Source organism: Streptomyces sp. CNT360 (assembly GCF_000424785.1).
The window spans coordinates 264,233-320,811 of sequence record NZ_KE384245.1; the positions used below are offsets into that span (position 1 = coordinate 264,233).

Below are 56,579 nucleotides of genomic sequence, written 5' to 3' on the forward strand. Positions count from 1 at the left end.
CGGGGTTGGGTGGCCCCGGGCCCGTTCCGCATCGGCTGGATGTCCGCAGTCGTTTGGTCGGTGTTCTGCGGTTTGTCGTCTGTCGGGCGGCTTCCCGGCCGCCCAGGCCGCATGTCGGCGGCATATCGCCCGGCATCCTCGGCCACCCGGCCGCCGTCCCGCAGGCTCCGGGACGGAAGCCGGGCGGGCCCCCGGTGGTCCCGGCAGGGATCGGCCGCGACGCTCGCCCAGCCAGCAGCCAGCAGCCAGCAGCCAGCAGCCAGCAGCCAGCAGCCAGCGACCAGCGACCAGCAGCCAGCAGCCAGCCAGCCGACGGGCTGTCGGGCCCGTGTCGGTCCGGCTGGCGAAGAGCGGGCCCGGTCGGGCCGGTCACCGTGGTCGCGCCCGTCGCCCCGCCGTCCGGTGGCTGTCGCGCCTGTGCAGCGACGGCGGGCCGGTCACCGTGTTCGTGCAGCGACGGCGGGCCGGTCACCGCGCCCGTGCAGCGGCCGGGTTCCGGTCCCAGCGGCCCGCCGGGACCGGTCAGCAGGTGGCCAGGGCCTTTTTCAGGGCGGCCTTTTCGGGGGCGTCGGCGGTCATGCCGTAGGTGTCCTTGACCCAGATCCACATGCGGGCGTACTCGCAGTGGTAGCCGTCGGCGGGCGGCATCCATTCGGCCGGGTCCTGGTCGCTCTTCTCCTGGTTCACATTGTCGGTGACGGCGAGGAGTTGAGAGATCTTCAGGTTGTTGGCCAGTTCCTGGCGCTTGTCCTGCGACCAGTCGGCAGCACCGGAGCGCCATGCCTCGGCGAGCGGGACGACGTGGTCGATGTCCAGGTCGGCCGGTTTCGTCCAGGTCTCGCCGTCGTAGGGGCTGGTCCACGAACCCTTGGTCGGGTAGCAGTCGCTGCCCGTCTCGACGCCCTCGCCGTCCCGTTTGAGCACGGCCTCACGGGTGTTGCAGCTGTCGCCCTGGTCGATCCAGTGCGGGAATTTCTCGCGCGAGTAGCCGTCCATGGAACCCTCGTCCGCCTCGGTGAGGTTGTCCAGCATGGTGGTGGCCTCGGCCGCGCTGGGCGGGGTGGGGGGCTCCGCGGCGGCCGGTGAGGCGCCGAGGGTGAAGGCGACCAGGAGCGCCGAGACGGCCGCCGCGAATGCGGCGAGGAGGGCCGACCAGCGTCGACGCGCGTAGCTGCGGCGGGTCGTGCGGTACGTGTGCGGCATCCGAACTCCTCTTGCTGTGGGGGGAAGTTGTGCTGCCGTGCCGGTGTGGTGCGGTGCACAGCGTGACGGTCGTGTGCACGTCACATCAAGAGCCTGCCCGGGAAAGACCCGGCAGCCACACGCGATACACCCACGCGACGTACGGAATGGGGGAGTTGGCCACCCACGAGCCCCCTGCGACCCCCCGATCGGCCCCACGGGTCCCCCTCTCTCACCTCACCGGCCCCGGGGGACCCCGCCCGTCCCGCCGCGGTGGCATCGTGACGTGGCGTACGGCACGCCGGGCGCCGCTCGTGCGCGTACGAGGGCATCGCGTACCCTCGTACGCGTCTGAAGGGGAGTAGCTCTTCGCCGGACCGTCGACATACTGGCCCGCCGCGCGCGGGCCCGGCGCCCGGAGCGGGGTGTCCGCCGTTGCACGGCGGCCGCCGCGCCAGCGAGACCTTCGGCCGCAGTGTCCGTCCCGTGCACCCGTGCGCGGGCATCCCATGACGCTGCCGTGCCGAAGTGTGTGCTCGCGCTGGTGCGGCAGCCCGACCACGGAGGACCCCCGTGCTCAGCCTCACCGTCGCCGCCGTCGTCTTCGGCGTCGTCTTCCTCGCCGAGCTGCCGGACAAGACGGCCCTGGCCGGGCTGATGCTCGGCACCCGCTACCGCGCGTCGTACGTCTTCGCGGGGGTGGCCGCCGCCTTCCTCGTCCACGTCGTACTCGCTGTCGCCGCCGGCAGCGTGCTCACCCTGCTGCCGCACCGGCTCGTGCAGGGGCTGGTGGGCGTGCTGTTCCTGATCGGCGCGGCCGTGCTGCTGCTCAAGAAGGACGACGACGAGGAGGAGCAGGCCCGCAAGCCTGCCGACCAGTCGTTCTGGAAGGTCGCCGGCAGCGGCTTCATGCTGATCCTCGTCGCCGAGTTCGGCGACCTGACGCAGATCATGACGGCGAACCTCGCCGCCCGCTACGACGACCCCCTCTCGGTCGGCCTCGGCGCCGTACTCGCCCTGTGGGCGGTCGCCGCGCTGGGCATCCTGGGCGGCCGCACCCTGATGAGGTACATCCCGCTGCGGACCGTCACCCGGGTCGCGGCCCTGCTGATGCTGGCGCTGGCGGCCTTCAGCCTGTACGAGGCGATCGCGCCCTGACGCTCCGCGGGTACGCGGCCCCGCCGTCGGGCCCGCGACCGGCCCCTCGCCCGGTCCCTCCAACGGCGGCGGACCACGGGCCCCGCCCCGGGCGGCGGGGCACCGTGGACGTATGAGCGGGGAACACGCGGCGGCGCCGGAGGCAGCTCCCCGCACGGGCGGGGTGCTGCTGCCGATCGGCGCGCTCCTGCTCGGCCTGCTCCTGGCGGCCCTCGACCAGACGATCGTCGCCACCGCGCTGCCCACCATCGTCAGCGACCTCGGCGGGATGGAACACCTGTCGTGGGTGGTGACCGCCTACCTGCTGGCGGTCACCGCGGCCACCCCGCTGTGGGGCAAGCTCGGCGACCAGTACGGCCGCAAGCGGCTGTTCCAGACGGCTGTCGTGATCTTCCTGGTGGGCTCCGCGCTGTGCGGTGCCGCGCAGGACATGCCGCAGCTGATCGGCTACCGCGCCGTGCAGGGCCTCGGCGGAGGCGGACTGATCACCCTGTCGATGGCGATCGTCGGCGACCTGGTGCCACCTCGCGAGCGCGGCCGCTACCAGGGCCTGTTCGGTGCCGTGTTCGGGACGACCAGCGTGCTGGGACCGCTGCTGGGCGGGTTCTTCACCGAGCAGTTGGACTGGCGCTGGGTCTTCTACATCAACCTGCCCATCGGCGCGGTCGCCCTGGTGGTGATCGCGCTGGCGCTGCACCTGCCCGTCAGCCGGCACCCGCACACCATCGACTACCTCGGCACCTTCCTGATCGCGGCCGTCGCCACCTGCGTGGTCCTGGTCACCTCGCTGGGCGGCACCTCGTGGCCGTGGGGCTCCGCCCAGGTCCTGGGCCTGTCCGTGCTGGCCGCCGTGCTGCTGGGCTGCTTCGTCGCCGTCGAGCGGCGGGCGGCCGAACCGGTGCTGCCGCCCAGCATCTTCGCCGTGCGGAACTTCTCCCTCTGCGCGGCGATCAGCTTCGTCGTCGGCTTCGCGATGTTCGGCTGCATGACCTACCTGCCCACCTTCCTCCAGGTGGTGCACGGGATCTCGCCGACCATGTCGGGCGTCCACATGCTGCCGATGGTGCTGGGTGTGCTGGTCTCCTCCACGCTGTCGGGCCAACTGATCACCCACACCGGGCACTGGAAGATCTTCCCGGTGCTGGGCACGGCCGTCACCACCGTCGGCATGCTGCTGCTGCACCGGATGACACCGGACAGCTCGCAGTGGGAGATGGGCGCCTGCTTCGCCGTCTTCGGACTCGGCCTCGGACTGGTGCTCCAGGTCCTGGTGCTGGTCGCGCAGAACGCCGTCCAGTACGCGGACCTGGGCGTGGCCACCTCCGGGGTCACGTTCTTCCGGTCCGTCGGCGCCTCGGTCGGCGTCGCCGTCTTCGGCGCGCTCTTCGCCTCCCGGCTCGGTGGGAAACTCGCCGACGTCCTGCGCGGCCGTCCGCTGCCCGCCGGGGTCTCGGCGGACTCGCTCAAGCACGACCCGCAGTCCATCGGCAGGCTTCCGGCCGACGCCCGGCGCGGGGTGCTCGGCGCCTACTCCTCCTCCATCACGGACGTCTTCCTCTACGCCTCCCCGCTGGCCGCCCTCGCCTTCCTGCTGACCTGGCTGCTGCGCGAGCAGAAGCTCCGCCGCAGCGTGCAGGTCCCCGACGAGAGCGAGACGCTGGGCGCCTGCCCCGTCGAACGCAGCTCCGCCGACGAGGTCACCCGCGCCCTCTCCCGGCTCGGCACCATCGAGGGCCGGCGCGACCTGTACGCGCGGATCGCCCGGACGGCCGGGCTCGAACTGTCGCCGGCCGCCGCCTGGCTGCTGCTGCGGGTCCAGCACAACGGGCCGGTGGAACCCGCGCTGCTGGAGGACGCCGGCGCGGCACCCCGCCGGGTGGTCGTGGACGGGGCCAGGGAGCTGGAGGAGCGGGGGCTGGCGACCCGGTCGGGCCTGGAACTGGTCGCCACACCGCGGGGCGAGCAGGCGGCACGGGAGCTGGCCGACGCCCGGCAGCAGCACCTCGCCGAGCTGCTCGGCGACTGGTGGACCGCGGACCGCCCCGCGGACCTGACCGAGCTGGTACGGCAACTGAACGCCGAGTCGGGCGGCACCTCGCAGCCGCCCCGGGCCGCGTAGCGCCGTGCCGTCCCGGCAGGACCTGCCGTACGCCGCACACCTGCACCGACCACCTCCGGGCGGTCGTCTGCGGAGCGGCGGGCAGCGCGGCACCTTCCCGGGCGCGGTATCAGGCGTTCCGTACGCCGCGCGGGTGTGATCTTTCTCCTTCTGTCACCGTCTGTCGGATTTCCTGGGTGCTTGACCCGGACCGACCCGGACCGCGTAGGGTCCGGCACTGGACAGCCACCGGCGATGCGGGCGCGCCCGCGGTGCCGTGCAGGGCCTGGCGGGGCCAGGGGAGGGCTCGTGACGAGAGGTCCGAACGAGGGGGGACGGATGGAGAGGGACGGCGCCCACGGTGCCGGGTCCGATGCGGCCGACGGGGCTGATGGGGCTTACGGGGTCGACGGGACCTACGGGGTCGACGGGTCGGCGGGGGAACCCGAGGACCCGCTGCACATACGGCCCTACGTACGCCTCCAGGAGACCGGCGCCCCCGCGCCTTCACCGGAGACGTCCTCGCTGTCAGGCGACCCGGGAGCGGGTGCCTCGGCGGACGGGGCCGCGGGAGGGGAACCTCTCTACGAGCCACCACGGGTCACCCGGCCCGACGCGGAGGCGGACGGTTCCGCGCCGCTGCCCGACCTGTCGCCGTTCGCCGCCCAGGGGGCGGAGGAGACAGCCGAACTACCCGCTGTCACCGGCACGGACAAACGGTCCGGCAGCCGCGGCCGGCGGCGGGCCGGTGCCTCCGCCGGTGCGGTGCACCGCCGAGCCGGCGGCGGTCGGCGCCGCCGACCCGGCACGGCGGTCCTCGCGGGCGTCGGCGTGGCAGCCGTCTTGGGGGCGGGCCTGCTGACGACCCAGCTTCTGACCGACGAGGGCCGCAGCACCGAGGGCGGCCGCACGCTGCGTCACCTGCCCACCGACGCACCCACGCACGCGCTGCCGACGGCCTCGCCCTCCGGCAGCCGGGCACCCCGGCAGCCGAGCGAGCCGTCGGACCCCGCCCCGCCCCGTACCAGCATGTCGGCCCCGCCCCGCGCCGACCGGGGCGGTGGGGAGCACACCGCCCCGCCCTCGTCGTCCCGGCCGGACACGGAGGAGACCTCGCCCGGAGATCCGGGCGAGGCCGACGACGGGCAGCGCCACAGCGGCGACCGCCGGCACCCGGTGCGGCCCGACAGGTCTGCGCAGCCCACGCTGCGCCCCGGCGACTCGGGCCCCGAGGTCGCCGAGCTGCAACGCCGGTTGCAGCAGGCGGGGTACTACGACGGGGACGCGGAGGAGGACGGCGTCTACTCCAGCAGCGTCCAGGAGGGCGTCTTCCGCTACCAGACGCACTACCACCTCCAGGGCGACGCACCGGGTGACTACGGCCCCGTCACCCGCCGCCACCTGGAGGCCCGCACCTCGGGCTGACGCGCCGCCCCGCACGGCCCTCCGCCCCGCGCGGGGCGGAGGGCCGTCGACACCGTCGAAGCGGTGCGGACGGTGAAGCGGTGCGGACGGTGGGGTGGCCGGTGCGGGCCCGCGGTTTGTATGATGGAGGAACAAATGGTCCCGCCCGTGCCCCTCCTCACCTGACAGGGGCGTCCCTGACCCGGCGGGCGGGCCATCTGTCCTCTTCGCCGGTACGGCCGTACGCGGTGACCGCTCGCGCCCGAGCCCAGGGAGCCCCGCATGCAGACAACCCCGATCACCGTTCGCGGGCTGCTGCTCGACATGGACGGCACGCTCGTCGACTCCGACGCCGTGGTCGCCCGCGTCTGGCGGGGCTGGGCCGTCGAGAAGGGCCTCGACCCCGAGGAGGTCCTGCGCGTGGCCCACGGCCGCCAGGGCCACCTGACGATGGCCACGCTCCTCCCGGACCGGCCCATGGAGCGCAACCTGGCCGAGAACAGCGCCCTGCTCGCCCAGGAGACCGCCGACACCGAGGGCATCGTGCCCGTCGCCGGGGCGCCCGCCTTCCTGGCGGCGATCCAGGACCTCCCGCACGCCCTGGTCACCTCCGCGTCCCCCGCTCTGGCGGCGGCACGGATGGCGGCCGCCGGGCTGGTGATGCCCGAACTGCGCATCACCGCCGCCGATGTCAGCGCCAGCAAGCCGGACCCGGAAGGCTTCCTCAAGGGCGCCGCGGAGCTGGGCTTCCCCGCTGCCGAGTGCGTCGTCCTGGAGGACTCCGCCGCTGGAATCGCCGCAGGCCGCGCGGCCGGTATGCCCGTGGTCGGCGTCGGGGCGCGAGCGGCCGCCCACGGCCCCGCCCTCCACGTCCCTGACCTGGACCACCTGCGCGTCGAGCCCCTCCCCGACGGTTGGCTCCGCGTCACCACGATCTGACACCTGCGCGGGCCGCAATCACTGCGACTCCGCGCCGCTGCGGCCGGGCACGACTGCGGTTTCGTGCTGCTGCGGCCTGACACCACTGCGACTTCCGCACAATGCGGGCGGGAGGCACGGGGGCTTCTGCGCCGCTGTCGGCCGAAGGCACTGGGGGTGCGCTGCCGTGGGCGCGAGGCACCGGTGGTTTCGCGCTGCTGCGGGCCCGAGGCACGGGGGCTTTCGCGCCGCTGCGCTCGGCACTGTGGTTGACCGGGTCCTTGCTGCCGCTGCCTGACAGCGCGGCCGTCGGCGTCACGGTGCTCGGCGCTGCGGCACCGCCGCACCGGTGCGGCCCGGCTGGGGCGGACCGGCGCCATCGCTGCCTGAAGCTGCCGCCTCACGTCACCGTGCGCGGCACTGCGGCGCCGCCGCACCGGTGCGGGCCGCAATCACTGCGGCTTCGGGCCGTCGCGGCGCGGCACTGCGGCGCACCCGCACCGCCGCGATCCGCCGCAGCAGCCGTCGGCCCCGTCTCCGCCGGGTACCGGCCGCGGCCCGGCCGCGACCATGTCGGTGGCGCAACCCGGGGGTGGCGTGCGAGGCCCGGACGGCGCGGGCCGGATGGCGCGGCCCGGGCGTCACCGGGGGCTGGGCACCGTACCGACCTGGTGCCGTCGCCGGCGCGCGCTGCGCCGAGGGGCGTGCGCCGGCGGACGGGCCGGGGTCACTTCTTCGGCGGGGCCTGCTGGACGACCTCGAAGGACCAGGTCTCCGAGTCGGTGGCGGCGGGCTTGGGGCGGTCGGCGGCGGCCGTACCGGAGTGGCCGCCTTCCGCACCGCCCGCCGGGTCCTCGCTGTCGTCGCCCTTCGTGCGCTGGTGCGCCTCCTTCATGGGCCCGTTCATCCAGGCCTGGAAGGACTCCTCGTCGCGCCAGCGGGTGTAGACCAGGTAGCGGTCGGTGCCCTCCACCGGGCGCAGCAGTTCGAACCACTCGAAGCCGTCGGCGCTCTCCACGAAGCCCTTACGGGCACCGAAGCGCTGCTCCAGCACCTCGCGCTGTTCGGCCGGCACGGTCAGGGCGTTGATCTTGACGATGCTCATGGGCCCATCCTCCCTCACGCCCTCCACGGGACATCACGCGCCGCAGGGCCGGGCCCCCTCCCACCGGCCGGGCGAACGGCTTGTCCTGCTCTGGACAACCAACCGGACACGGCTGTCAGGTAGCGAGTAGGTTTCTGACGTCTGACCCAGGGGGCCGGCCGACCAGGCGGCCGGAGCACAGAACGGAGACGGCGGGGCGTGGCGGCGGAATCGGTGGCGGAGGGCCCCAAGGGGCGGGACCGCGGCGGGAAATGGACCGTGGACGGGGGCGGGTCCGGGCGGCGGCCAGGCGGGCGAGGGGCCGGATGGGGCTCCCGCTCGGGCGTGGCCCTGGCAGGGCTGTGGGTGCTCGCCCTGGCCCTGGCAGCGCGTCAGGTCGCCGCGGTGCTGCGGCTTCCGCAGGAGAAGCGGTTCGTCGACCTGTTCGCCTGGCTCGGCGACAACGGTGTGCTGCGGGCGCGCGGTTCGCTCTACGACGGGGACGACCCGTTCACCGGGACGCCCTTCGCGGGCCTGGTTCTCAAGCCGCTCAGCCGCGCCGCCGAGCAGAGTCTCGGTCTCGTGTGGACGTTCGGGACGCTGCTGCTGGTCGCCGCTGTCGGGGTGCTGGCTGCCCGGGCGCTGCCCGGCCCCCTCCCGCGGCGTACCGCGCTGTGCGCCGTACCGGCCGCGCTCAGCCTGCTGGCGCTCTCGATTCCCATACGCAACACCTTCCATCTCGGCCAGACCAGCGTGCTGCCGGTGCTGCTCGTGCTGGTCGGCTGGCTGCTGGGCGGTGCGCGGGGGGAGCCGGAGCACCCCCGAGCGACCGAGGGGGCCGAAGGGGCCGGTGCAGGGCGGGCGGCGGGTCTGCTGGGGGCGCGGACGGGTGGCGCCCTGATCGGCGTGGCGTGCGCGCTGCAACCCGCCACCGTGCTGTTCCTGCCGCTGCTGTGGCTCACCGGGCGACGGCAGGCCGCGGTCACCGGCACGGGGACGTTCCTGCTGTGCACGCTCGCCACCTGGGTGGCGCTGCCGCACGACTCGTGGGCGTACTGGATCCACCACGTCGCCGGCGTGGGCCTGGGCGATCCGGCCGACGCGACCGCCAACCAGTCGCTGCACGGTGCCCTGCTGCGAGCCGGGCTGCGCGGCCCGGCCGAAGTGGTGCTGCTGGTGCTGCTGGTGGCCGCTGTGGCCTGGCTGGCGCTGCGGCGCGCGGTCCGCTACGCGCAGGACGGCCAGCCGCTGCTGGCCGCCGCCGTCGTGGGCTGTGCGGCGGTGGTGGCCTCGCCCGTCGCCTGGCAGCACCAGCAGCTGTGGGTGCTGCTGGCCGTGGCAGGCCGGGTGGGCAGGCGCACCGGGGACCGGCTGGTGTGGCCGGTGTTCGTGGCGATGGTCATGACGCTGGACGGCAGCGCCCTGGTGCCGAAGATCGCGGTGTTCGGGATGTTCGGCGAGAACGCGGTGCTGTGCGCCGCGCTGCTGGCGGCCTGCGCCATCCCCTTCCTGCGCCGCGACTCGCCCGTATGGGACGCCCCCGAGCCCATGGGGGCCCGCAGCCGGCCCAACCTGATGCTGGAACTGCTGCTGATCCGTGTCTGGTACTGGGCGTACTCGTGGGTCCGCGGCCACGCCCCGGACTCCCGCTCCCTGGCCGAGGGTCACGGGCACCAGATCCTGGACGCCGAGACCTTCCTGCACCTGGACATCGAGCACAGCCTCAACAGGCTGGCCGCGCGCACCCCGTGGCTGCGCGACGTGGGCGACTTCTACTACTCCACGTTCCACTTCCTGGTGCCCATCGCCCTGCTGGCCTGGCTGTACGTGCGCCGGGTGCCCCGCTACCGGGGGGCGCGCACGGCGCTGGGCTGCACCACCGTGCTGGGGCTGGTCGGCTTCTGGCTCTACCCGCTCGCGCCGCCCCGGCTGATGCCGGGACTCGGCTACATCGACACCGCGCACGGCCCGCAGAACCTGTCCGACCCCGACTTCGGCGCACTGACCTCGCTGTCCAACCAGTACGCGGCGATGCCGTCGTTGCACGTGGGCTGGTCGCTGTGGTGCGCGGTGATCGTCTTCATGATGACGCGGAACGTCTGGCTGCGGGCGCTGGGGGCGCTCTACCCGCTGATGACGGCGTTCGTGGTGATGGCCACCGCCAACCACTACCTGCTGGACGCGGTCGGCGGTGTCCTGGCCGTGGTGGTGGGTTTCGCCGCCCAGCGGTGGGCGGCCCGCCTGCGGGAGGGCCGCGGCGCCGCCGCGGAGCCGCTCCCACAGGCCGGGGCGGAGGAGCCCGTGGCGGTGCCCGGGCCCCGGCCTGCGAGCCGGGCCGCGGTCACCGGTGCAGTTTCAGACCCTTCACCGTCCGGTCCACCGCGTTCCGCGGACCGTACAGAGCCAGCCCGGCGAGAGTGAGCTTGTCCGCCTCGACGGCACGGACGGCGGCGCGGTTGTCGGCGTCGTTGCCCGTGGCGAACATCTCGTCGGTGTAGACGGCGATGGACAGTCCGCGGGCAAGGGCGCGCCGGTGCGTGGTGGCGAGCCCCTCCGTGTCCGCGGCGAAGCACAGCACGGGCTCCCGCAGCAGGGAGAGGTAGCGGTTGTCCGAACCGTCCAGATAGGGCTCGCCCATCACCTCGTCGGAGGCGTGTGCGATGCCGCTGGCCAGGAAAGCGGTGACGTTGAGCTTCTGCCAGTCCGCCAGGTCCTCCCGGACGATCACGGCGATCTTCGTGTCGAAACGCATGCCGCCAGCCTGCTCCGGCGCCCCTCGGCACGTCTTGAACGCTGGTGCGCGGGGGGCGGCCCGCTGCGGGGTCCGGGCGCTGGCAGACTGGGCCCCATGGCCGGGTGCGCGCATCACGAAACAGTCGCCGGTGCGGCGGGTGCAGCGGGTGACTGGGTGCGCTACTGGCGGGACCCCGGCCAGCCGCTGGAGGCCATGCGCGCCCACTTCACCGGTCACGTCTTCCACCGGCACAGCCATGACGCCTACTCCTTCGCCGTCACCGAGACAGGTGCGCAGCGCTTCCACTGCCGCGGTGACCGTCACACCAGCGGCGCGGGCATGGTGATGGCCTTCAATCCGGACGATCCGCACGACGGCGAGTCGGCGGCCGAGGCGGGCTTCACGTACCGCATCGTCCACCTGGGTCCCGATCTCGTGCGCTCCGTGCTCACCGACGCGGCCGGTCGTGACGCCCCCATGCCGCTGTTCCCTCAGCCGGTGCGCGAGGACCCGGTGCTGCGGCGTGCGCTGGTGCGGCTGCACGCCGCGGTGGCGGGCGGCGCGGCCGCGAGCGCCCTGGTGCGGGACGAGCGGTTGACGGAGACCGTGCTGGCCATGGTGCGCCGGGGCGCCCGCAGCCCGGCGCGGACCGTGCCCCGGCCCGCCGGTTCCGATGCCGTACGCCGGGCTCGTCACCTGCTGGAGGAGCGCTGGGCGGAGGAGATCCCGGCGGCCCAGGTGGCGCGCACGGCCGGATGCAGCCGCTTCGCCCTCTACCGTGCCTTCCGTACTGAACTGGGCATGCCGCCCAGCGACTTCCAGCGGCAGGTGCGGCTGAGGGCCGCACGGCGGATGCTGGCGGACGGTGCCACGGCGGCCGAGGCGGCGGCGGCCTGCGGCTTCGCCGACCAGGCTCATCTGCACCGCTGGTTCGTCCGCTGCTACGGCCTCACCCCGGGCGCGTACGCGCGGGGCGGGCCGGGGACGTCGGCACCTTCGCCGCTGCTCATCCGTAGCTGACCCGCAGCTCCTTGATGCCGTTGATCCAGGCGGACCGCAGCCGGCGCGGCGGGGGCCCGTCGAGGGCGATGTCGGGGACGAGGTCGGCGATGGCCTGGAAGATCAGGTTGATCTCCAGGACGGCGAGGCTCTTGCCCAGACAGAAGTGGGGGCCTCCGCCGCCGAACCCGAGGTGCGGGTTGGGGTCGCGGGTGATGTCGAAGCGGTGGGGGTTGTCGAAGACGGCCGGGTCGTTGTTGGCGGAGGAGTAGAAGAGCCCGACCCGCTGCCCCGCGGCGATCTTCCGGCCGCCCAACTCGGTGTCCTGGGTGGCGGTCCGCTGGAAGGAGACCACGGGCGTGGCCCAGCGCACGATCTCCTCGGCGGCGGTGGCGGGCCGCTCCCGCTTGAAGAGTTCCCACTGGTCGGGGTGGGTGAGGAAGGCGTGCATGCCGTGGCTGATGGCGTTGCGGGTCGTCTCGTTGCCCGCCACGGCCAGCAGGATGACGAAGAACCCGAACTCGTCCGAGCTCAGGTTGCCCTCCCCTTCGGCCGCCACGAGCCGGCTGACGATGTCGGCGCTGCCCGCGGCGTAGTGCGCGGGGCACCCCTTGCGGTCCTCGGCCATCGTCATCGCGTACGAGATGAGCTCGGCCGCCGACTGGGTGCCCACCTCCTGCGTGATGGCGTACTCGGGATCGTCGTAGGCGACCATCTTGTTGGACCAGTCGAAGATGCGGGAGCGGTCCTGCTGGGGGACGCCGATGAGTTCGGCGATGGCCTGGAGGGGGAGTTCGACGGCGATGTCGGTGACGAAGTCGCCGCTGCCCTCCTCCTTGGCGCCGCGCACGATGCGGGTGGCCCGCTGACGCAGGGCGTCCTCCAGGGCGCGGATGGCGCGCGGGGTGAAGCCGCGCTGCACGATCTGCCGCACCCTGGTGTGTTCGGGCGGGTCCATGTTGAGCATGATGAGCTTCTGGATGTCGATCTGGTCGCGCGTCATGTGGTCGGCGAAGCGGATGACGGCGGTGTTGAGATGGGAGGAGTACAGCTCCGGGTGGGTGGAGACCTCCTTGACGTCCGCGTGCCGGGTCACCGCCCAGTAGCCGTCGTCGGCGAATCCCGCGACGCCGTGCGGCTGGGCGTTCCACCACACCGGTGCGGCCTGCCGGAGCAGGGCGAACTCGGGCAGCGGCACGCGCTCCTGGTAGACGTCCGGATCGGTGAAGTCGAACCCGTCGGGCAGCGCGGGGCAGGCGGACATCGGCGGCTCCACTCCCTCTCTGAGGTCGTACCGACTCTTCGACACCGGCCGGCGACGCTGTGTGACGCACGGCCGGTGCCTGACGGCCCATCAGAATCGCCCTGAAGGTAGTAACGGGTTCTACAAGTGGCAAGGGTCACGGGGCCGGAACTTGCGGTAACAGTGCTCTCCGGTCTCGTGCACACCCCTTGCGCGGCGGTGAGCGGGCTCCTCACACTGTCCGAAGAACTAGAACGCGTACTAGTTGTTGCACGGCATGTGCTTGAGGTGCTGGTGGGGAGCCAGCCGGGCTGGAGAGGACGACTCATGGCCGCCGAACCCGTCATCGTCGAAGCAGTACGCACCCCCGTCGGCAAGCGCTCCGGCGCCCTCGCCGCTCTGCACCCCGCCTACCTGCTGGGCGAGACCTACCGCGAACTCCTCGGCCGCACCGGCATCCACGCCGACTGCGTCGAACAGATCGTCGGCGGCACCGTCACCCACGCCGGTGAGCAGTCCATGAACCCCGCGCGCAACGCCTGGCTCGCCGTCGGCCTGCCCTATGAGACCGCCGCCACCACCGTCGACTGCCAGTGCGGCTCCTCCCAGCAGGCCAACCACATGGTCGCCACCATGGTCGCCGCCGGTGTCATCGACGTCGGCATCGGCTGCGGCGTCGAGGCCATGTCCCGCGTGCCGCTGGGCTCCGGCTCCAAGCACGGCCCCGGCAAGCCCTGGCCCGACGAATGGCACGTCGACCTGCCCAACCAGTTCGAGGCCGCCGAACGCATCGCACGGCACCGTGGCCTCACCCGGGAACACGTCGACTCCCTCGGCCTCCTCTCCCAGGAACGCGCCGCCGCTGCCTGGGCCGAGGAGCGCTTCAAACGCGAGACGTTCGCCGTGCAGGTGCCCACCACTGAGGACGAGCAGGCCGCCGGGCAGGGCATGTGGCGCTCCGTCGAGCGCGACGAGGGGCTCCGCGACACCTCCATGGAAGCGCTCGCCGGGCTCAAGCCCGTACTGCCGGACGCCGTGCACACCGCCGGCAACTCCTCGCAGATCTCCGACGGGGCCGCCGCCGTGATGTGGGCGTCCAAGCGCATGGCCCGCGCCCTGAAACTCCGTCCCCGCGCCCGCATCGTCGCCCAGGCCCTGGTCGGCGCCGACCCGCACTTCCACCTCGACGGGCCCGTCGACGCCACCCGCGCCGTCCTCGGCAAGGCCGGGATGTCGCTCAAGGACATCGACCTCGTGGAGATCAACGAGGCCTTCGCCTCCGTCGTCCTGTCCTGGGCCCAGGTCTTCGAGCAGGACCTGACGAAGGTCAACGTCAACGGCGGCGCCATCGCCCTCGGCCACCCCGTCGGCGCCACGGGGGCCCGGCTGATCACCACCGCACTGCACGAACTGGAGCGCACCGACAAGGAGTTCGCCCTGATCACCATGTGTGCGGGTGGCGCACTGTCCACGGCGACGATCCTCCAGCGGCTGTAGGCAGGGCGCCCCGCCGCATGGCGGTGCGCCGTTGCCGGCCCGCCTGTGCGGTCTTCAGTCGCCCGCCGCCGCGCCCGCCGGCTTCGCCCGCTCCTGCGGAACAGGCGTGGACGGTGCGGACGGCTGCGTCGTCTCCGCCGGTCCCGGCGGCGCCTCCGAAGGCGCGGCGGCCTCGCGCAGCAGTGTCTTCGCCGCGGCGCGCGCGTGCCGGGCGGGCGTGGGGGAGTCGCAGATGGAGGCGTTGCTCATCGCCCCGTCGAGCAGCACGGACAGTTGCGAGGCCAGCCAGTCCGGGTCGTCCGTGCCGGTCTCGTGCGCCAGGCCGCGCAGGTAGCCGCGGACCGCCGCCTTGTGGTCGCGCACCGCCTCGACGACGCCCTGCGAGCCGGAGCCCAGTTCGCCGAATGCGTTGATGAAGGCGCAGCCGTGGAAGTCGGGCCCGTCCACCCAGTCGTAGAGCCAGTCGAAGACCGCCAGCACTCTCGACTCCGGGTCGGTATGGCGGGCGACCCGCTCCTCCAGCGCGGTGCGCGCCCACCGGTCGCGGCGGCGCAGATACGCCTCGACCAGCACGGCCTTGGAGGGGAAGCACTGATAGATCTTCTTCAGCGAGACGCCCGCCGCGTCGCGGATCCGGTCCATGCCCACCGCGTGCACGCCGTACTCGTAGAAGAGCGCGTCCGCAGCGCTGAGGATGCGGGCCTCGATGGTCTCGTCGCCGTACATGCTCCCGCTCTCCCCAAGTATTGAGAACTGCTGTTCTCTACGATACTGTCCTACCGGAAGCGAGAACGAGCGTTCTCGCGGCCGTAACGGGGAATGAACGGGGGACCGAAGCATGGCCGAGGGCGACACGTCACACCGGGCACGCTTAGGTGAACTGGCGGGGGCCGGGCTGTGCGCAGCCCCGGCCGCCGTCGGTCGGTGGAAGGTCTCGCACGAGGGGCCTCACATGCGACACCTCTCAGCGGGTGCGCCGCAACACACTTCTCATACGGCCGCACCGTCGCGCCTCAGACGCGACGGTGCGAGACCCGCCGACGTACGACGCCACAGCGTGCGCTGATAACTGCGCGCGACGAGGCGTGCTTTCGGGCGCGGCCATGCGCCATGCGGAGATCTGCGACGGGACAGCCACGCCTGTCGGCGCCTACCGGCTCCGTCGGCACCGCACACCCACGAACGGCGAGGGTTCCGCCGCTGCGGCAGGGCCCCGCTTCGGGATCCCGCGTTCCTGCCCGTCGGGGTCGGGCAGGAACGCGGGGGCTCACATCCCCGGTGACTCCCTCGGCAGGCCCGGTCGGTCGGCGGGGTCCGGGGCGGTGCGCGGCTGTTGCCCGTCCGGGAGGTCGCCGCCGCCGTCGTGCCCGGGTGGCCTCGCGAAGGTCGCCGAGGCGTCGAAGGCGGCGCGCCGGGTGGCCCTGCGCAGCGCCCGCAGCACGGTGCTGCCCAGGGTGCAGGTCAGCACGACGGTCAGCAGTGCGCGGGGGACGTCCCAGCCCAGCGAAGTGGCCAGCACATAGGCACCGTACCGGGCCAGGTTCTCCCCCAGTGGATCGCCCGGCACGAAGGAGAGCCCCGAGCCGAGCCCGGCGATGTACGGCCAGCCCTGCATGTTCATGACCGCGCCGTAGAAGAGGGCGGACACCGCTCCGTAGCCGGCCAGGAGCAGCAGCTCCCGTCGGCCCCGGATCCGTGCCGCACCCGGCAGCAGGCCCGCCCCCATGGTCACCCAGCCCATGGACAGCATCTGGAACGGCATCCACGGACCGACCCCGCCCGTGAGCAGCGCACCGGCGAACATGGAGACCGCGCCCAGGACGAAGCCGAACCCGGGTCCCAGGACCCGGCCGGACAGCACCATGAGGAAGAACATCGGTTCGAGCCCGGCGGTGCCCGCGCCCAGCGGCCGCAGCGCGGCGCCGGCGGCGGCCAGTACCCCCAGCATGGCCACCGCCTTGGCGTCCAGCCCGGCCTCGGAGACGGTGGCGACGGCGACGGCGAGCAGCAGGGGCAGCAGCGCGGCGAACAGCCAGGGAGCGTCCTGGGAGTGGGCCAGCTCGGAGGCCCGGCCCGCCAGCAGCGGCCAGGCGAAAGCGATCACCCCGGTCGCGCTGGTGAGGACGAGCGCGGCGACGGACTTCGGCCCCAGCCGAATCGCCCGCACCACCCCCGCCCCGCGCGGCGCCCTCCCCGAACGGGCTGCCGCCGCCTCGGGGGCTGCTCCTGCCTCGGGGGCTGTCCCCGCCGAGCGGGTGCCCCCCTCCGCCTCTGCTGCGGGGGGCACCTCCGTCGTCCGCCGGCCTTCGCTCTCTCCGGCCGACCCGGCCGGGCGGGCAGCCACGGGCGGCTCCGTGCGGTCCGGATACCGGCGTTGTCCGCGGTCGGCCGCACGGTGTGCCGGATCCGGCGCCTGGGGGCCGGTCCCCTCGGGGTGCGTGCGCCGGGACGAGGGGGCCGTGGGGCGGCGCCGCTTCACAGGGCCTCCCGTACCTGGCCGACCGTCAGCCACGGTTGCGGGGCCAGGATCTTGGAGACCTGCGGTGCGTACGCGGGGGAGGACGTCACGATTTCGTGGGTCGGCCCGTCGGCCACGGGCTCCCCCTGGGCGAGGACGACGACGCGGTGGGCGATCTCGGCCACCAGCTCGACATCGTGCGTGGCCAGCACAAGAGCGTGGCCTTCCGCCGCCAGCTCGCGCAGAAGCGCCACCAGCCGGGCCTTGGCCGCGTAGTCCAGGCCGCGGGTGGGCTCGTCCAGCAGCACCAGCGGCGGCCGGGCCGTCAGGATGATCGACAGGGCGAGGGCCAGCCGCTGCCCCTCCGACAGGTCACGGGGGTGGGCGGTGTCCGGGAGGCCCGGCAGCAGCCGGTCCACCAGGGCCCGGCAGGTGCCGGGCGCGGCACCGGCGTCCGCGTCCGCCTCGCGGCACTCCCGCGCGACGGTGTCCGCGTAGAGCAGGTCGCGCGGCTCCTGCGGGACGAGCCCGGCGTGGCGCAGCAGCTCCGCCGGGCGGGTGCGGTGCGGCACCTTGCCGTCCACGGTGACGCGGCCGGTGGTGGGACGGTGCATTCCCACCAGGGTGCCCAGGAGGGTCGACTTGCCCGCACCGTTGCGGCCCATCAGCGCGACGGTCTCCCCGGCCCGCACGGTCAGGTCCACCTCGCGCAGAGCCGTCACCCGGCCCCGCACGAGCCCCAGCCGTGAGATCTCGGCCAGCGGCGCCGGACCGTCGGCGGCCGTGGCGGCACGGGCAGCACGGGCAGCACGGTCGGCGGGGAGGCGGCGCCCGCCGGAATCCGCGCCGGGCGTACCGGACGCCTGGCGTGGGGAGGGGGGCACCGGACCCCGGGGTGCGGGTGTGAGGCGGGGGGCCGTCGCTGCCAGGCGTTCACGGAGTCCGGCCGCTCTGCGGCGGGCGTCCCGCACGGAGAGCGGCAGCGGGTCCCAGCCCGCCAGGTCCCCGAGCTCGACGACCGGCGGCCGCACGGGGGAGGCCGCGAGCATGGTGGCCGGGTCGCCCAGGCGTCCGGTGCCGCCCGGTTCCAGCAGCAGCACCTGGTCGGCGTACTGCACCACCCGCTCCAGCCGGTGCTCGGCCATCAGCACCGTGGTGCCCAGGTCGTGGACCAGCCGTTGGACGACGGCCAGCACCTCCTCGGCGGCGGGCGGGTCCAGTGCGGAGGTCGGTTCGTCGAGAACGAGGACCTCCGGGTGCGGGGTCAGCACGGAGCCGATGGCCACGCGCTGCTGCTGGCCGCCGGAGAGGGACGCGACGGGGCGGTCCCGCAGCTCGTTGAGGCCCAGCAGATCCAGGGTCTCCTCCACGCGGCGGCGCATCGTCGCGGGCGGCAACCCCAAGGACTCCATGCCGTAGGCGAGTTCGTCCTCGACGGTGTCGGTGACGAAATGGGCGAGCGGGTCCTGTCCCACCGTGCCGACCAGATCGGCGAGTTCGCGGGGCTTGTGGGTACGGGTGTCGCGGCCCGCGACGGTCACCCGGCCGTGCAGGGTGCCGCCGGTGAAGTGCGGTACCAGTCCGGAGACGGTGCCCAGCAGCGTCGACTTGCCTGCTCCGCTCGGGCCGATGAGCAGGCACAGTTCGCCTTCCGGGAGGTGCGCGTCGACCACCGGCAGGGCGGGTGCCGCCGCGTCCTCGTAGACGACCGAGACCCGGTCGAAGGTGATCACTGCGTACGCTCCTCGTCGTGGTTCCGGCCCCGCGGCGCTCGCGCGTTCCTGCGCACACCGGCGCCTTCGGGGCCGACGGAAGAAGGGTCCGGTCCGACGGAATGCCGCGGGCCGACGGCACCGCCAAGGACGTCAGATCCGGGAGGGACGCCGGATCCGGCAGGGCCGTCGGGTTTGCCGGAGCCGTCGGGGGAGTGGGGGCCCGGAAGAGTGCCGGAGTCGGCAGGGGCGCCGGAGCCCGCAAGGCCGTCTGAGTCGGCAGGCAGCCCGGCGGTGTCGGAGGTGAGCGGTCGCGGCCTGGTGACGGTGCGACCGGCCCGCTCGGCGCCCGCCGCGCCGGTCCGCTCCGTGCCGGTCCGCTCTGCGGAGGTCCCGGCGTCGGCGCCGGGCGGGCCGCCGTCTCCCCGCGCGGGGGCCGGTGCGGGGGCGACGAGGGCCGGGAGCAGCCCGAGGAGGACGGCGGCGGCGGGCCACAGCGGAAGCGTCGGCGACCGGAGCGGGACGGCCGGTGGGGTGAGGGCCTCGGGGAGCGCACCGGCCGCGACGATCATGAGGGCGGCGACGGCCGCTCCGGACGCGGACACCAGCCAGGCCCGCACCCCCCACCGGTCGGGCCGGTACCGGGTGCGGGCCGCCCGCCGGCCGCCCATCCACAGCCCCGCCACCGCGAGCGCCAGCCCCGTCAGCAGCACGGGCAGCCCGAACCCGGCGCCCTGCGCCGCCAGCAGACCGTAGGTGCCGGCGCACACGCCCAGGAGCCCGCCGAGGGTCAGCGCGGTGGTGGTGCGCCGCACGGCCGCGGGTACCCGGGCCGTGCGGCCGTAGCCGCGCGCGTCCATGGCCGCCGCGAGCGCCACCGAGCGCTCCAGCGCGCCCTCCAGCACCGGCAGGCCGACCTGTACCACCCCGCGCAGCCCCCTGTCGCCCCGTCCCCGCAGCTTGCGGGCGGCCCGCAACCGCCGTACGTCCGCGACCAGGTGCGGCGCGAACGTCATCGCGACGACCACCGCGACCCCCGCCTCGTACAGCGCGCCCGGGAGCGACTTGAGCAGCCGCGTCGGGCTGGCGAGCGCGTTGGCGGCGCCCACACAGACGAGCAGCGTCGCCAGTTTCAGCCCGTCGTACAGGGCGAAGACCATCCCCTCGGCGGTCACCCTCCCCCCGATCCGCACCCCGCGGGCCCACTCGGGCAGCGGCACCTCGGGCAGCTCGACGAGCAGCCGGCTGCCCGGGACGGGGGAGCCGAGGAAGAACGCGAAGACGAGACGGATGACGAGCACCACCGCGCCGAGCTTGAGGAACGCCACGTAGGAGTGTGCCCAGGGGGCGTCGGTGCGGCGTACGGCGACGACGTACCCCGCCACCACGATCAGCAGGGCCAGCAGCAGCGGGTTGGTGGTGCGGGACGCGGCGGTGGCCAGCCCCAGCGCCCACAGCCACCAGGCGCCCGGGTGCAGGGCGGTGCTGCGGGTGGCCAGCGGTGCTCTCATGCCGAACGCCGCCTCTCAGCGCTTCCGGCGCCGCGCCTGCCAGAACGCGGCGGCGCCCAGCACGGCCACGGCGGCGACCCCTGCCGTCAGCCCCAGCCCCGACGACATACCGCGGGAACCGTCACCGCTCCCGTCCCCGCTGTCTGCGCTGTCCGCGGCGCCGGTGCTGTCGTGCGCGCCGCCCTTCCCGGCCTGCTCGCCGCAGCCCCTGGCGGGGTAGTGGTCGATGGCGCACAGCAGGGAGTCGGAGCTGTAGCGGAGCGGGGTGGCGACCTGGGCCAGGGCTTCGGCCGCGGAGGCGTTCTCGGCCACGCGGGCGCACCGGGTGCGGGGCGCGGGCGGCGCCTTGGACTCGCTCGCGGGTGCGTCGGCGCGGGTGCCGAAGTCGATGCGGACGGCGACGCGCTTGCTGCCCCCCTTCGGGGCGGTCTTCTCGCAGGCGGCGTCGAACGTCGTCGTTCCGCGCGGTTTCTCGGCCTGCTGGGAGTCCTCGCTCAGGGCGAAGCGGAAGCCGAGGGTGTCACCGTCGTCGGGCCGCTGGGTGGCGGGACCCTCGGTGGCGTAGGCCCACGAGCCGTTCTCCTTCTGCTGCCAGAACGACCAGTAGCGGTATCCGGTCCCGGCAGCGGCCCGCACGGTTTCGCCGGCGGCGTGCGCCGGGGGTGCCGTCAGCAGGGGAGGTGCCAGGGCCGAGAGCGCGAACAGGACGGCGGGAGCACCGAGTGCCCCCACGGGGTGGGTCCGCAGGGTCCGCTTCCGCTCCGTGCGGGCCCTCACAGCTGCTGCCTCTTGCGCCGGCCGCTCAGCAGGATGCCGACGCCCGCGCCCACGGCGAGCCCCACCAGGATGAACGCCCACACCGGCACGGTGCCGCCGTCGTCCTTGTGCTCCGCGGACTGCGAACCGTCGGCGTCGGGCATGGCGGCGGGCTTCGGCCCGGTGTGGTTCAGACGGGCGAGCAGGTCGGCGCCGCCGAGCTCGGTGGCGCTGCCCCCGGTGGCCCGGGAGGCGAGCATGAGGGCGCCGAGGGCGGCGGGGTCGCTCTTGGACTTGTCCCACTTGTCGAGGTTGTCGGCCAGCCACGACAGGGAGGCGCGGGCCTCGGTGCGGTGGCCGTTCGCGGCCAGGGCGATGACGGCGTCCGCGGTGTTGGCGTAGTCGGGCACCTCCTTCTCCGAGCCCGGGTTGACGGTGGAGAAGTGCCGGCCGCTCTTGTGCAGGGTCGAGGCCAGGTAGGCGGCGCCCGCCTTGGCGGCCTCCTTACGGCCGCCGGGCACGCCCTTGCCCGGCTTGCCGTCCGAGGCAGCCTTGCCGTCCTTGCCGTCCTTGCCGTCCTCGCCCCCGGCGTCCCCGGTCTGTCCGCCGGCGCACTTCAGGGGGGTGACGGGCTTGCTCCTGGCGTCCTTGGCCGGGGGGTCGACGAGGACGCCGTCACCCAGTGCGGCGAGCGCCGCGGCGGCGGTGGCGTCGTTGTTCGGGACGAGCCTGTCCTTCTTGTCCGGCTGGTAGGCGAAGGCACCCTGCCGGCCCTTGGCGTCCTCGATGCCCTTGGAGCCGCACGTGAGCTGGAAGGACAGCAGCGCGTCGTACGGCGAGGCGCCGCCCTCGGCCGTCGCCTTCGCCGGGTCCTTGCCGGCGGCGTGCAGCGCGCCGATGGCGAGCGAGGTGGAGTTCGCGTCGGAGGGGGCGTGCGGTCCGAATCCCCAGCCGCCGTCCTTGTTCTGCACCGAGACCAGCCACTCGACCCCCTCGCGGACCTCCTCGCCCCGTCCGCCGACGGCCGCGAGGGCCTGCACGGCGAGAGCGGTCGCGTTGGTGTCCGAGGGCGCGGCGTCCGGGTCGCACTTCTTCGCCGGTTCGGCGCGGTACGCCGTGAACGAGCCGTCGTCGCACTGCTGGCCGGTGAGCCAGTCCACGGCCTTCTTCGCGGGCGTCGCCCCGGCGCCGTCCAGGGCCAGCAGGGCCATCGACTGCCGCCACACGCCGTCGTACTTGGGGTCGGCGTCGCCGTAGAGCCCGGCCGGCAGCTTCGGCTTCGCCGCGCCCGCGGCGACCGCCGACGCGGGCTGCGACGCGGCGTGCGGTACGGTCCGCGGCGCCGCCTGCGGTGCGGCGGCGGAGGCCATGGGTGCGGCTGCCGCGCACAGCATGGTGGCGGCGGTGAGGACCGTGGCGCGGCGGCGACGCGGTGACATGGCGGGTGCCTTTCGGTGACGGGACTCGGTGACGGAGCGGACCGGAGCTGGGCACGGCCGCCCCGCCACACGGGCCGCGCGAGCGCGCGATCCCGCACCGCGGTGCGCCGGGCTCGACTCCGTAGACCTCGACGGTGCCGGTGGCCTGGTCGGCCACGGGAGCCCACCTCCGCCCGGGCGCTCCGGCTCGCGGTCCGCACGGATGTCCGGCGCGGGCCGACGGCGCCCGGTGCCGGCCGACGCACGGGGGCGTACGGCAGGCCGCGGGCGGCGTGCGGACGGCGGCGGTGTGGCGGACCGCTCACGGTTGCGGGTCAGCGCCGGATTCACACCGGCTTCCCCCGGTCGGAGGCGTTGTTCGTCTGTCGGTCACTGTAGCCGGACTGTCCAGATCCCCGTTCGCTCACCCCGGCCCTGTGTTCGACCGCCCTGCTCACCGGCCCGGCGGGCCGGTGAGCAGGCCCGTGCGGGGCGGTGGGTCACGCGGTGGCGCGGTAGGCGACCGGGTCGCTGCCGGGTACGGCCTCGGCATGGCCGAGCTTGACCAGGCGGCGCAGATGGGCCTCGGCCTCGGCCACGGCGATGGTCCGGGACCCGAAGGGGATCTGCGCCCAGGGGCGGTTCCAGCGCATGGACTCGGCGAGCTGCCAGGGGGTGAGCTCCCGGCGGGCGAGCAGGGCACGCAGGTCCAGGAGGCGCTCCGCATGGTGGGCGGTGAGCTCGTCGACACGGGTCTGCGCCCCCGTGAAGGCGTGCTGGTGCGCGGGCAGCACCTCGGCGGGCCGCAGCCGGGCGATCCGCTCCAGGGAGTCGAGGTAGTCACCGAGCGGGTCGGTGCTCTCGGCGCTGTCGGGATCCTCGTACAGGCCGATGTGGGGGCTGATGCCCGGCAGCAGGTGGTCGCCGGAGAACAGCCGCCCGCCGCCCGTCCCGTGGGCCGCGGACGGTCCTCCCTGCGCCTGCGCGTGCTGCTCCTCCAGGTGCAGGCACACGTGTCCCGGTGTGTGGCCCGGCGTCCAGACGGCCCGCAGCCGGCGGCCCGGCAGCGGGAGGATCTCGTTCGGCTCGATCTCCCGGTCGGGCAGGGCGGCCCGCGCGCCCGGCAGGGGCCCGCCACCGCCGTCCGCGAGGGCGGCCCGCAGCGGTGCGGTGTGCGACTGGGGCGCCCCGGCGGCGGCCAGCTTCCCGATCAGGTAGCCGAGCCAGGTGCGCTTGTCGGTGCCGCGGGTACGGCGCACCACGGCGGCGTCCGCGGCGTGCAGGGCGATCCACGCACCGGACTCCTCGCGCACGCGTGCCGACAGGCCGTGGTGGTCGGGGTGGTGGTGGGTGACCAGCACACCGTGCAGGGCCTCGACGGAGGTGCCGCAGGCGGCGAGGCCGTCGACGAGGGCCTGCCAGGAGGTGGGGTCGTCCCAGCCGGTGTCGACGAGGACGGGACCGGCGTCCGTCTCGATCACGTACACGAGGGTGTGGCCCAGCGGGTTGTCCGGAATGGGGACGGGGATGCTCCAGATGCCGCCTGAGTGGTCTGTCACCCGCGGCGGATCGGTGACCTGCGACGTGTCCGTCATGGCGGCGGCTCCCCCGGTATGCGGTGCGGGTCCGGCCGGTGAGCGGGTCCCGGCGGGCCGGCGGACGAGCACCGGCACGGGCATTGTCCCCTAGAACTAGAACTGGTACTAGTTCTGAGTCACCGTCAGGCAGGTGTCGGACGTCACAGGGAGGGCGTTGGGGATGGCCATGGGCGTCGGGTATGTCGAACACCAGCAGCTCTACATCGGCGGCGCGTTCACCGACCCCGCCGGTGCGGAGACCATCGAGGTGGTCTCGCCGCACACCGAACAACCCATCGGCCGCGTCCCGCACGCCTCCCGCCAGGACGTGGACCGCGCCATCCGGGCCGCCCGCGAGTCCTTCGACTCCGGCGTGTGGTCACGGCTTCCGCTCGCCGAGCGTCTTGCGACCGTCACCCGCATCAAGGACGGGTTCGCGGCGCGCAGCGAGGAGTTCGCCCGGCTCATCAGCGCGCAGAACGGCACCCCGTACACCTCGGGTGTGATGGTGCAGTCGCTCGCCGCGATGATGGTCTGGGACGCGGCGCTCAGGACCGCGGCCGACTTCCCCCACGAGGAGCACCGGGCGGGCGCTCTCGGTCCGCTGCTGGTGCGCCGCGAACCGGCGGGTGTGGTGGCCGCGGTGGTGCCGTGGAACGTGCCGCAGTTCACCGCGGCGGCCAAACTGGCGCCCGCGCTGCTGGCCGGCTGCTCGGCCGTGCTGAAGGTTTCGCCCGAAACCCCGCTGGACGCCTACCTGTTGGCCGAGATCGCCGACGAGGCAGGATTGCCGCCCGGCGTCCTGTCGATTCTGCCGGCGGACCGCGAGGTCAGCGAGTATCTGGTGGGCCACCCCGGTGTCGACAAGGTGTCCTTCACCGGATCGGTGGCGGCGGGCAAGCGCGTGATGGAGGTGGCCTCCCGCAACCTCACCCGGGTCACGCTGGAGCTGGGCGGCAAGTCGGCGGCCGTCATCCTGCCGGACGCCGACCTGGACGCGGCGGTGGCGGGCATCACCCCGTTCGCGTGGATGATCAACGGCCAGGCCTGCGTGGCCCAGACCCGCATCCTGGCCCCGCGCAGCCACTACGCCGAGATCGCCGAGCGTTTCAAGGCCGCCGCCGACGGGCTGACCGTCGGCGACCCGCTCGACCCCGCCACCGAGCTGGGCCCCCTGGTCGCCGAGCGCCAGCGCCGCCGCTCCCTCGACTACATCGCCCTCGGACAGGAGGAGGGCGCCAAGGTCCTGGCGGGCGGCGGGCAGCCCGCGTCCCAGCGCACCGGCTGGTACGTCGAGCCCACGCTCTTCGGGGAGGTCGACAACTCCATGCGGATCGCCCGCGAGGAGATCTTCGGCCCCGTCATCTGCCTGCTGCCCTACGACGACGTCGACGAGGCCGTCCGCATCGCCGACGACTCCGACTACGGGCTGTCCGGCAGCGTGTGGACGGCCGACACCGAACGCGGCATCGACATCGCCCGCCGCGTACGCACCGGCACCTACTCCGTGAACACCTTCAGCCTCGACATGCTCGGGCCCTTCGGGGGCTGCAAGAGCTCCGGCATCGGCCGCGAGTTCGGGCCGGAAGGCTATGCGGAGTACCTGGAGCACAAGATGATCCACCTGCCCGCACAGGCGTGACCGTGCCGGCCGGTACCCGGGCAGCACAGGAGGGAGCACTCATGGCCGCGGCCGACCGCTGGCACATCGAGGTCGACAAGGAGCTGTGCATCGGCTCGGGCATGTGCGTGGCCGGAGCCCCGGAGGCCTTCCAACTGGACGCCGCGCGCCAGTCCCGCCCGGTGCACGCCGAGGGCGACCCGTCGGAGGACGTGCTGTCGGCTGCCGAGGGCTGCCCCGTCGAGGCCATCGGCATCACCCTGGCCCGGACGGGCGAGGCGGTGTTCCCGCCGGAGGAGTAGCCGCGACCCGGCGGCCGGCGGGGCCGTGCGGAACGGCGTTGCCGTGGGCCACGGTCCCGGGGTAGGAACGGCCGTATGACGACTTTGGGTGCTGTCTTCCGTCCGCAACTGCCCCCCGAAAAACTGCGGGCAGTCGCCCGCGCCGCCGAGGAGGCGGGGCTGGAGGAGCTGTGGCTGTGGGAGGACTGCTTCCTCGAAAGCGGCATCGCCACCGCCGCTGCCGCGCTCGCCTGGACGGAACGGCTCCGCGTCGGAGTCGGGCTGCTGCCGGTCCCGCTCCGCAACGTCGCACTGACCACGATGGAGACCGCCACGCTGCGCCGCCTCTTCCCGGGCCGCTTCGCCGTCGGCCTCGGCCACGGGGTGCAGGACTGGATGGGGCAGGTCGGGGCCCGCGCCGACTCGCCCGTCACCCTGCTACGCGAACACCTGGACGCCATGCGGGCCTTGCTGCGCGGCGAGCGGGTCACCACCCAGGGGCGGTACGTGCGGCTGGACGGCGTCGCACTGGACTGGCCCCCGGGGCGGGACCCGGCGGACACGGCGGTGTTCGCGGGTGCGCGCGGACCCCGTTCCCTGCGGCTGACCGGTGAGTGCGCGGACGGCACCGTGCTGGACGCCAATGTGACGCCGGAGGGTGTCCGCCGGGCCCGGCAGCTCGTCGACGAGGGGCGGGCGGCGGGATCCCGTACCGGACGGCACGAGCTCGTCCACTACCTCGGTACCGCCGTCGGCCCCGGCGCGGCGGACCGGCTGCGCGCCGAACGCCTGCGCGAGGGCCACGACCCGGAAGCGGGCCCCGGGGTCGCGGGGGACGCCGAAGCGGTAGCCGAGGCCGTCCGGGAGGCGGCCGAGGCGGGCGCGGACACCGTCGTCCTCCAGCCGACCGCGGACGAACCCGACCCCGAGGGCTTCGTGCGCTTCGCCGCCGAGCAGGTGCGACCGCTGCTGCCCTGACGGGTGCGGACCGCCCGGACCGTCGCCCCCGGACCGCTCGGGGCGGCGGCGGGGGCCTCGGCGGCGTCGTCCGTCAGTCCGGGATGCCGCTGCCCAGCGCCAGGGTGGCGAACGTGGCCAGCCAGTGGTCCGTGGTGAAGTCCCCCGACGTGGCAGCGGGCAGCGCCGCCTCCAGGTTCGCCTCGGCGGCAGCGGTCAGCGCGGCGGTCCGCGCGTCCCCGGGCGGCAGGGCATCGGCGATACCGCGCAGGGCCGCCGCCCGGCTGAGGCAGAGGCCGAGCAGGTGACCGATCTGCGGGTCCGCGGCGTCCGAGACCCGGGGCGGCGGGAGGAAGCCGCCCCCCGCGGTCTCCAGCTCCGGCAGGAAGCGCCCCAGCCAGTCCGCGAACTCGCCGCCCGGCAGCACCCGGCGGACGGTGTCGGCCTCGCACAGCAGCGGCGAGAGGAAGTCCTGCCCGGAGGGTTCCCAGCGGGTGGCCGCGCCGTGGTCGGGCACATACCACTCGCGGACCTTCGCGGCCACCGGCGCCACCAGCTCAGGACGGCCCGCCCGTGCGGCGCTGTCCAGGACGAGACCGAGCGCGAACGCGCTGTTGGCGTGCGTACCGTGCCGCACCGGGTAGGTCGCCCGGGGCAGCCACTCCGCGAGCAGCTCGGCGACGGTTGCGGCCGCGGGGGCGAGGGCGTCGTGCCACGCGCCGGCCGCCGCACGGTGCCCGGCCTCGGACGCGGGGTCCGTGTCAAAGGCTGCGGCGAGTGCGGCGCTCTCACTCGTGAGCGCCAGCAGCCAGGCCCATCCGTAGGGGCGCTCGAAGGAGGGGTGGGCCCGCAGGTAGGCGGCCTCGGTCGCCAGCGCCTCGGGCGTCAGATGTGCGTCCAGCCCGCGCACCACCGCCTCGCGCCACCCTCTGCCGTCCCGCACCGGGAGGCGCAGCAGGCGCATCAGGAGCCAGTGCATGTGGACGGAGGAGTGCCAGTCGTAGGCGCCGTAGAAGGCGGGGTGGAGGCGGCGCGGGGGGACCAGCTCGTCCGGGCCGCCCAGCAGGTGGGCGGGGGCGTTCGGATACGCGCGGGTGACGTTGGCGAGAGCCACCTTCGCGAAGTGCGGGGCCCGCAGGGCAAGGGCCTCGGCCTCCGGGACCGCGCGCGCTCCCCCCTCCCCGCTCGCTTCCTCTTCGCCGGTGCTCAATGTGTCGCCCCTCCGGTCTCGTGAATGTCGACGCTCGTGCCGGCCGCCGTCGTCAGGATCGCGGCCAGCCCGCGCACCGCGTCGTCCACGGACAGCGAGGGCTGGGCCGTCGGCTGGGCCGCCGCCTGGCGCGGGGTGAAGGGGACGTGCACGAAGCCGCCCCGCGTCCCGGAGCGCTCGGTGGCCAGCAGATGGGCGAGCCCGTAGAAGACGTGGTTGCACACGTAGGTGCCCGCCGTCTGCGAGACGGCCGCCGGGACCCCGGCCGCCCGCGCGGCGGCGGCGCAGGCCTTGATCGGCAGGGTGCTGAAGTAGGCGGCGGGGCCGCCCGCCACCACGGGTTCGTCGACGGGCTGCTGCCCCGCGTTGTCGGGTATGCGGGCGTCGTCGACGTTGAGGGCGACGCGTTCGACACTCAGGCCGGTACGGCCGCCGGCCTGGCCGAGGCACACCACCAGGTCCGGGCCGGGCCCGGCGTCCCGTACCGCGGCGCGCAGCTCCTCAAGCGCCGTACCGAAGACGCAGCTCAGCCGTACCGCCTGCACGTCGGTGCCGGCCGGGGGCCGGGCGGCGAGCAGCTCGGCGGCCTGCCAGGAGGGGTTGATCTCCTCGCCCCCGAACGGGGCGAAGCCGGTGACCAGCACTCTCGTGCGGGGCTCAGGGGTTGCAGTCATGGTGAGGCGGGGCCGTCCTAGAAGGCGAAGAAGTAGATGATGGCGATGTTGCAGACCAGCAGTGCCCCGGCGGTGGGCGCCTGCGCCTTGATCGGGCCGTACTGGTCCTTCAGCTCCAGCAGGGCGGCCGGAACGAGGTTGAAGTTGGCCGCCATGGGCGTGCACAGGGTGCCGCAGAAGCCGGCGAGCATGCCGATCGCGAGGACGGCGGCCGGGTCGCCGTGCATCTGCTCGATCAGTACGGGCCATCCGACGGCGGCGGTCAGCACGGGGAAGGCCGCGAAGGCGTTGCCCATGATGACGGTGAAGACGAACATGCCGGCGCAGTACAGCGCGACGGCGGCCAGCCGCTGCCCGTCGGGCAGCACCGCCTCGGTGACCTCGCGTACCTGGGTGCCGACACCCGCGGCCTGGAAGATCGCGCCGAGCACGGCCAGCAGCTGCGGCAGCAGCAGCGCCCAGCCCATGGACTCCAGCAGCCCGCGCCCCGCGTGCACGGGGACGCTCACCCGCTTCTCCCGCAGCACCCACATGCCCACGCCCAGGGCCACGAGGGCGCCCAGACCGAGGCCGAGGATGGTCTCGCTGCCCTCTTCCAGCACGGGTGTGCCGCCGATCCTGACCTTGGCGACCAGCACGGCGCACACCATGGCGACCACCGGAATGGTCAGCGCGGGGATGAACAGCTTGCCGCCGAACCGGGCGGCGAGGGAGACGCGTTCGCTCTCACTCGTGGTGCGGGGTGTGCCCTTGCCGGTGAGGTTGAAGCCACCGATGCAGATGAGGGCGAGGACGGCCACGCCCAGCGGCTCCGCGGGCAGGGACTTCTCGTTGACCCACGTGCTGTAGAAGAAGCAGACGCCCAGCAGGCCCCAGAAGGCCGCCGTGCCGTACCGCTTGGGGTTGCTGCGGTCGCGCAGCATCTGCGCCGCCATGATGACGAAGACGGCACCGACCAGCCAGAAGAACCACTCGGATTTGATCACTTGGCGGCCCCGCCTTCCCCGTCACGCCGTCCGCGTACGTCCTCGTGGGCGACGGCCATCTCGGCGTGTGCCGTGACCAGTTCGCGCTCCAGCTTCCGGTCCAGGCGCAGCAGCCGGCCGCCGTGCACGAAGAAGGCGCACACGGCGCTGGGTATCGCCCACAGCGCGAGGTGCAGCGGCTCCAGGTGCGTGTGGTAGGTGCTGTTGACCAGGCCGGTGATCAGCAGGATGGAGCCGATGGCCAAGAAGCAGTCCTCGCCGAAGAAGAGCCCCACCGTGTCGGTGCCGGCGGCGTGCGAGCGGACCTTCTCGCGGACCTTCTCCGGCAGCGGGCGGCCGCCGCCCATGCGTTCGGTGGCGGCCTCGGCCATGGGCGCGATCATCGGCCGCACGCTCTGCGCGGGCCCGGCGATGGTCTGCAACCCGACGGCCGCGGTGAGCTGCCGCAGCAGCAGGTAGAGGGTCAGGAAGCGGCCGGTGGTCAGCTTGGTGCCGAGCTTGCCGATGACGGTGCGGGCCTGCTGCTGGAGCCCGTTGCGCTCCAGCAGGCCGATGACGGGCAGCGTGATCGCGAAGATGGTCACCGAGCGGCTGGAGGCGAAGCTCTCGCCGAACGTGTGCAGGATCTCGACGGGGGAGAGCTTGCCCAGCAGCCCGGTGACGATCCCGGCGACGCCGACGACGAGCAGCGGGTTGCGCCGTGTCGCGAAGCCGAGGACGACCACGAGGACGCCGAGGAGAACGATCATGTCGCCTCCGCCTTCCATGGAGCGACTGTCCGCCGACTTCCGCGCAGCGGATTCTTGTGGGTCGAATTCCACGGGAGGCTAGAGGATTGTTGAACGATCGGACAAGAGTGAGACATGCCACTCGGCGTCCGCCCCCCACGGCGGGACGCGCGGGGGGTCAGCTCTCCGGGAGGTCCGAGGTGTCCGCGGGGTAGGCCTCCAGCAGCTGCCGCAGCGAGTCGTCCAGGTAGTCCGCCAGCAGCCGCTCCGCCTCCGCCTTCCCGCCCGCCTCCAGGGCGTGGGTGATCTCGTGGTTGCGGGCCAGGTACGGGTCGTGGAAGCGGCGGAGGTCGCCCATGATGTGGAAGGCCAGCCGCAGTTCGGCCAGGACGCCGCGCATCATCTCGTCGGTCCGCGGGCTGCCGGCGAGCCCGGCCAGCGCCTGGTGGAAGTGGATGTTCGCGGTCGAGCACGCCTGCCAGTCGCCGGTGACGGCCGCCGCCTCGCCTGCCGTGACGGCGGCCCGCACGTCGGCCACGTCCCAGGGCGGCTTCGGGAGCCCCCGCACAGTGGCGCACTCCACGAGGCGCCGGACGCGGTAGATGTCCACGATGTCCGTATCGGTCAGGACGCGGACGAACGTCCCCCGGTTGAGCCGGTGGACGAGCAGCCGCTCGTGGGTGAGTAGCCGGAAGGCCTCCCGCAGGGTGTTGCGGGAGACGCCCAGCGCCCCGCAGATGCGCTCCTCCGAGAGCCGGGTGCCGGGCGGGAAGGAGCCTCGCGCTATCCGCTCCCGCAGGATGCCCGCCACGCGCTCGGCCGTGCTCGTACGCCCCAGCAGCGCCCGGTCCGCGGCCAGCTCCGACAGAGCGGCGGCCTGGCCTGCGGGCGCTCCCTCGGACGGCCCGGCGGGCGGATCCGCGGAGGGGCCCGCGGGCGAGCTGCCGGGCGGGCACGCGGCCGGTCCTGCGGTGCATCCCGCGCGGGGGGCGGGGGCAGCGGCGGGCGGGTCGGCGGTCATGGTGTGCTCCCTCGGGTGCAGGACACGGCCGGGCGGGACCCGGGTACGGGCGGCAGGTGGAGCCGGCGGCATCCGGGGGACCCGGGCGCCGGGCCCTCTTGCCGGATTGTTCAACAATCGCTTAGGTTGCTGGCGATGGACCGGATGATCGACCTTAACGCCGACCTCGGCGAGGGCTTCGGCCGCTGGCACCTGACCGACGACGAGGCGCTGCTCGCCTCGGTCACCAGTGCCAACGTCGCCTGTGGCTTCCACGCCGGCGACCCCGCCACCATGCGCCGCGTCTGCGAGCTGGCCGCCGAACGCGGCGTCCGCATCGGCGCGCAGGTCTCCTACCGCGACCTGGCCGGCTTCGGCCGCCGCGCCATGGATGTGCCCGCCGCCGAGCTGGCCGCCGAAGTGGCGTACCAGATCGGAGCTCTGGAGGTCTTCGCCCGCGCCGCCGGATCCACCGTCGCCTACGTCAAACCGCACGGCGCGCTCTACAACCGGGCCGTGCACGACGCCGGCCAGGCCGCGGCCGTGGTCGAGGGCGTACGGCTGGCCGGCGCCGCGACCGCCTCCGGCAGGCCGCTGCCGCTCCTGGGCCTGCCCGGCTCCCGCCTGCTGGCCGCGGCGGCCGAGGCCGGACTGCCCACCGTCGAGGAGGCGTTCGCCGACCGCAACTACCGCCCCGACGGCACCCTTGTGCCGCGCACCGAGCCGGACGCCGTCCTCCACGACGCCGAGCAGGTCGTCGAGCGGTCGGTGCGGCTCGCGCGGGACGGCGAACTCGTCGCCGCCGACGGCAGGGTGCTGCGTACCGGTGCCCGTTCGCTGTGCGTGCACGGGGACACCCCGGCCGCCGCCCGGCTGGCGGGCCGCGTCCGCGCGGAGCTCGCCACGGCCGGCGTCACCGTCCAGGCCTTCGCGTGACCGGGACCACCCCCGTGAAGCCCCACGTGCTGCCCGTGGGGCGGGACGGGCTGCTGGTCGAACTGGCCACGGCCGCGGAGTCCGAGGCGCTCCACGCCGAGCTGCTGCGGCGCCGCGCCGAGGGAACCCTGCCGCCCGTCGGCGAGATCGTGCCCGGCGCCAGGACCGTCCTGCTCGACGGCCTGCCCGGGCCCGGGGCAGTGCGCCGGCTGGCCGCCGAGCTGCCGGGGTGGGACGTGCCGCCGCTGACCGGCGGGACGGGCGCGGCCGTGGAGATCCCGGTCCGCTACGACGGGCCCGACCTCGCCGACGTCGCCGCCCTGTGGGGGGTGGCGGAGGACGAGGTGCCCCGCATCCACACCGCCGCCGCGTTCCGCGTCGCCTTCTGCGGCTTCGCCCCCGGCTTCGGCTACCTGACCGGGCTGGAGGAGCGGTACCACGTGCCGCGCCGCAAGGACCCGCGTACCCGGGTCCCCGCCGGGGCGGTCGGCCTCGCCGGCCCCTACACGGGCGTCTACCCGCGCTCCTCGCCCGGCGGCTGGCAACTCATCGGCACAGCGCCCGAGACGGTGCTGTGGGACACCGGCCGCACCCCCGCCGCGCTCCTCGCCCCCGGCACCCGCGTCCGTTTCGTCCCGCTGGATCCGCACGGGGCCGGTGCAGACCCACGCGGGTCCGCCGACGCGCCACGCCCGGCTGGAGGCGACCGTGGGAACTGACGGAACCGGGCCGGGCGACGGCCTGGAGGTGCTGCGGGCGGGGGTGCTGACCACCGTCCAGGACCTGGGCCGCACCGGGTACGCCCACCTCGGCGTGCCCCGCTCCGGCGCGCTCGACCTGGCCGCGCACCGTCTCGCCGGCCGGCTGCTCGGCAACCCGGAGGCGGCCGCCACCTTGGAGACCACTCTCACCGGATGCACCGTGCGTGCCCTGCGCCCCACCGTCGCCGTCGTCACGGGGGCACCCTGCCCGGTGACCGTCGCCGGACGGCCCGCCCCGTGGGGGCAGCCGGTCCGTGTCCCCGCCGGTGCCGTCCTCGATGTCGGTGCCGCCACCCACGGTGTCCGCTCCTACGTGGGGTTCGCCGGGGGAGTGGGGGCCGAGCCGGTGCTGGGCAGCCGCTCCACCGACCTGCTCTCCGGGCTCGGGCCCGCCCCCTTGGCCGAGGGCGCCGTGCTGCGCCTGGGAGCTCCGCGTACGCGCCGCGCGCCCGTCCCACCGGACGCGGCCCCCTGGGGCGGTCCGCCGCGGGAACTGGTGCTGCCCGTGGTGCTCGGGCCCCGCGCGGGCTGGTTCACCTCCGTGGGGGTGCGCACCCTGCTGACCGGCGGCTACCGGGTGTCGGCCGCCAGCAACCGGATCGGGCTGCGCCTGGAGGGGCCGGCCCTGGAGCGGGCGCGGGAGGGCGAGTTGGCCAGCGAGGGGATGCCGACGGGCGCGGTGCAGGTGCCGCCCGAGGGCCGCCCCGTCATCTTTCTGGCCGACCATCCGACGACCGGCGGCTACCCCGTGGTGGGCGTCGTCCCGCCCGAGGGCCTCGACGCCGCCGCCCAGGCCCCGCCGGGAACCCCGGTCCGCTTCACCCTCGCGGGGCCCTGAACCCGCGGGCTTCTGAACCCGCGAGCCCTGGGCCCCGCTCAGCGGAATCCGTCCTCCGCAGCTCCGTTGCCGTCTCCCGCTGCCGCCGCCGTCCCCTCAGGAGTCCGCGCTCTCCTCCGGTGCGGTCACGGCGATGAGCTGGCAGACCGTCTCGATGTCGATCTTCACCTGGGCGATGGAGGCCCGGCCGGACAGCCAGGTGATGAGCGCCGAGTGCCAGGTGTGCTCGATGACGCGGACCGCCGACAGCTGCGCGGGGGAGGGCTCGCCCTCCAGGCCCATGGCGTCCAGGATGATGGCCGTCGTCAGCCGGGAGACGGTGTCCACCTCCGGACTGACGGAGCGGTCGGCGAAGTTGAGGGCGCGGACCATCGCGTCGGCCAGTTGCGGCTCGCGTTGCAGGGCGCGGAAGGCGCGCATCAGGGTCTTGGCGACGCGGGCGGCGGCCTCGGTCTCCTCGGGGGGACGCTTGTGCAGCGTCTCGTGCATGTGCTGCAACTGGTCCTGCATGGTGGCCACCAGCAGGTGCACCTTGGAGGGGAAGTAGCGGTAGAGCGTGCCGAGGGCCACGTGGGAGACCTCGGCGACCTCCCGCATCTGCACCGCGTCGAACCCGCCCTTCCGGGCCAGTTGGGCGCTGGCGTGCAGGATGCGGCGGCGCCGGGCCTCCTGGCGCTCGGTCAGCGGCGGCGACTGCGTGAGGGACTGCGCGAGCGACTGGGGGCGCGGCTGCGGGCGCGCCGACCGCGCGCTTCGCGCCGTGGGCCGGGGCCCGGTCTGCGGCTGCGACTGGGCGTGGGGCTGGGGCTTGGGCTGCGGCGGTGTCGGCATCGCGTTGTTCGTCCCGTTTCCGTGGCGTCGTGAAGCCCTGTGGTGAGCCGTGCATTGTTGCAGGCCCCTCAGGGGTGGCGCGAATCACCTGCTCCGGTGGCTCGCCAGAAGTGACTGGCCGGTAAATTCTTCACTCCGGGACCAGTCCGGGGCGCGTCCGAGGCGGTGCCACCCGCCCCGCTGCGTCCCTCCCGGATGTCAACCTGAAACTTGTTCTAGGTTAGCGCGAGCGGCTACGCTCCGGCGGAACGCAGCGACGAAGGGGGCCGCGAGTGACCGGTCAGGCCGTGACGGACCGCCCGCTGCGCATCGCGCTGCTGACGTACAAGGGGAACCCCTTCTGCGGCGGCCAGGGCGTCTACGTACGCCACCTCTCGCGCGAACTCGCCCGCCTCGGCCACGAGGTCGAGGTCATCGGCGCCCAGCCCTACCCGGTGCTCGACGACATCCCCGAGGCGCAGGGCCGCCTCTCCCTCACCGAGCTGCCCAGCCTCGACCTCTACCGCCAGCCGGACCCCTTCCGCACCCCGAAGCAGGCCGAGTACCGCAACTGGGTCGACCTGTTGGAGGTCGGCACGATGTGGACCGGCGGCTTCCCCGAGCCGCTCACCTTCTCGCTGCGGGCCCGCCGCCATCTCGCCGCCCGGCGCGGCGAGTTCGACGTCGTCCACGACAACCAGACACTCGGCTACGGCCTCCTCGGCGGCCCCGCGGCGCTCGGCGCCCCGCTGGTGACCACCATCCACCACCCGGTCACCGTCGACCGCAAGCTGGAGCTGGAGGCCGCCCACGGGTGGCGCCGGCAGGTCTCCGTCCGCCGCTGGTACGGCTTCACCCGCATGCAGCGCCGCGTCGCCCGTCGGCTGCCCTCGGTGGTGACCGTCTCGGGATCCTCCCGGCAGGAGATCGCCGACGACCTGGACGTGCGCACCGACCGCATCCACGTGGTGCCCATCGGCGCCGACGCCCGGCTGTTCGCGCCCGACCCGGCGGTGGCCGAGGTGCCGGGGCGGGTCGTGACGACCTCCAGCGCCGACGTCCCCCTCAAGGGACTCGTCTTCCTCGTCGAGGCGCTGGCCAAGGCGCGCACCGAGCAGCCGGAGGCCCACCTGGTCGTGGTCGGCAAGCGGCCCACCCGCGGGCCGGTCGCCGACGCCATCGAGGACCACGGCCTGGCCAGTGCCGTGGAGTTCGTCAAGGGCATCACCGACGCCGAACTCGCAGCCCTGCTGCGCTCCGCGCAGATCGCCTGCGTCCCCTCCCTGTACGAGGGCTTCTCGCTGCCCGCGGCCGAGGCCATGGCCACCGGCACCCCGCTGCTGGCCACCACCGGCGGGGCCATCCCGGAGGTCGCCGGCCGGGACGGTGAGACCTGCCTCGCGGTACCGCCCGGTGACGCGGGGGCGCTCGCCGCGGGGCTCGTACGCCTGCTCGGCGACCCCGCGCTGCGGACCCGCCTCGGTGCCGCCGGGAGGGAGCGGGTGCTGCGGAAGTTCACCTGGGAGAGGGCGGCGGCCGGCACCGTCGAGTGCTACCGCGCCGCCATGGGGGAGGCCACCCGCCCGGCCCCGCCCCCCGTGGTACGGCCACCCGCCGAGCCGGTGCGTGCCGCCGCCGACAGCCGCTGACCCGGCAGCCGCCGTCCCCGCCCCCCTGCCCCCTCCCTGCCCCCCCCGCCCCCTCCGACCCGCGCCCCCGCCCGCCCGACTTACCGGAAGGCTGACCGCCCGTGCTGACCGTGGACTTCTCCCGCTTCCCGCTCGCTCCCGGCGATCGCGTGCTCGATCTGGGGTGCGGGGCAGGACGGCACGCCTTCGAGTGCTACCGGCGCGGAGCACGCGTGGTGGCGCTCGACCGCAACGCCGAGGAGATCCGCGAGGTCGCCACCTGGTTCGCCGCCATGGCCGAGGAGGGCGAGGCCCCGCAGGGCGCCACCGCGACCGCCATGGAGGGTGACGCGCTGGCCCTCCCGTTCCCCGACGCGTCCTTCGACGTCGTGATCATCTCCGAGGTCATGGAGCACATCCCCGACGACAAGGGCGTCCTCGCCGAGATGGTGCGCGTCCTCAAGCCCGGTGGCCGGATCGCGGTCACCGTGCCGCGCTACGGGCCCGAGAAGGTCTGCTGGGCCCTCAGCGACGCCTACCACGAGGTCGAGGGCGGCCACATCCGCATCTACCGGGCCACCGAACTCCTCGGCAGGATGCGCGAGGCCGGGCTGCGCCCCTACGGCACCCACCACGCGCACGGGCTGCATGCCCCCTACTGGTGGCTCAAGTGTGCGTTCGGAGTCGACCGCGACGGTGACGAGGCAGCACTGCCGGTGCGCGCCTACCACAAGCTGCTGGTGTGGGACATCATGAAGCGCCCGCTGGCCACCCGCCTCGCCGAACGCGCCCTCGACCCGTTGATCGGCAAGAGCTTCGTCGCCTACGCGACCAAGCCCCATCTGCCGCACCACGCAGCCGCCGACCCCTCCGACGCCGCCGGGCGCGACGCCGGCCGGCCCGCGGCGGCGGCCCGGTGACCAGCCCGGAGCGCACCGAGCGGCTCGTCCTGCCCGGCGTCCTGACCGCCGCGCAGGCCCGGCAGACGGTGGCCGGCGTCCTCGCCCAGCAGCGCGGGGACGGCGCCATACCCTGGTACCGCGGCCACCACCTGGACCCGTGGGACCACGTGGAGGCCGCCATGGCCCTGGACGCCGCCGGCGAGCACGACGGCGCCGAGGCCGCCTACCGCTGGCTGGCCCGGCATCAGCAGCCCGACGGTTCCTGGTACGCCGCCTATGCCGACGGGGACGCGGCAGCCCCCACCGACCGCACGCGCGAGAGCAACTTCTGCGCCTACCCGGCCGTCGGCGTCTGGCACCACTACCTGGCCACCGGGGACGATGCCTTCCTGGACCGGATGTGGCCCGTCGTCGTCGCCGCCGTCGAGTTCGTCCTCGGCCTCCAGCAGCCGGGCGGGCAGATCGGGTGGAAGCGCGAGGCCGACGGCACCGCGTGCACCGACGGGCTGCTGACCGGCTCCTCGTCCATCCACCACGCGCTGCGCTGCGCGCTGGCGATGGCCGAGCACCGCGAGGAGCCGCAGCCCGACTGGGAGCTGGCCGCGGGCTGGCTCGGCCACGCCGTGCGCCGCCACCCGGAACGGTTCCTCGACAAGAGCCGCTACTCCATGGACTGGTACTACCCCGTCCTCGGCGGCGCCCTGCGCGGCCCCGCCGCCGAGAAACGTATCCAGGAAGGCTGGGACCGTTTCGTCGTCCCCGGGCTGGGCTGCCGCTGCGTGGTGCCCAACCCGTGGGTCACCGGCGGCGAGAGCGCCGAACTCGCCCTCGCGCTGTGGGCCATGGGCGAGTCCGACCACGCGCTGGACGTGCTCCGCTGGATGCAGCACCTGCGCGCCGAGGACGGCATGTACTGGACGGGGTACGTCTTCGAGAACGAGGCCGTCTGGCCGGTGGAGCGCACCACCTGGACCGCCGGAGCGCTGCTGCTGGCCGTCGCCGCGCTGGGCGGCGACGACGCGACGGTCCAGGTCTTCCGCGGCGACGCCCTGCCCGCCGGTCTGGACCCCGACTGCTGCTGAGCGCCCCCGGTCCCCGGTGTGGCCCGGGCCCGGGCCGGCCGGGTCCGCCGAGCAGGCCGGGGAAAACGCTCCCGGTCGGCGCAACTCCGCGTCCATGATGGGGTGATGGGTTACGCGAAGGTGGCCGAGGCGACCGCTGCGGGGTGGCTCCAGGAGCGGCTCACACAGTTCGACGGGACGGTGGCCGGTGTGGTGCCGGGCGGCTTCGCGGCGTATGCGCGGATCCTGCATCCGGCCTACCGCGACCAGGTGGCCGTCCCCTGGCACGTCGTGGCCGCTGCCAACGGTCGCCGTGCGCACCCGCTGATGCAGTGGGAGCAGATCGTCGGGGTCCGGCACGCGCGGGAGCAGCCGGGAGTATGGGACACGGTGCCCTACGAGGGGAACGTGCCCGAGGCGGTGCTGGAGCCACTCGCCGGGGTTCTGCGCGGACACACGGACACACCGGGGTCGTGCTGGTTCGGGCTGTGGGAAGGGTGGGGGGACTCGGCCGTCGGCCCGGGAGAGACGGCTGGGTTCGGGATTCCGGACCGGGCGATGCTGCTGCTGGCCGGCCCCCTGGAGACGGTGTTCCGCACGTCGCTGCGGCCCGGACCGTGGGAGGCCGACGCCGACGACCCGTCAGTGGCTGTGGCTGTGGCCGTGGGACCCGGCCCCTCCGCGGTCGGCGAACCGTCGGCCGGTGATCCGTTCTGGCGCTCACCCAACCTGTGGTGGCCCGACGACCGCAGCTGGTGCGTCGCGACCGACATCGACTTCACCTGCACCTACGTAGGTGCCTCGGAAGCGTGCGTGGAGGCCGTGCTGGCGGCGGAGGGCGTCGAAGCCTACCGGGCCCGCTCGACCGACCCGGTCACCGGGCGGAGCGACCGGCTCAACCCGCCCGCGGTCGAGGGTCCAACCGCCTGAGAGCACCCTCATCAGGTGTTGAGCTCCGCCAGAACCCGCAGCGTGTCCGGGTCGGGGGCCAGCACCAGCAGGTCCGTCACCGGGCCGCTGCGCCAGGCCGCCAGCCGCTTCGCGACGCGGGCGCGGGGGCCCACCAGGGAGATCTCGTCCGCGAAGGAGTCGGGCACGGCGCGTACCGCCTCCTCCCGGCGCCCCTCGGCGAACAGCTCCTGCACGCGGCGGGCTTCCTCGGCGTACCCCATCCGTGCCATCAGTTCGGCGTGGAAGTTGCGGCGTGCGTGGCCCATGCCGCCGATGTAGAAGCCGAGCATGGCCTTGACGGGCAGCAGCCCCTCGGCGACGTCGGCGCAGACCCGGGCCTGCGCCATCGGCGCGACCAGGAAACCGGGCGGTGCCTCACGCAGCGCCGCCTCGTGGACCGCGGCACGCGAGGGCGACCAGTACAGGGGCAGCCAGCCGTCGGCGAGGCGGGCGGTCTGCGCGACGTTCTTCGGCCCCTCCGCGCCGAGCAGCACCGGCAGGTCGGCGCGGAGCGGGTGGGTGAGGGGCTTGAGCGGCTTGCCCAGACCGGTGCCGTCCGTTCCGGTGTAGGGGTGCGTGTGGTAGCGCCCCGCCAGCTTTACGGGCGCCTCGCGGCGCAGGACCTGGCGTACGACGTCCACGTATTCGCGGGTCGACGTCAAGGGGGAGGAGGGGAACGGGCGGCCGTACCAGCCCTCCACCACCTGGGGGCCGGAGAGACCGAGGCCGAGCAGCATCCGGCCGCCGGACAGGTGGTCGAGGGTGAGCGCGTGCATGGCGGTGGCGGTGGGGGTGCGGGCCGCCATCTGCGCGACGGCCGTGCCCAGGCGGATGCGGGAGGTATGGGCGGCGATCCAGGTGAGCGCGGTGAACGCGTCCGAGCCCCAGGACTCGGCCGTCCACACCGAGTGGTAGCCCAGCTCCTCCGCCTGGCGGGCGAGTTCCAGATGACGGGGATCGGGGCCGCGGCCCCAGTAGCCGAGCGCCAGTCCGAGCCGCATCGCCGTGCCCCTCTCCGTCGGTTCTCCGCCGTCTCGGGCCCCGACCCGATGGCTGACAAGCCGTCAGGTCGCCGCGGCAGCGTACGGCAACGGCCCCCCGCCCGGAAGGGCGAGGGGCCGTGCACGACAGCGTGCGCGGTGTCAGCCGCGCTGGATGTTCGAGGTGTCCTGGAGGATGCCCCGGCGTCCGTCCTGCGTCTGCGCGATCAGGGCCTGGCCACGCTGCTCCACCGCCAGGTACCAGGTGCCCGGCGCCAGTTCGGCGATCGGCTGGGGCGAGCCGTCCTCCGGGAAGAGGGGCCGCGCCATCGGGACGGCGAACCAGAACGGCTGGAAAGCCGCGTCCTGGGGGGCGCCCGGGGCGCCCTGCGCGCCCCCGTGGGGCTGCCCGGGTCCGGGCTGACCCGGGCCCGGCTGACCGTACTGCGGCTGGCCGGGCTGGCCGGGCTGCGCACCGTAGGGACCGGGCTGGCCGGCCTGCGGCCCGCCCGGGTAGCCGTAGCCGCCGCCCTGCTGCGGGTACTGCTGGCCGTAGGGGCCCGGCGCCCCCGGGGTCCCGCCGCCCGCGGGGACCAGCGGCGCGTTGAGGGCCGGAACGACGGGCGTGATGAACGCGGCGACCGTGGCGACGAGCGTGGCGATCAACCCCAGGATGGCGCCGACGCTCACGCTGGCCCCGTCCGGCGACAGGATCAGCGACCACACCGATGCCCACAGCGAGGTCACGATCAGGCTCGTACCGAGCTGCGGCAGGGTGACGGCACCGAACTTGCGGCCCTCCGGCAGGAAGCGGCCGACGATCAGCAGGACGGCGCCGATGATCCCTGCCAGGAACACCGAGGGGAGGATGATCAGGAGCTGATCCGTGTCTCCCCAGGCGTTGAAGCTGGGCGCCTTGTCACAGTACTCGGCAGGGCCGTCGCACTCTGCGGAGAAGTAGTCGAGGAACGAAGCGATGAACAGCAGCACCGCTGCTCCTATCACCGCACCGTCGCCTCGCGTGAGCGAGCGGATGTTCACGTGGGGTCCTTAATCGGTCTGGTCATGGTTGGAGTCTGCCGGGGGTGAGCACCCCATCGTACGGATGACACTACGGGCCGCTCCCTGGGGTTCGCTGCTCGGTTTCACCGTTTCCCCTCATGCGGGGTGAGGAAAGCGGTGATCCCGTCCGTGACCCCGTCTGCCGCCTTTTCGCGCCACTTCGCCGACGTGAGGTTCGCGGCGTCCCGCGCGTCACGCATGTTGCCGCATTCGAGGAAGACCTTGGGCACCTTACTCAGGTTGAGACCCCCCAGGTCGGCCCTGGTGTCCAAGCCGTTGCCGTCCCCAAGGTAGTTGGCGGGGCGTTCGCCGGTGGCCGCTCGGAAAGCGTTCCGCAGATCGGTACCGAATCGTCGAGAAGGCGTGACGATCGCGCGGGTGTCCGCGACCCCCTTGTGGACCGATGCGGGAAGAATCACATGGAAACCACGGCTCCCACTGGGCGCCCCGTCGGCATGGAGCGAAATGGCCGCGTCCGCTTGCGCCCGATTTCCCTTTTCCGCGCGTTCATCCACGCATGGGCCGTACGGTTCGTCGCCGTCATGCGTGAACCGGACCGTGGCCCCGCTCTCCCGCAGCTGTGTACGGACGCGGCGCGCCAGGTCGAGCGTGAAGTCGGCCTCCGCGTAACCGGAATTGGTCGCGGTGCCCGTGGTGTCGCATTCCTTCTTTCCCGTGCCGATATCGACGGACCGGGAAATCTTGCCGGGCTGGTCGCGGTTGTGCGGATTGTGGCCCGGGTCGACGAGGATCACCTTGCCGCTCAGCGGCTCGTCCGCGGACTTGTGCTTCCCCCGCCCCGCACCGTCACCGGCGCCGTCCGCGCCACCCGGCTTCCCGGAGCTCGCGCGGTCGTTCCCCTTTCCCCCGGCCTTCCCGTCGTCGTCGCCGTGCCCGCCGGACGCCCCGCACCCGGCGGCACCCAGGCACACGAGTCCGGCAGCCACCGCCGCCGCAAGCTGCCGGCCCGCTCGCCGCCGTCGCTCCACACCGCCTCCATTCGACACGGCCGTAGATCGTAGGCCCTCCCCTCGGCACGGCCCAGCGCGAGAGGAAGGCATGGCTCAGCGGCGCCGCAGCACCCGCAGCGAGCCCGTGGCCGGGCCCGCGGCGTAGTCGCCCGAGGCCAGGGCCCGTTCGTGGAGGTGATGCGGGGCCTGCCCACCGTCCGCCGGGTCGGGGAAGACGTCGTGGATGACCAGCAGCCCGCCCGCGGCCAGGTGCGGCGCCCATCCCGCGTAGTCCGCCGCGGCGTGCTCCTCGGTGTGACCGCCGTCGATGAAGACCAGCCCCAGCGGCGTGCCCCACACCGCCGCCACCTGCGGGGAGCGACCCACCAGCGCGACCACGTGCTCCTCCAGGCCCGCGGCGTGCAGCGTGCGCCGGAACGTGGGCAGCGTGTCCATCCGGCCCACCACCGGGTCCACGACCTCCGGGTCGTGGTACTCCCAGCCCGGCTGCTGCTCCTCGCTGCCGCGGTGGTGGTCCACGGTGAGGGCCACGACCCCGGCCCTGCGTGCGGCGTCCGCGAGCAGCAGGGTCGAGCGCCCGCAGTAGGTACCCACCTCCAGCAACGGCAGCCCGAGTGCCCCGGCTTCGGCCGCCGCGGCGTACAACGCCAGTCCCTCGTCCCGCGGCATGAACCCCTTCGCCGCCTCGAACGCGGCGAGCGTGCGGGGTGAGGGGGTGCGCTGGTCCATCGCCGGTTCCTTCGCTCTCGTGGGCGTGCGCCCGTCATCTGCCCTGCCGCCCGTACGCCTGGCGCGCCGTGCACCCGCGTTCCGCACGGCGGCAGCGGGCGAAAGGTCCTGCCCATGCTGCCCCACGCCGCCTCCCGGCCCGGCGGCAGGTACCCGCACCGCACCGTCGACGACCACGGGCGTTTCCGGCTCCGGCCACGGGAGCGAGCGGGCCGGCTGCGGCGAGGTGCCGGCGGAGCCGCCGCACCTTCCCTCTTACTGGAACGTGTTCTACTGTGCCCCGCATGGCCAACGGGAGCACAGCCGCAGGCGGCGCCGGCGGCATCGGCATCACCCAGGAACAGCGGGACCTGGCCGCCTCCGTGCGGGGCTGGCTGACGCGTGCGGTCCCCGACGAGGAGCGGCGCAAGGCGCTGGAGGCCCCGCCGGTCCTGGAGCGGCCGGCCCACTGGGACGGGCTGGCCCGGCAGGGGCTGTGCGGGCTCCACCTGCCGGAGGCGGTGGGCGGCGCGGGCGGCACGCTCCTCGACCTGGCGGTCGTGCTGGAGGAGACGGGCCGGGCTGCGCTGCCCGGCCCGTACCTGCCGCACGTCCTGGTGGCCGAACTCCTGCACCAGGCAGGCGGCGACACCGCACTCCTGGAACAGCTGGCCTCCGGCGATCGCGTCGCCGCTGTCGCCCTCACTCCCGGCTCCCTCATCGCGACGCCCACCGCCGACGGCACCTCCTGCGTTCTCGACGGCACCGCCCCGCCCGTCCTCGGAGGCGCCCATGCCGATCTCCTCGTGCTGCCCGCGCGACCCGCCGCCGGGCCGGCCTCGGACACGGACGCCGACACCGCCGGCGCCGGCGCAGGCGGTGTCGGCGGTCCGCTCTGGTACGCCGTCGACACCGCCGGGCTCGACGTACGCCCGCACGAGGGCGCCGACCCGTTGCGGACCACCGCCGAGGTGACCGTGCGCGGTGCCCGGGTGACCGCGGACCGCCTGCTCCCGCTCGACGGCGACCTCGTACAGGATGTGGCGGCGGTGCTGCTGTCCGCGGAGGCGTGCGGTCTCGCCGCCTGGGCGCTGGGCGCGGCCGTCGACCACGCGGTGACGCGCGAGCAGTTCGGGCGGCCCATCGGCCAGTTCCAGGCCGTCAAGCACCTGTGCGCCGACATGCTCGTCCGCCTCGAACAGGCCCGCGCCCTCACCTGGGACGCGGCGCGGGCGGCACGCGAGGGGGAGCCGGAGACCCCGCGGCCGGTCCGCGGCCTGACGGCGGCGCTCGCCGCGTCGGCCGCGCTGGAAGCTGCCTTCAGCTGCGCCAAGGACTGCATCCAGATCCTCGGCGGTGTCGGCTTCACCTGGGAGCACGACGCGCACCTGTACCTGCGCCGTGCGGTGGTGGCCCGGCAACTGCTCGGCACCGGCGCCACCCATCGGCTGCGGGCCGCCCGGCTCGCGGGCGGCGGTGCGCGGCGCCGGCTGCGCACGGAGCTGCCGCCCGAGGCGGAGGCCCACCGCCGGGCCGCCCGCGAGGTGATCGCGCCGCTGCAAGGCCGGGAACCGGCCGCCGTACGCCGGGCCCTGGCCCCGACCGGATACGCGGCCCCGCACCTGCCGCAGCCGTACGGCCTGGGTGCCGGGCCGGTGCGGCAACTGGCGGTGCAGCGCGAGCTGGACGAGGCGGGGGTGCGGATCAGCGATCTGGGCATCGCCACCTGGGTGGTGCCCTCGCTCCTCACCTACGGCACCGAGGCGCAGCGCGAACGCCATCTGCTGCCCACGCTCCGTGGGGACGTCCTGTGGTGCCAGCTGTTCTCCGAACCGGAGGCCGGCTCGGATTTGGCCTCGCTGCGGACCCGCGCGGAGCGCACCGCGCAGGGCGGGTGGCGCGTCAACGGTCAGAAGGTGTGGACGTCGGCCGCCCAGTGGGCGCAGTGGGGCATCCTGCTGGCGCGTACGGACCCGGAGGCGCCCAAGCACGAGGGGCTGACGTTCTTCCTCGTCGACATGGCGCACACCCCCGGCGTCCAGGTGCGGCCCCTCAAGGAGATCACCGGGGACGCCCTGTTCAACGAGGTCTGGTTCGACGGCGCCGTGCTGCCGGCCGACGCGGTGGTCGGCGAGGTGAACGACGGCTGGCGCGTGGCCCGGCACACCCTCGGCAACGAGCGCGTCCACATGGCCGACCAGGTCACCTTCAGCACGGGCCTGGAGGCGCTTCTGGCACGGGTGGCGGCGGACGACGGGCCCGGGGACACGGACGCGGACCGGGGCGCGGAGGCCGGGGTCGACGACACCGTACGGGAGCGCGTCGGCGCGCTGACCGCGGAGGCGCACGCGCTGGCCTGCATCGGGCTGCGCACCACGCTCCAGCAGGTCGAAGGTGTGGATCCCGGTGCGGGCGCCAGCGTCCGCAAGCTCATCCAGACCCCGCACCAGCAGCGGATCGCGGAACTGGCGCTCGAACTCCTGGGATCCGGGGGCGCGGTGCGCGAAGGCGCGGGGGAGCGGGCCGTCCACGGCCTGTTGATGTCCCGCTGTCTGACGATCGCCGGCGGCACCACCCAGGTACAGCTCAACGTGGTGGCCGAACGCCTGCTCGGACTGCCCCGCGACCCGGAGCCCCGCCCCCTGAGCTGAGCGCCCCTGCCACCGAAGCGCCCCTACCACCGAGGAGCAGCAGCCATGACCGGAAAGGCGTTCGTCGTCGGCGTCGGGACGACCCCCTTCGTCAAACCCGAGACCCGCGAGTGGCAGTACTGGGACATGGCCAAGGAGGCGGGGAACGCGGCGCTCACCGACGCGGGGCTGGACTACGGCCTCGTCGAGCAGGCCGTGGTCGGCTACTGCTACCAGGCCTCGACCGCCGCCCAGCGGGCCGTCTACGAACTGGGCCTCACGGGCATCCCCGTCTACAACGTCAACAACAACTGCGCCACCGGCGCGACGGCGCTGACGATGGCGCGGCAGTTCGTCGCCGCCGGGATCGACGACTGCGTGCTCGCGCTCGGCTTCGAGAAGATGAAGAAGGGCGCCCTGGGCGCCGGTTCGGACGGCGGGGACTTCGCGACCTCTCCCGTCGCCCGGCACTACGGCGTGATGGCGGCCCGGCACGGCTTCGTAGCGACCCCGCCCACCGCCCAGATCTTCGGCAACGCCGCCCGTGAGCACCAGGAGCGGTACGGCACCACGCGCGAGCAGCTCGCCGCCGTGGCCGTCAAGAACCACCGCCACTCGGCGGCCAACCCGAACGCGCAGTTCCGCGACGTGTACGAGCCGGGCGATGTCCTCGGCGCCAGGGTCGTCCACGATCCGCTGACCAAACTCCAGTGCTCGCCCACCTCCGACGGTGCGGCCGCCGTCGTCGTCGCCTCCGAGCGCTTCGTCGCGGAACACGGCCTGGCCGACCGGGCCGTCCGGATCGCCGGACAGGCCATGACGACGGACACCGAGGAGACCTTCGCCTCCGGCTCGTGCATCGACGTCGTGGGCCGGCCCGTCTCCCGGGAGGCCGCCGCCCGCGCGTACGAGGAGAGCGGCCTGGGCATCGAGGACGTCGACGTGATCGAGCTGCACGACTGCTTCTCCGTGAACGAACTGCTCACCTACGAGGCGTTGGGCATGTGCGCCGAGGGGGCGTCCGGCAGCCTGGTGGCCGACGGCGCCACCACCTACGGGGGCCGTTGGGTGGTCAACCCCTCCGGTGGCCTCATCTCCAAGGGCCACCCACTGGGCGCCACCGGCCTCGCCCAGTGCGCCGAACTCGTCTGGCAGTTGCGCGGCACCGCCGGGCCCCGCCAGGTGGACGGCGCCCGCGTCGGCCTGGCCCACAACATCGGCCTGGGCGGCGCCGCGGTGGTGACGCTGCTGCGCAGGTGAGACCGGCTGCGCGGCGGGGTACGACAATACGGCCGGGGTTGTGGAAAAACCGGCGGGCCCCGATCCGGGCTGATGACACACTGCTGCCATGCCCCGAGCCGCACTCTCCGTCGACGCAGACCCCGGCACGGCCGCCGGGACGACCCGCCTGTGGCCGGTCGTCCTGGCCGCCTGCGCGGGTCAGTTCCTCGTCGTGCTCGACGTCTCCGTCGTCAACGTGGCGCTGCCGTCCATGCGGGACACACTGGCGCTGTCCGAGGCAGGACTCCAGTGGGTCGTCAACGCCTACACCCTCACCTTCGCCGGGCTGATGCTGCTGGGCGGGCGGGCAGCCGACCTGTACGGGCGCAAGAAGGTCTTCTTGGCGGGGCTGGCGCTGTTCACCGTCGCGAGCCTGGCCGGCGGCCTGGCCCAGGAGCCGTGGCACCTGCTGGTCGCCCGCGGGGTGCAGGGCATGGGGGCGGCGATCCTGGCGCCCGCCACCCTCACCCTGCTGACGACCTCCGTCCCCGAGGGCCCGGCCCGCACGAAGGCGATCGCGACCTGGTCGGCGGTGGGCGCGGGCGGTGGCGCGGCGGGCGGCCTGGTCGGCGGGGTGCTCACCGACGCGCTGTCCTGGCGCTGGGTGCTGCTGATCAACGTCCCCATCGGCGCGCTGGTCGTCGCGGCGGCTGCCGTCCGGCTCACCGAGAGCCGCGCCCAGACGGCCCGCCGCCTCGACGTGCCCGGTGCGCTGCTCGTCACCCTGGGCCTGGGCGCCGTGGCTTACGGCATCGTGCGGACGGACAGCGCGGGCTGGAGTGCACCCGGCGCGCTGGTCCCGCTGTGCGGCGGGCTGGCGATGCTCGGGGCGTTCGTCGCCGTGGAGGCCCGCGCGCCCGAGCCGCTGGTGCCGCTGCGGCTCTTCCGCAGCCGTGCCGTGTCGGCCGCGAACGTGTCCATCTTCATCAATGGGCTGGCCATGTTCGCGATGTGGTACTTCCTGTCGCTCTACACCCAGAACGTGCTCGGCTACACGCCGCTCCAGGCGGGCTTCGCGCTGATCCCGCACTCGTTGACGATCGTGCTCGGCTCGCAGGTGGCGCCGTACCTGATGGCCCGCGTCGGCGACCGGTACCTGGCGGTGCTCGGCTCCGCCATGGCCGGGCTCGGCTACCTGTGGCAGGGCACCATGCCCGCCGACGGCAGGTACGTGACGGCGATCCTGGGGCCCGGCGTGCTGATGGCGCTCGGCGCGGGGCTGGCGGCCACCCCGCTGGCCACCATCGCGACGGCCACCGACGACCCGGGCGAGGCGGGACTGCTCTCCGGCCTGTTCGGTACCGGTCGCACCATGGGCGGTGCCCTGGGTCTGGCCGTCCTCTCCACGGTGGCCGCGGCCCGCATCGACGGCGGTCACGACCCCGACTCGCTGGCCGCCGGCTACGGCGCGGCCTTCTTCGCCGGCGCGGCCCTGTTGGCCGCCTGCGTGCTGTTCATGCTCCTCGCCCTGCCCAGGACGGTGCGGCCGGGCCCGCACCGGACGGCCGAGCCCGAGCGGGCCGCCGGGACCGGCGAGGACCCGGGCGTCGGCGTCGCGCCAGGACCTGGCGGGGGGCCGAGACCTGGGGCGGAGCCGGAACCTGGCGTGGAGCCGGGTTCGGCGTGAGTCCGGGCGCGGGACCGCGGGGGCCCGCACGGGTCGGGGGCCGGGCGCGGGCCGGTGCCCGGGTGCCGAGCAGGACCCGGACCGAGCCCGGGGCCTGCCGTGACCGCCGACTACAGCCAGCCGTTCTGCCGGGCCGTGCGGACGGCCTCCATCCGGTTGCGGGTGGCGGTCTTGCCGATGGCGGCCGACAGATAGTTGCGTACGGTCGCCCCCGACAGGTGGAGCCGGGCGGCGATGTCGGCGACGGTCGACCCGTCGGCGGCCGCCGAGAGCACCTCGCACTCGCGCCGGGTCAGCGGATTGGGGCCCGCGCTCAGCGCTGCGGCCGCCAGTCCGGGGTCGATGACGCGCTCGCCGGCCAGCACCTTGCGGATCGCGCCGGCCAGTTCCTCGACGGGCCCGTCCTTGACGAGGAAACCGCTGGCGCCCGACTCCATGGCACGGCGCAGATAGCCGGGCCGGCCGAACGTGGTGAGGATGAGCACGGCGCAGTCGGGCAGGCGCTGGTGCAGTTCGGCGGCGGCGTCCAGCCCGCTGCTGCCGGGCAGTTCGATGTCGAGCAGCGCGACATCGGGCCGCTCTCGCAGTGCGGTGGGGACGATGTCGTCCCCGGAGGCGACCTGCGCGACGACCTCCATGTCCTCCTCCAGGTCGAGCAGCAGGGCGAGCGCGCCGCGCATCATGCCCTGGTCCTCCGCCAGCAGCACCCTGGTCACTCTTCCGTCCTCCCTGCGGCCGTGCCGCCGGTCGCCTCCGTGTCCACCGGCAGCTCGGCCACCACGCGGAAGCCGCGCCGCCCGTCGGGGCCCCCGTCCAGGCTGCCACCGGCCGCGGCCAGCCGTTCGGCCAGCCCTTTCAGCCCGGTCCCGGCCCGGCCCCCGCCCTCCTCGGAGCCTAGGGGAGCGGGCGGCCCGGCGGGTCCGCGGCCGTCGTCGGTGACCGTCAGCTTCACCCGGTCCGCCGCCGTGCGCACCTCGATCTCGCAGCGGTCCGCGCCGCTGTGCCGCACGGTGTTGGTGACGCTCTCGCGCACCACCCAGCCCAGCAGCGCCTCGGCCTGCGGCGGCAGCGGCGGGCCCGCCCAGCGGACGGCCGGCTCGATGGTGGCCGCCTCCAGCACGGAGCGGGCCCGTTCCAGTTCGGTGTTCAGGCTGCCCTCCCGGTAGCCGCTGACCGCCTCGCGGATCTCGGTCAGCGCCTGCCGGCCGACGGCTTCGATGTCGGCGGCCTGCGCCAGGGCGGCCTCCATGTTGCGGCTGCCCAGGCGGCGCACGGCTTCCGCCTTGACGACGACCACCGAGAGGGTGTGGCCCAGCAGGTCGTGCAGGTCACGGGAGAAGCGCAGCCTCTCCCGCTCGACGGCGGTACGGGCCAGCTCCTCCCGGGTCTCCTGCAGTTGCCGCACGGTGTCGAAGAGACCCAGCACCGCGGCGGTCACCATGCCGGAGAGGAAGGTGCCGTAGCCGATGCTCATGGCGCTGTGGACGGAGCCGTGGCCGTGGTCCCAGCTCGCGACGAGGCCGGCGACGCCGCTCAGCGCGAGCAGCCAGAGCCCCAGGCGCCTGCCCCGCAACTGCCGCACCGTGCCGGAGGCCAGGGAGAGTAGGGGGAAGAAGGCCGTCCATTCCCCTCCGTAGCCGATGGTCACGGCGAGGGTGACCGCGGTCAGCCCGGCGAGACCGATCAGCGGGGTGTGCCGGTCCCGGTGGCGGGGGTTGAAGGCGGAGAAGACGACGAAGACGTAGAGCGAGTTGAAGACGAACAGCGCGGCCCCGCCGATCCAGGGGTTGCCTTCCTTGCCCTGGATCACGTTGGAGAAGGCTCCCAGACCGAGGAAGAGCCACGGCAGGAAGGTGTACTTGCCGGGCCCCTTGCCCATGGCGGCCCGTCTGCGGTGCCGCTCCTGCACGGCCTCCGCCGGGCTGGGCCGCGCTGTCGGTGAGTGTGCGGCTGTCATGGCGAAGACGGTACGGGGTGCCGATGTGAGCTGGGCAGATGCGGATGTGGGGGGTCGGGCGGGACAAATGTCACGGGCGCCTCGCCGCTCGGGCGGTGGCTGACAGGGTGTCAGGTCTTGCCCTTCCCATGCGCGGGGTGCTGCGCTATACAGGTAGCCCGGCTGGTTAGAACGTGTTCTCGTTCGAGTGTTCTCGGCGGCGACGCGTGCCGACCGGCCGCAGCGCTCCTGGCCCGGCCGACGGTGCGGACGGCCGGGCCAGGAACCGGCCGCCGTCCCGCACCCGGCCCCAGCCCGCAGCCCCGCACGCAAGGAGCACGCCACCCATGCCCATCGACGTAGCGAAGGCCCTCGCGGCCGAGCCCCGCAGCACCGAGATCACCTGGGACCACAAGGACGTCCAGCTCTACCACCTCGGCCTCGGCGCGGGCGTCCCCGCCACCGACCCGGCCGAGCTGCGCTACACGCTGGAGAGCAGGCTCCACGTCCTGCCGTCCTTCGCCACCGTCGCCGGTGCGGGCATGGGCGTCGTCGGCGGCCTGAGCGCACCCGGCGTCGACGTCGACCTCGCGGCGGTGCTGCACGGCACCCAGTCCCTCGTCCTGCACCGGCCGATCCCCACCGGTGGCCGCGCCACCGCCGCCTCCCGGGTCGCCGACGTCCTCGACAAGGGCAAGGCCGCCGTTCTCGTGCTGCGCACGGAGGTCACCGACGCGGACGGCCCCCTGTGGACCAGCGACGCCCAGCTCTTCGTCCGCGGCGAGGGCGGGTTCGGCGGCAGGCGCGGCCCCTCCGGACGGCTCGCGGCGCCCGAACGGGAGCCCGATCACGTTGCCGAGCGGCCCGTACGGGAGGACCAGGCGCTGCTCTACCGCCTCTCCGGCGACTGGAACCCGCTCCACGCCGACCCGGAGTTCGCCCGGTCGGCCGGGTTCGAGCGGCCGATCCTGCACGGGTTGTGCTCCTACGGGATGGCGCTCAAGGCCGTGGTCGACGGGCTGCTGGAGGGGGACGTGTCCCGGGTCTCCTCGTACGCCGTGCGGTTCACCGGCGTCGTGTACCCCGGCGAGGCGCTGCGGATCCGGGTGTGGCGCCTGGAGCCGGGGCGCCTCCACCTGACCGCCACGGTGCCGGGAAGGGAGGACGCCGAGGTGCTGGGGGACGGCGTCGTCACGCACACCTAGCCGTACCGACCGGTCCGCAACCCATCCCGAAGGAGTCCGAGATGCGCGCAGCGGTACTGCACGAGACCGGCCAGGACAAGCTGGAGGTGGTGGACGACATCGAGCCCGCCGGGTTCGGGCCCGGCAAGGTGCGGGTCCGGATCCGGGCCACCGGGCTGTGTCACTCCGACCTCTCCGCGATGAACGGCACCCTTCCGCAGCCCGCCCCGTTCGTGCCGGGCCACGAGGGCGCGGGGGAGGTGCTGGAGGTGGGAGAGGGGGTCACCCATGTCGCGCCCGGCGACCGGGTACTGGTCTGCTGGCTGCCCGCCTGCAACACCTGTCCCTCCTGCCGCCGCGGCCAGCGCCACCTGTGCCTGACGGGGTTCCTGAACGCGGGCACCCCCAACTTCCGCCGCCTGGCGGGCGGCACGGACGGGGCCGGAGGTGACGTCTTCGGCTTCGCCGGCACCGGCACCTTCGCCGAGGAGGCCGTCTTCGACGCGCCGTGCGCGGTGCCCGTCCCCCAGGACGTGCCGTTCGAGATCGCCGCGCTGATCGGCTGCGGGGTCACCACCGGACTGGGCGCCGCCTTCAACACCGCGCAGGTGGAGGCCGGTTCCTCGGTGGCGGTGATCGGCTGCGGCGGGGTGGGCATCAGCGCCGTCCAGGGGGCACGGGCGTGCGGGGCCGCGCAGATCGTCGCCGTCGACCCGGTGGCCCCGCGCCGCGAGGCAGCGCTGCGGTTCGGTGCCACAGAGGCCGTTGCCCCGGACGGACTGGCCGACGCCAAACGGCGGATCACCGGCGACGAGGGGTTCGACTACGTCTTCGAGGTGGTCGGCCGGTCGGCGACGGCGCGCACCGCCTACGAGACGACCCGACGCGGCGGCACCCTGTGCGTGGTGGGCGCCGGCGCCATGGACGACCAGCTCCAGTTCAACATGTTCGAGCTCTTCTTCGACGAGAAGCGCATCCTGCCGTCCCTCTACGGCGGCGGTGACGTGCTGCGTAGCTACGACCGTGCGGTGGCGCTGTGGCGTGCGGGCCGCATCGATCTGGAGGGGCTGATCACCCACCGGGTGCGGCTGGGCGAGATCAACGAGGCCATCGACCAGATGCGGTCGGGCGAGGCGCTGCGCACCAGCATCTCGCTGTGAGGGCCACCGCGGACGAGACCGAGGGGACGGGTATGCCACAGGCGGGCTCATTGCAGGGCAGGACCGCGATCGTCACCGGTGCGGGGCGCGGCCTGGGCCGTGCCGAGGCACTGGAGCTGGCCGGGCTCGGCGCGCGCGTCGTCGTCAACGACCTCGGCGCACCGGAAGCAGGGACGAAGGCGCCTTCCGGTGCGCCGGGGCCCGGGGCCGGCGGAGAGGGGGAGGCGTCGGCCGGGCCTGCCGAGCAGGTCGCCGCCGAGATCCGCGCGGCCGGCGGCCAGGCCGTCGCGCACGAGGGAGACGTGGCCGACTTCGCGCAGGCACAGGAGCTGGTGCGCCTGGCGCTCGACACGTTCGGCTCGCTGGAGATCCTGGTCAACAACGCGGGCATCCTGCGGGACCGGATGGTCTTCTCGATGAGCGAGGAGGAGTGGGACTCGGTGGTCCGTGTCCACCTCAAGGGCCACTTCAACACCACCCGCTTCGCCGCCGCCCACTGGCGCGAGACCGCCAAGGCGGCGGGCGGCCCGGTCTACGGGCGGATCGTCAACACCTCCTCCGAGGCGTTCGTGGCCGGCTCGCCGGGGCAGCCCAACTACGCGGCGGCCAAGGGCGGCATCGTCGGCCTGACCACTTCGACGGCCGGTGCGCTCGCCAAGTACGGCGTGACGGCGAACGTCATCTGCCCCCGCGCCCGCACCCGCATGACCGAGGACGTCTTCCAGGGCTTCGAGGTGCCCGCCGACGGGGTCGACCCGCTGGCACCCGCACACGTCTCCCCGCTGGTGGGCTACCTCGCCTCCCCCGCCGCCGCCCACGTCAACGGCCAACTGCTGGTGGTGCACGGCGGCATGGTCGCGCTGCTGGAGGCACCGAGAGTGGCGGCCCGGTTCGACACCGACAAGGACTTCTTCACCGTCGAGGAACTGGACCGCAAGCTGACCCCCTTCTTCGGCGACCGCCCCGCGCACGAGACGTTCGCCGCAGTAGCGGTGCTGGGCCTCAAGAAGGGCTGAGAAGAGCCCCGGCCCCCGCGGGTCGAGCGGGGGCCGGGGCTCAGGCGTGGTGCGTGCCGGCGGTGTGTCGCGGTGTGCGGTGACGGTACGGATACCGGCTACCGCACAGGGCGGTCACCGAGTGGGCTGGTCACCGCGCGGCCTCGGGACGGCGGTGGCGCCCATGGGCGGGTACGGTCTGCTCCTCCTGTGCGGCGGCTTGCCCCCTGTGCTTCCCCCGGTGCGTCCCCTCGCCGGCCGTCTGCGTTCCGCTCGGCGTCTCGGTCTGGGTGTCGGACATCGTGACTGTCACTCCGTCAATCTCTTGCTGCCGTCGTACCCGGCGGAGTGTAACGACCCGGGGCAGGCCTCTTCACGAGCGTTTCAGCCGCCGGTCACGCCGTTCCGGTGGCCAGCGGTGCCTGCTGGAGCGGCACCGGTTTCCGCGCCGTGTCCGCCAGAGCGCGGAACGAACCGCTGCCGCCTGCGGAAACGGCCCGGCGGACGAGGGAACCCAGCAGTCCGGAGGGCGGGCCTCCGTGACCGTGATGTTGTAGACCCGTGACGTCCCCGCCCCCGCCCCCGCCGCCCCGCGAAGGCGCCGCGGGACCGGACCGCTCGGGCGGGGCCGACTGCTCGGGCGGGGCGGAGCGGGGAGCGGGCGGCGAAGGGGGAGCCGAGGCGGGCGGGCGCGGTGGCGTCCCCCCTCCCGGTGTGCTGTCCAGGGACCGTTCGCCGCTGCCCGAGGCGTCCTCGTCCGGCAGCGGGGTGCGCATCCGGGCCAGCCCGCACGGGTTGTGGGCGGTCGCGTAGGGGACCCGCAGTTCGCCGTCGGCGGTCCACAGCCCCTTGCCGGTCAGCCAGCCGGGCGGGCGTGCCACGTGCCGCAGCTCCTTGAGGCCGGGGCGCCAGACCGCCGGCCAGGTGCCCTGGGAACCGTCCACCCGCAGAGCGACCCCGCACCGTTCCGGCAGCAGGGTCTGGCCCGGCTGCACGGCGATGGGGGTCAGCCGGGCGCCGGCGGGGTGCAGCACCTCGGGGAAACGGACCGGCCGGTGGCTGCCCAGCACGCCCCAGCCGAGCCGTTCCTCGCCGGGCGCGTTCGAGCGCACCAGCAGCAGCCCGCTGTCCGGATCGGCCAGCAGCAGGCGGTCGTCGCTCTCCTCGGTGATCTGCAACAGGGGGGTGACGGTGCCGCCCGCGCCGAGGTCGACGGCGACCGTCTTGGTCGGCCCGGAGCCGTCCGCCGCCCGTCTGTCGACCGCCAGCAGCCGGCCCTCCGGGTCCAGCCAGGCGCCGCCCGAGCAGCACCCGTCGACGCGGGCGACGCGCTCGGGCCCGTGGGAGGTGCCCGGCGCCACCCGCCACACGTCGGTGGCGCGGCCGCCCGCTGCGGCGGCGAGCGCGTAGGCGCGGGTGCCGCAGGGAGCGGGCGGCAGCAGCCGCAGCTCGCTCGTCTCCACGCTGCCCAACCGCACTTCGCCGGTGTCGGGCCCGGACGGGTAGAGCAGGGAGAGGGAGGTGCGGTCGGCGGTCGGACGGGCGATCAGCACCCGACCGTCCGCGAGCGGCAGCACCTGACACTCCGGGTCCTCCGGCTGCCCCACGGGCAGCGGGACCGCGTACGGCTCGGGGCCGCCGAGCGTCCAGCGCTCCGGGTACCACAGCTCCGAACCGGCCCGCGCGGTGAGACGGGCGGCGTACGAGCCGTCCGCCGCCACGGTGAAGCTCTCGTTCATGACCCTCGCGATACTCGCCGTCATGCCTCGGTCACCTCCAGTGACAGAAGCTAGGGCTCGTGTGCGCGGACGAACGGGGAGAGCTGCGCCGCTTCACGCATACGGGTGACCCGTGGGTCCTGTGCTCGACTCCGACCCGTACGCGCTCTCCGCGGGCGGAGCCTGGAGACCGCGCCCCGCTGTACTGCCCGCACGGGTGTGCCAAAACGTCTGCTAGACATGCACCCATGCCGAAGATCGTGGATCCCGAGGCCCGGCGTGACGAGGTCGTCCAGGCCGTCTTCCGCATCGCACGCCGGGACGGGCTCGCCCACGCCTCGCTGCGCAACGTCGCCCAGGAGGCCGGGCTGGCCGTCGGCTCCGTGCGCCACTACTTCGCCGGGCACGGCGAGATGATGGTCTTCGCCCTGCACGCCATGACCGAGCGCATCAGTGCCCGCCTCCAGGTCCACGCCGACCGCCTGCTGTCCGGGGACGGCGCCGTCGACCGGCGCCGTGCCACCGAGGACTTCCTCGCCGAGATGCTCCCCCTGGACGAGCGGCGGCGCGAGGAGTGCACCGTCTGGCTGGAGTTCGCGACGGCCGCCCGGACCGACCCCGCGCTGCGGCCCGACGCCGAAGCCCTCACCGTTGCCATGCGGCGCACGGTCGGCCGGCTCCTCGACGGCGCCCGCAGGGCCGGTTCCCTGCGCCCCGGCCTCGGCCCGGACGCCGTCCCGCTGGAGGCGGAGCGGCTCTGCGCGCTCATCGACGGTCTCACCCTCACCGCCGTCCTCCACCCCGGCCACCTGTCGCCCGAGACGATGCGCGCGGCGCTCCGCGCCCACCTGGACGGGCTGCGCGCCTGACCCCACCCGCGCCACCCGCGCCACCCGCGCCCACCCCCTTCCACCCGCGCCCACCCGCCCGTACCGGCCTGCCCCGCCGCGCCCGGCCGGACGGGAGAAGGTCCGGAAGGGCCCGGGACCGGCCCGGCGACGGGCAGGTAGCCTTGCCCCCGTGCCAGCACAGCCCGCCCTCTTCGAAGTCATCGCCGCGCTCGACGCCCTGTGGCCGCGCGACCGCGCCGAGCAGTGGGACGCCGTCGGCACCGTGTGCGGCGACGTCACCGACCCGGAAGCCCGCGTCGGCCGCGTCCTGTTCGCCGTCGACCCCGTCCAGGAGATCGCCGACGAGGCCGTCGCCGCAGGCGCCCAGCTCCTGGTCACCCACC

49 protein-coding genes (1 of these 49 cut by a window edge) are annotated in these 56,579 nt (G+C 74.2%); 25 read left to right on the plus strand and 24 right to left on the minus strand.

Going from position 1 to position 56,579, the window contains the following annotated elements:
* Positions 1-522 precede the first annotated feature (522 nt).
* Complete coding sequence (locus H297_RS0130465; protein ID WP_027740144.1) at positions 523-1,203, minus strand: HNH endonuclease family protein; 681 nt, start codon at positions 1,201-1,203, stop codon at positions 523-525.
* 552 nt (positions 1,204-1,755) lie between these two features.
* Here H297_RS0130465 and H297_RS0130470 point away from each other — a divergent pair.
* The 4 genes from H297_RS0130470 to H297_RS0130485 all read left to right on the plus strand — a co-directional run bounded on the left by H297_RS0130470 (position 1,756) and on the right by H297_RS0130485 (position 6,781).
* Positions 1,756-2,340, plus strand: a complete 585-nt coding sequence (locus H297_RS0130470; RefSeq protein WP_027740145.1) for a TMEM165/GDT1 family protein — start codon at positions 1,756-1,758, stop codon at positions 2,338-2,340.
* Between the two features lie 112 nt (positions 2,341-2,452).
* Positions 2,453-4,459 (plus strand): MDR family MFS transporter, encoded by a 2,007-nt coding sequence (locus H297_RS0130475; RefSeq protein WP_027740146.1) that lies wholly within the window; start codon positions 2,453-2,455, stop codon positions 4,457-4,459.
* Positions 4,460-4,747: 288 nt separating this feature from the next.
* Positions 4,748-5,863: a peptidoglycan-binding protein gene (locus H297_RS39260; RefSeq protein ID WP_158693774.1), complete on the plus strand. Its 1,116-nt coding sequence runs from the start codon at positions 4,748-4,750 to the stop codon at positions 5,861-5,863.
* A gap of 261 nt (positions 5,864-6,124) precedes the next feature.
* Entirely contained in the window at positions 6,125-6,781 is a 657-nt protein-coding gene (locus tag H297_RS0130485) for an HAD-IA family hydrolase (protein WP_027740147.1), read from the plus strand.
* A gap of 706 nt (positions 6,782-7,487) precedes the next feature.
* Here the strand turns inward: H297_RS0130485 and H297_RS0130490 are convergent.
* A complete protein-coding gene (locus tag H297_RS0130490; protein ID WP_027740148.1) occupies positions 7,488-7,865 on the minus strand; it encodes an antibiotic biosynthesis monooxygenase family protein in 378 nt (125 codons plus the stop codon).
* A 324-nt stretch (positions 7,866-8,189) separates the two neighbouring features.
* Here H297_RS0130490 and H297_RS0130495 point away from each other — a divergent pair, with 324 nt between their 5' ends.
* On the plus strand, positions 8,190-10,265 hold the full coding sequence (locus H297_RS0130495; protein WP_486589731.1) for a bifunctional glycosyltransferase 87/phosphatase PAP2 family protein: 2,076 nt from the start codon (positions 8,190-8,192) through the stop codon (positions 10,263-10,265).
* Here H297_RS0130495 and H297_RS0130500 read toward each other — a convergent pair.
* Positions 10,186-10,596, minus strand: coding sequence for a DUF2000 domain-containing protein (locus tag H297_RS0130500; protein WP_027740150.1), 411 nt, complete (start codon positions 10,594-10,596; stop codon positions 10,186-10,188). The two genes, H297_RS0130495 and H297_RS0130500, sit on opposite strands and share 80 nt — an antisense overlap.
* Positions 10,597-10,692: 96 nt before the next feature.
* On the opposite strand from H297_RS0130500, the gene H297_RS39265 reads away from it, so the two are divergent.
* Entirely contained in the window at positions 10,693-11,598 is a 906-nt protein-coding gene (locus H297_RS39265; protein WP_051352301.1) for an AraC family transcriptional regulator, read from the plus strand.
* On the opposite strand, the gene H297_RS0130510 is transcribed toward H297_RS39265, so the two are convergent.
* Positions 11,585-12,841: a cytochrome P450 gene (locus tag H297_RS0130510; RefSeq protein ID WP_027740151.1), complete on the minus strand. Its 1,257-nt coding sequence runs from the start codon at positions 12,839-12,841 to the stop codon at positions 11,585-11,587. The two genes, H297_RS39265 and H297_RS0130510, sit on opposite strands and share 14 nt — an antisense overlap.
* A 306-nt stretch (positions 12,842-13,147) precedes the next feature.
* Here H297_RS0130510 and H297_RS0130515 point away from each other — a divergent pair, with 306 nt between their 5' ends.
* Positions 13,148-14,317, plus strand: a complete 1,170-nt coding sequence (locus tag H297_RS0130515) for a steroid 3-ketoacyl-CoA thiolase (RefSeq protein ID WP_027740152.1) — start codon at positions 13,148-13,150, stop codon at positions 14,315-14,317.
* Between the two features lie 54 nt (positions 14,318-14,371).
* Here the strand turns inward: H297_RS0130515 and H297_RS39270 are convergent, their stop codons facing one another.
* From H297_RS39270 to H297_RS0130550, 7 genes are all read right to left on the minus strand, one after another.
* On the minus strand, positions 14,372-15,043 hold the full coding sequence (locus H297_RS39270; RefSeq protein WP_078514838.1) for a TetR family transcriptional regulator: 672 nt from the start codon (positions 15,041-15,043) through the stop codon (positions 14,372-14,374).
* 541 nt (positions 15,044-15,584) lie between these two features.
* Positions 15,585-16,487, minus strand: a complete 903-nt coding sequence (locus H297_RS39275; RefSeq protein WP_078514840.1) for an ECF transporter S component — start codon at positions 16,485-16,487, stop codon at positions 15,585-15,587.
* 305 nt (positions 16,488-16,792) lie between these two features.
* Entirely contained in the window at positions 16,793-18,508 is a 1,716-nt protein-coding gene (locus H297_RS0130530) for an ABC transporter ATP-binding protein (protein ID WP_027740153.1), read from the minus strand.
* A complete protein-coding gene (locus H297_RS0130535) occupies positions 18,505-19,998 on the minus strand; it encodes a CbiQ family ECF transporter T component (protein ID WP_027740154.1) in 1,494 nt (497 codons plus the stop codon). Before H297_RS0130535 ends, H297_RS0130530 begins: the two co-directional genes overlap by 4 nt.
* Positions 19,999-20,013: 15 nt before the next feature.
* On the minus strand, positions 20,014-20,775 hold the full coding sequence (locus H297_RS0130540) for an SCO2322 family protein (RefSeq protein WP_486589732.1): 762 nt from the start codon (positions 20,773-20,775) through the stop codon (positions 20,014-20,016).
* Positions 20,772-22,193: an SCO2321 family membrane protein gene (locus H297_RS0130545; protein ID WP_027740156.1), complete on the minus strand. Its 1,422-nt coding sequence runs from the start codon at positions 22,191-22,193 to the stop codon at positions 20,772-20,774. The genes H297_RS0130540 and H297_RS0130545 overlap by 4 nt, the downstream gene beginning before the upstream one ends.
* Before the next feature lie 479 nt (positions 22,194-22,672).
* Complete coding sequence (locus H297_RS0130550; RefSeq protein ID WP_027740157.1) at positions 22,673-23,767, minus strand: Strvi_7410 family MBL fold metallo-hydrolase; 1,095 nt, start codon at positions 23,765-23,767, stop codon at positions 22,673-22,675.
* Between the two features lie 169 nt (positions 23,768-23,936).
* Here H297_RS0130550 and H297_RS0130555 point away from each other — a divergent pair, with 169 nt between their 5' ends.
* The 3 genes from H297_RS0130555 to H297_RS0130565 all read left to right on the plus strand — a co-directional run bounded on the left by H297_RS0130555 (position 23,937) and on the right by H297_RS0130565 (position 26,629).
* Entirely contained in the window at positions 23,937-25,391 is a 1,455-nt protein-coding gene (locus tag H297_RS0130555) for an aldehyde dehydrogenase (protein WP_027740158.1), read from the plus strand.
* Positions 25,392-25,432: 41 nt separating this feature from the next.
* Positions 25,433-25,672 carry a ferredoxin gene (locus H297_RS0130560; protein ID WP_027740159.1) on the plus strand — a complete coding sequence of 80 codons (240 nt, stop codon included), beginning with the start codon at positions 25,433-25,435 and terminating at the stop codon, positions 25,670-25,672.
* A gap of 75 nt (positions 25,673-25,747) precedes the next feature.
* Positions 25,748-26,629 (plus strand): LLM class flavin-dependent oxidoreductase, encoded by an 882-nt coding sequence (locus H297_RS0130565; protein ID WP_027740160.1) that lies wholly within the window; start codon positions 25,748-25,750, stop codon positions 26,627-26,629.
* Between the two features lie 73 nt (positions 26,630-26,702).
* Here H297_RS0130565 and H297_RS0130570 read toward each other — a convergent pair whose 3' ends face one another.
* From H297_RS0130570 to H297_RS0130590, 5 genes are all read right to left on the minus strand, one after another.
* The gene (locus H297_RS0130570) at positions 26,703-27,746 is read right to left on the minus strand and encodes a DUF2891 domain-containing protein (RefSeq protein ID WP_027740161.1); all 1,044 of its coding nucleotides are present in this window, start codon (positions 27,744-27,746) and stop codon (positions 26,703-26,705) included.
* Between the two features lie 68 nt (positions 27,747-27,814).
* Positions 27,815-28,492, minus strand: a complete 678-nt coding sequence (pcp, locus tag H297_RS0130575) for a pyroglutamyl-peptidase I (protein WP_027740162.1) — start codon at positions 28,490-28,492, stop codon at positions 27,815-27,817.
* A gap of 17 nt (positions 28,493-28,509) precedes the next feature.
* Positions 28,510-29,478 (minus strand): DUF979 domain-containing protein, encoded by a 969-nt coding sequence (locus H297_RS0130580; RefSeq protein ID WP_027740163.1) that lies wholly within the window; start codon positions 29,476-29,478, stop codon positions 28,510-28,512.
* On the minus strand, positions 29,475-30,227 hold the full coding sequence (locus H297_RS0130585) for a DUF969 domain-containing protein (protein ID WP_027740164.1): 753 nt from the start codon (positions 30,225-30,227) through the stop codon (positions 29,475-29,477). The genes H297_RS0130580 and H297_RS0130585 overlap by 4 nt, the downstream gene beginning before the upstream one ends.
* A gap of 157 nt (positions 30,228-30,384) precedes the next feature.
* Positions 30,385-31,227 carry a GntR family transcriptional regulator gene (locus H297_RS0130590; RefSeq protein ID WP_078514844.1) on the minus strand — a complete coding sequence of 281 codons (843 nt, stop codon included), beginning with the start codon at positions 31,225-31,227 and terminating at the stop codon, positions 30,385-30,387.
* Between the two features lie 144 nt (positions 31,228-31,371).
* Here H297_RS0130590 and H297_RS0130595 point away from each other — a divergent pair, with 144 nt between their 5' ends.
* From H297_RS0130595 to H297_RS0130605, 3 genes are read left to right on the plus strand one after another with little or no spacing between them, the layout of a single operon-like run.
* The gene (locus tag H297_RS0130595) at positions 31,372-32,142 is read left to right on the plus strand and encodes a 5-oxoprolinase subunit PxpA (protein ID WP_027740166.1); all 771 of its coding nucleotides are present in this window, start codon (positions 31,372-31,374) and stop codon (positions 32,140-32,142) included.
* Positions 32,139-32,861, plus strand: coding sequence for a 5-oxoprolinase subunit B family protein (locus tag H297_RS39280; protein ID WP_051352302.1), 723 nt, complete (start codon positions 32,139-32,141; stop codon positions 32,859-32,861). Before H297_RS0130595 ends, H297_RS39280 begins: the two co-directional genes overlap by 4 nt.
* On the plus strand, positions 32,851-33,741 hold the full coding sequence (locus H297_RS0130605; protein WP_486589733.1) for a 5-oxoprolinase subunit C family protein: 891 nt from the start codon (positions 32,851-32,853) through the stop codon (positions 33,739-33,741). Before H297_RS39280 ends, H297_RS0130605 begins: the two co-directional genes overlap by 11 nt.
* Before the next feature lie 96 nt (positions 33,742-33,837).
* Here H297_RS0130605 and H297_RS0130610 read toward each other — a convergent pair whose 3' ends face one another.
* Positions 33,838-34,572, minus strand: coding sequence for a TetR family transcriptional regulator (locus tag H297_RS0130610; RefSeq protein ID WP_027740168.1), 735 nt, complete (start codon positions 34,570-34,572; stop codon positions 33,838-33,840).
* Between the two features lie 272 nt (positions 34,573-34,844).
* On the opposite strand from H297_RS0130610, the gene H297_RS0130615 reads away from it, so the two are divergent.
* From H297_RS0130615 to H297_RS0130630, 4 genes are all read left to right on the plus strand, one after another.
* The gene (locus tag H297_RS0130615; protein WP_027740169.1) at positions 34,845-36,200 is read left to right on the plus strand and encodes a glycosyltransferase family 4 protein; all 1,356 of its coding nucleotides are present in this window, start codon (positions 34,845-34,847) and stop codon (positions 36,198-36,200) included.
* A 101-nt stretch (positions 36,201-36,301) separates the two neighbouring features.
* Positions 36,302-37,099: a methyltransferase domain-containing protein gene (locus tag H297_RS0130620; RefSeq protein WP_027740170.1), complete on the plus strand. Its 798-nt coding sequence runs from the start codon at positions 36,302-36,304 to the stop codon at positions 37,097-37,099.
* Complete coding sequence (locus tag H297_RS0130625) at positions 37,096-38,163, plus strand: prenyltransferase (protein WP_027740171.1); 1,068 nt, start codon at positions 37,096-37,098, stop codon at positions 38,161-38,163. Before H297_RS0130620 ends, H297_RS0130625 begins: the two co-directional genes overlap by 4 nt.
* A 105-nt stretch (positions 38,164-38,268) precedes the next feature.
* Complete coding sequence (locus H297_RS0130630) at positions 38,269-39,072, plus strand: hypothetical protein (RefSeq protein ID WP_037795731.1); 804 nt, start codon at positions 38,269-38,271, stop codon at positions 39,070-39,072.
* Between the two features lie 11 nt (positions 39,073-39,083).
* On the opposite strand, the gene H297_RS0130635 is transcribed toward H297_RS0130630, so the two are convergent.
* The 4 genes from H297_RS0130635 to H297_RS0130650 form a co-directional block, all read right to left on the minus strand.
* Positions 39,084-40,094, minus strand: coding sequence for an LLM class F420-dependent oxidoreductase (locus H297_RS0130635; protein ID WP_027740173.1), 1,011 nt, complete (start codon positions 40,092-40,094; stop codon positions 39,084-39,086).
* A 141-nt stretch (positions 40,095-40,235) separates the two neighbouring features.
* Positions 40,236-41,114: a hypothetical protein gene (locus H297_RS0130640; protein ID WP_027740174.1), complete on the minus strand. Its 879-nt coding sequence runs from the start codon at positions 41,112-41,114 to the stop codon at positions 40,236-40,238.
* Between the two features lie 104 nt (positions 41,115-41,218).
* Positions 41,219-42,142: an N-acetylmuramoyl-L-alanine amidase gene (locus tag H297_RS39285; protein WP_037795732.1), complete on the minus strand. Its 924-nt coding sequence runs from the start codon at positions 42,140-42,142 to the stop codon at positions 41,219-41,221.
* A 57-nt stretch (positions 42,143-42,199) separates the two neighbouring features.
* A complete protein-coding gene (locus H297_RS0130650) occupies positions 42,200-42,835 on the minus strand; it encodes a class I SAM-dependent methyltransferase (RefSeq protein ID WP_027740175.1) in 636 nt (211 codons plus the stop codon).
* A gap of 284 nt (positions 42,836-43,119) precedes the next feature.
* Between H297_RS0130650 and H297_RS0130655 the strand changes: the two genes are divergently transcribed.
* The 3 genes from H297_RS0130655 to H297_RS39290 all read left to right on the plus strand — a co-directional run bounded on the left by H297_RS0130655 (position 43,120) and on the right by H297_RS39290 (position 48,352).
* Positions 43,120-45,465 (plus strand): acyl-CoA dehydrogenase family protein, encoded by a 2,346-nt coding sequence (locus H297_RS0130655; protein WP_027740176.1) that lies wholly within the window; start codon positions 43,120-43,122, stop codon positions 45,463-45,465.
* A gap of 45 nt (positions 45,466-45,510) precedes the next feature.
* Positions 45,511-46,704: a lipid-transfer protein gene (locus tag H297_RS0130660; protein ID WP_027740177.1), complete on the plus strand. Its 1,194-nt coding sequence runs from the start codon at positions 45,511-45,513 to the stop codon at positions 46,702-46,704.
* Between the two features lie 88 nt (positions 46,705-46,792).
* Positions 46,793-48,352: an MFS transporter gene (locus H297_RS39290; protein ID WP_106959730.1), complete on the plus strand. Its 1,560-nt coding sequence runs from the start codon at positions 46,793-46,795 to the stop codon at positions 48,350-48,352.
* A gap of 110 nt (positions 48,353-48,462) precedes the next feature.
* On the opposite strand, the gene H297_RS0130670 is transcribed toward H297_RS39290, so the two are convergent.
* Positions 48,463-49,068, minus strand: coding sequence for a response regulator transcription factor (locus H297_RS0130670; RefSeq protein ID WP_027740178.1), 606 nt, complete (start codon positions 49,066-49,068; stop codon positions 48,463-48,465).
* Complete coding sequence (locus H297_RS39295; protein ID WP_078514850.1) at positions 49,065-50,309, minus strand: sensor histidine kinase; 1,245 nt, start codon at positions 50,307-50,309, stop codon at positions 49,065-49,067. Before H297_RS39295 ends, H297_RS0130670 begins: the two co-directional genes overlap by 4 nt.
* 326 nt (positions 50,310-50,635) lie before the next feature.
* Here H297_RS39295 and H297_RS0130680 point away from each other — a divergent pair, with 326 nt between their 5' ends.
* From H297_RS0130680 to H297_RS0130690, 3 genes are read left to right on the plus strand one after another with little or no spacing between them, the layout of a single operon-like run.
* Complete coding sequence (locus tag H297_RS0130680) at positions 50,636-51,493, plus strand: MaoC/PaaZ C-terminal domain-containing protein (RefSeq protein WP_027740179.1); 858 nt, start codon at positions 50,636-50,638, stop codon at positions 51,491-51,493.
* 41 nt (positions 51,494-51,534) lie between these two features.
* A complete protein-coding gene (locus H297_RS0130685) occupies positions 51,535-52,632 on the plus strand; it encodes a Zn-dependent alcohol dehydrogenase (RefSeq protein ID WP_027740180.1) in 1,098 nt (365 codons plus the stop codon).
* Positions 52,633-52,664: 32 nt separating this feature from the next.
* Positions 52,665-53,648, plus strand: a complete 984-nt coding sequence (locus H297_RS0130690) for a 3-oxoacyl-ACP reductase (protein WP_027740181.1) — start codon at positions 52,665-52,667, stop codon at positions 53,646-53,648.
* Between the two features lie 374 nt (positions 53,649-54,022).
* Here H297_RS0130690 and H297_RS0130700 read toward each other — a convergent pair whose 3' ends face one another.
* The gene (locus H297_RS0130700; protein ID WP_027740182.1) at positions 54,023-55,390 is read right to left on the minus strand and encodes a hypothetical protein; all 1,368 of its coding nucleotides are present in this window, start codon (positions 55,388-55,390) and stop codon (positions 54,023-54,025) included.
* 203 nt (positions 55,391-55,593) lie between these two features.
* Between H297_RS0130700 and H297_RS0130705 the strand changes: the two genes are divergently transcribed.
* Together H297_RS0130705 and H297_RS0130710 are read left to right on the plus strand one after the other, a co-directional pair.
* On the plus strand, positions 55,594-56,214 hold the full coding sequence (locus tag H297_RS0130705; protein WP_027740183.1) for a TetR family transcriptional regulator C-terminal domain-containing protein: 621 nt from the start codon (positions 55,594-55,596) through the stop codon (positions 56,212-56,214).
* Between the two features lie 151 nt (positions 56,215-56,365).
* Positions 56,366-56,579, plus strand: partial view of a Nif3-like dinuclear metal center hexameric protein gene (locus H297_RS0130710; protein ID WP_027740184.1) — the start only. It continues 716 nt past the right edge of the window; 214 of the gene's 930 nt are visible here — the first part of the coding sequence; the start codon lies at positions 56,366-56,368; its stop codon lies off the right edge, out of view.

Excerpts from the sequence above, each read along its gene's own strand:
- H297_RS0130490 (WP_027740148.1), bottom strand. The coding sequence starts at position 7,865 with ATGAGCATCGTCAAGATCAACGCCCTGACCGTGCCGGCCGAACAGCGC.
- H297_RS0130585 (WP_027740164.1), bottom strand. The coding sequence starts at position 30,227 with ATGATCGTTCTCCTCGGCGTCCTCGTGGTCGTCCTCGGCTTCGCGACA.
- H297_RS0130500 (WP_027740150.1), bottom strand. The coding sequence starts at position 10,596 with ATGCGTTTCGACACGAAGATCGCCGTGATCGTCCGGGAGGACCTGGCG.
- H297_RS0130650 (WP_027740175.1), bottom strand. The coding sequence starts at position 42,835 with ATGGACCAGCGCACCCCCTCACCCCGCACGCTCGCCGCGTTCGAGGCG.
- pcp (WP_027740162.1), bottom strand. The coding sequence starts at position 28,492 with ATGACTGCAACCCCTGAGCCCCGCACGAGAGTGCTGGTCACCGGCTTC.
- H297_RS0130630 (WP_037795731.1), top strand. The coding sequence starts at position 38,269 with ATGGGTTACGCGAAGGTGGCCGAGGCGACCGCTGCGGGGTGGCTCCAG.
- H297_RS0130550 (WP_027740157.1), bottom strand. The coding sequence starts at position 23,767 with ATGACGGACACGTCGCAGGTCACCGATCCGCCGCGGGTGACAGACCAC.
- H297_RS0130690 (WP_027740181.1), top strand. The coding sequence starts at position 52,665 with ATGCCACAGGCGGGCTCATTGCAGGGCAGGACCGCGATCGTCACCGGT.
- H297_RS0130565 (WP_027740160.1), top strand. The coding sequence starts at position 25,748 with ATGACGACTTTGGGTGCTGTCTTCCGTCCGCAACTGCCCCCCGAAAAA.
- H297_RS0130680 (WP_027740179.1), top strand. The coding sequence starts at position 50,636 with ATGCCCATCGACGTAGCGAAGGCCCTCGCGGCCGAGCCCCGCAGCACC.
- H297_RS0130465 (WP_027740144.1), bottom strand. The coding sequence starts at position 1,203 with ATGCCGCACACGTACCGCACGACCCGCCGCAGCTACGCGCGTCGACGC.
- H297_RS0130685 (WP_027740180.1), top strand. The coding sequence starts at position 51,535 with ATGCGCGCAGCGGTACTGCACGAGACCGGCCAGGACAAGCTGGAGGTG.
- H297_RS0130655 (WP_027740176.1), top strand. The coding sequence starts at position 43,120 with ATGGCCAACGGGAGCACAGCCGCAGGCGGCGCCGGCGGCATCGGCATC.
- H297_RS0130700 (WP_027740182.1), bottom strand. The coding sequence starts at position 55,390 with ATGACGGCGAGTATCGCGAGGGTCATGAACGAGAGCTTCACCGTGGCG.
- H297_RS0130510 (WP_027740151.1), bottom strand. The coding sequence starts at position 12,841 with ATGTCCGCCTGCCCCGCGCTGCCCGACGGGTTCGACTTCACCGATCCG.
- H297_RS0130545 (WP_027740156.1), bottom strand. The coding sequence starts at position 22,193 with ATGTCACCGCGTCGCCGCCGCGCCACGGTCCTCACCGCCGCCACCATG.
- H297_RS0130610 (WP_027740168.1), bottom strand. The coding sequence starts at position 34,572 with ATGCCGACACCGCCGCAGCCCAAGCCCCAGCCCCACGCCCAGTCGCAG.
- H297_RS0130635 (WP_027740173.1), bottom strand. The coding sequence starts at position 40,094 with ATGCGGCTCGGACTGGCGCTCGGCTACTGGGGCCGCGGCCCCGATCCC.
- H297_RS0130560 (WP_027740159.1), top strand. The coding sequence starts at position 25,433 with ATGGCCGCGGCCGACCGCTGGCACATCGAGGTCGACAAGGAGCTGTGC.
- H297_RS0130535 (WP_027740154.1), bottom strand. The coding sequence starts at position 19,998 with ATGAGAGCACCGCTGGCCACCCGCAGCACCGCCCTGCACCCGGGCGCC.
- H297_RS0130475 (WP_027740146.1), top strand. The coding sequence starts at position 2,453 with ATGAGCGGGGAACACGCGGCGGCGCCGGAGGCAGCTCCCCGCACGGGC.
- H297_RS0130555 (WP_027740158.1), top strand. The coding sequence starts at position 23,937 with ATGGGCGTCGGGTATGTCGAACACCAGCAGCTCTACATCGGCGGCGCG.
- H297_RS0130705 (WP_027740183.1), top strand. The coding sequence starts at position 55,594 with ATGCCGAAGATCGTGGATCCCGAGGCCCGGCGTGACGAGGTCGTCCAG.
- H297_RS0130595 (WP_027740166.1), top strand. The coding sequence starts at position 31,372 with ATGATCGACCTTAACGCCGACCTCGGCGAGGGCTTCGGCCGCTGGCAC.
- H297_RS39295 (WP_078514850.1), bottom strand. The coding sequence starts at position 50,309 with ATGACAGCCGCACACTCACCGACAGCGCGGCCCAGCCCGGCGGAGGCC.
- H297_RS39290 (WP_106959730.1), top strand. The coding sequence starts at position 46,793 with ATGCCCCGAGCCGCACTCTCCGTCGACGCAGACCCCGGCACGGCCGCC.
- H297_RS0130485 (WP_027740147.1), top strand. The coding sequence starts at position 6,125 with ATGCAGACAACCCCGATCACCGTTCGCGGGCTGCTGCTCGACATGGAC.
- H297_RS0130660 (WP_027740177.1), top strand. The coding sequence starts at position 45,511 with ATGACCGGAAAGGCGTTCGTCGTCGGCGTCGGGACGACCCCCTTCGTC.
- H297_RS0130515 (WP_027740152.1), top strand. The coding sequence starts at position 13,148 with ATGGCCGCCGAACCCGTCATCGTCGAAGCAGTACGCACCCCCGTCGGC.
- H297_RS39265 (WP_051352301.1), top strand. The coding sequence starts at position 10,693 with ATGGCCGGGTGCGCGCATCACGAAACAGTCGCCGGTGCGGCGGGTGCA.
- H297_RS39270 (WP_078514838.1), bottom strand. The coding sequence starts at position 15,043 with ATGTACGGCGACGAGACCATCGAGGCCCGCATCCTCAGCGCTGCGGAC.
- H297_RS0130590 (WP_078514844.1), bottom strand. The coding sequence starts at position 31,227 with ATGACCGCCGACCCGCCCGCCGCTGCCCCCGCCCCCCGCGCGGGATGC.